The sequence below is a fragment of the Streptomyces sp. NPDC003027 genome, assembly GCF_053591435.1.
Genome location: NZ_JBSFTU010000014.1, coordinates 1 through 55,108, shown reverse-complemented (window position 1 = coordinate 55,108; position 55,108 = coordinate 1). Strand labels below are relative to the sequence as shown.

The 55,108-nt window shown below is 72.6% G+C and carries 53 protein-coding genes (1 of these 53 cut by a window edge); 27 read left to right on the top strand and 26 right to left on the bottom strand.

What is annotated here, in order from left to right; all coding sequences use genetic code 11:
• Nucleotides 1-575, bottom strand: the 5' portion of a protein-coding gene (locus ACWDX6_RS13040; RefSeq protein ID WP_451484997.1) for a response regulator. Its footprint begins 94 nt before the window's first position; the window shows 575 of its 669 coding nt (coding positions 1-575); the start codon lies at nucleotides 573-575; its stop codon lies beyond the left edge, outside the window.
• Nucleotides 576-698: 123 nt separating this feature from the next.
• Between ACWDX6_RS13040 and ACWDX6_RS13035 the strand changes: the two genes are divergently transcribed.
• Genes ACWDX6_RS13035 through ACWDX6_RS13020 form a run of 4 tightly spaced genes read left to right on the top strand, consistent with a single transcriptional unit; the run spans nucleotide 699 to nucleotide 4,167 of the window.
• Complete coding sequence (locus ACWDX6_RS13035; RefSeq protein WP_451484996.1) at nucleotides 699-1,682, top strand: Bug family tripartite tricarboxylate transporter substrate binding protein; 984 nt, start codon at nucleotides 699-701, stop codon at nucleotides 1,680-1,682.
• Entirely contained in the window at nucleotides 1,679-2,194 is a 516-nt protein-coding gene (locus ACWDX6_RS13030; RefSeq protein WP_451484995.1) for a tripartite tricarboxylate transporter TctB family protein, read from the top strand. The genes ACWDX6_RS13035 and ACWDX6_RS13030 overlap by 4 nt, the downstream gene beginning before the upstream one ends.
• Before the next feature lie 3 nt (nucleotides 2,195-2,197).
• Nucleotides 2,198-3,694: a tripartite tricarboxylate transporter permease gene (locus ACWDX6_RS13025; RefSeq protein ID WP_451484994.1), complete on the top strand. Its 1,497-nt coding sequence runs from the start codon at nucleotides 2,198-2,200 to the stop codon at nucleotides 3,692-3,694.
• Complete coding sequence (locus tag ACWDX6_RS13020; protein ID WP_451484993.1) at nucleotides 3,691-4,167, top strand: GNAT family N-acetyltransferase; 477 nt, start codon at nucleotides 3,691-3,693, stop codon at nucleotides 4,165-4,167. The genes ACWDX6_RS13025 and ACWDX6_RS13020 overlap by 4 nt, the downstream gene beginning before the upstream one ends.
• 55 nt (nucleotides 4,168-4,222) lie before the next feature.
• Here ACWDX6_RS13020 and ACWDX6_RS13015 read toward each other — a convergent pair whose 3' ends face one another.
• Nucleotides 4,223-4,705 (bottom strand): DUF402 domain-containing protein, encoded by a 483-nt coding sequence (locus tag ACWDX6_RS13015; protein ID WP_451484992.1) that lies wholly within the window; start codon nucleotides 4,703-4,705, stop codon nucleotides 4,223-4,225.
• Nucleotides 4,686-5,615 (bottom strand): N-acetyltransferase family protein, encoded by a 930-nt coding sequence (locus tag ACWDX6_RS13010; RefSeq protein WP_451484991.1) that lies wholly within the window; start codon nucleotides 5,613-5,615, stop codon nucleotides 4,686-4,688. The genes ACWDX6_RS13015 and ACWDX6_RS13010 overlap by 20 nt, the downstream gene beginning before the upstream one ends.
• 73 nt (nucleotides 5,616-5,688) lie before the next feature.
• Here ACWDX6_RS13010 and ACWDX6_RS13005 point away from each other — a divergent pair, with 73 nt between their 5' ends.
• The gene (locus ACWDX6_RS13005; protein WP_451484990.1) at nucleotides 5,689-6,063 is read left to right on the top strand and encodes a GntR family transcriptional regulator; all 375 of its coding nucleotides are present in this window, start codon (nucleotides 5,689-5,691) and stop codon (nucleotides 6,061-6,063) included.
• A 21-nt stretch (nucleotides 6,064-6,084) separates the two neighbouring features.
• Here ACWDX6_RS13005 and ACWDX6_RS13000 read toward each other — a convergent pair whose 3' ends face one another.
• Complete coding sequence (locus ACWDX6_RS13000; RefSeq protein ID WP_451484989.1) at nucleotides 6,085-7,374, bottom strand: DUF5925 domain-containing protein; 1,290 nt, start codon at nucleotides 7,372-7,374, stop codon at nucleotides 6,085-6,087.
• Between the two features lie 228 nt (nucleotides 7,375-7,602).
• Between ACWDX6_RS13000 and ACWDX6_RS12995 the strand changes: the two genes are divergently transcribed.
• Complete coding sequence (locus tag ACWDX6_RS12995) at nucleotides 7,603-8,409, top strand: SGNH/GDSL hydrolase family protein (protein WP_451484988.1); 807 nt, start codon at nucleotides 7,603-7,605, stop codon at nucleotides 8,407-8,409.
• On the opposite strand, the gene ACWDX6_RS12990 is transcribed toward ACWDX6_RS12995, so the two are convergent.
• On the bottom strand, nucleotides 8,393-10,084 hold the full coding sequence (locus ACWDX6_RS12990; protein ID WP_451484987.1) for a serine/threonine-protein kinase: 1,692 nt from the start codon (nucleotides 10,082-10,084) through the stop codon (nucleotides 8,393-8,395). The genes ACWDX6_RS12995 and ACWDX6_RS12990 overlap by 17 nt on opposite strands.
• Nucleotides 10,085-10,420: 336 nt before the next feature.
• Here ACWDX6_RS12990 and ACWDX6_RS12985 point away from each other — a divergent pair, with 336 nt between their 5' ends.
• Entirely contained in the window at nucleotides 10,421-10,684 is a 264-nt protein-coding gene (locus ACWDX6_RS12985; RefSeq protein WP_451484986.1) for a hypothetical protein, read from the top strand.
• A gap of 182 nt (nucleotides 10,685-10,866) precedes the next feature.
• On the opposite strand, the gene ACWDX6_RS12980 is transcribed toward ACWDX6_RS12985, so the two are convergent.
• The 3 genes from ACWDX6_RS12980 to ACWDX6_RS12970 all read right to left on the bottom strand — a co-directional run bounded on the left by ACWDX6_RS12980 (nucleotide 10,867) and on the right by ACWDX6_RS12970 (nucleotide 13,883).
• Nucleotides 10,867-12,063: a CaiB/BaiF CoA transferase family protein gene (locus tag ACWDX6_RS12980; protein ID WP_451484985.1), complete on the bottom strand. Its 1,197-nt coding sequence runs from the start codon at nucleotides 12,061-12,063 to the stop codon at nucleotides 10,867-10,869.
• A gap of 79 nt (nucleotides 12,064-12,142) precedes the next feature.
• Nucleotides 12,143-12,922: an ABC transporter permease gene (locus ACWDX6_RS12975; RefSeq protein WP_451484984.1), complete on the bottom strand. Its 780-nt coding sequence runs from the start codon at nucleotides 12,920-12,922 to the stop codon at nucleotides 12,143-12,145.
• Between the two features lie 4 nt (nucleotides 12,923-12,926).
• Entirely contained in the window at nucleotides 12,927-13,883 is a 957-nt protein-coding gene (locus ACWDX6_RS12970; protein ID WP_451484983.1) for an ATP-binding cassette domain-containing protein, read from the bottom strand.
• Nucleotides 13,884-13,946: 63 nt separating this feature from the next.
• Here ACWDX6_RS12970 and ACWDX6_RS12965 point away from each other — a divergent pair, with 63 nt between their 5' ends.
• A complete protein-coding gene (locus ACWDX6_RS12965; protein WP_451484982.1) occupies nucleotides 13,947-14,663 on the top strand; it encodes a TetR/AcrR family transcriptional regulator in 717 nt (238 codons plus the stop codon).
• Between the two features lie 15 nt (nucleotides 14,664-14,678).
• On the opposite strand, the gene ACWDX6_RS12960 is transcribed toward ACWDX6_RS12965, so the two are convergent.
• The 3 genes from ACWDX6_RS12960 to hmgA form a co-directional block, all read right to left on the bottom strand.
• Nucleotides 14,679-15,914: a type ISP restriction/modification enzyme gene (locus ACWDX6_RS12960; protein WP_451484981.1), complete on the bottom strand. Its 1,236-nt coding sequence runs from the start codon at nucleotides 15,912-15,914 to the stop codon at nucleotides 14,679-14,681.
• Between the two features lie 92 nt (nucleotides 15,915-16,006).
• Nucleotides 16,007-16,756: a GntR family transcriptional regulator gene (locus tag ACWDX6_RS12955; protein WP_451484980.1), complete on the bottom strand. Its 750-nt coding sequence runs from the start codon at nucleotides 16,754-16,756 to the stop codon at nucleotides 16,007-16,009.
• Between the two features lie 12 nt (nucleotides 16,757-16,768).
• On the bottom strand, nucleotides 16,769-18,091 hold the full coding sequence (hmgA, locus tag ACWDX6_RS12950; RefSeq protein WP_451484979.1) for a homogentisate 1,2-dioxygenase: 1,323 nt from the start codon (nucleotides 18,089-18,091) through the stop codon (nucleotides 16,769-16,771).
• 295 nt (nucleotides 18,092-18,386) lie between these two features.
• On the opposite strand from hmgA, the gene ACWDX6_RS12945 reads away from it, so the two are divergent.
• From ACWDX6_RS12945 to ACWDX6_RS12910, 8 genes are all read left to right on the top strand, one after another.
• Entirely contained in the window at nucleotides 18,387-18,977 is a 591-nt protein-coding gene (locus ACWDX6_RS12945; RefSeq protein WP_451485054.1) for a TetR family transcriptional regulator, read from the top strand.
• 140 nt (nucleotides 18,978-19,117) lie between these two features.
• Complete coding sequence (locus ACWDX6_RS12940) at nucleotides 19,118-21,313, top strand: molybdopterin oxidoreductase family protein (protein ID WP_451484978.1); 2,196 nt, start codon at nucleotides 19,118-19,120, stop codon at nucleotides 21,311-21,313.
• Nucleotides 21,314-21,471: 158 nt separating this feature from the next.
• On the top strand, nucleotides 21,472-22,914 hold the full coding sequence (locus tag ACWDX6_RS12935) for a CitMHS family transporter (protein ID WP_451485053.1): 1,443 nt from the start codon (nucleotides 21,472-21,474) through the stop codon (nucleotides 22,912-22,914).
• 211 nt (nucleotides 22,915-23,125) lie between these two features.
• Entirely contained in the window at nucleotides 23,126-23,767 is a 642-nt protein-coding gene (locus ACWDX6_RS12930) for a hypothetical protein (protein ID WP_451484977.1), read from the top strand.
• Between the two features lie 313 nt (nucleotides 23,768-24,080).
• Complete coding sequence (locus tag ACWDX6_RS12925; protein ID WP_451485052.1) at nucleotides 24,081-24,629, top strand: class F sortase; 549 nt, start codon at nucleotides 24,081-24,083, stop codon at nucleotides 24,627-24,629.
• Nucleotides 24,630-25,244: 615 nt separating this feature from the next.
• Entirely contained in the window at nucleotides 25,245-25,721 is a 477-nt protein-coding gene (locus tag ACWDX6_RS12920) for a DUF3574 domain-containing protein (RefSeq protein ID WP_451484976.1), read from the top strand.
• Between the two features lie 112 nt (nucleotides 25,722-25,833).
• On the top strand, nucleotides 25,834-27,225 hold the full coding sequence (locus ACWDX6_RS12915) for an aldehyde dehydrogenase family protein (RefSeq protein ID WP_451484975.1): 1,392 nt from the start codon (nucleotides 25,834-25,836) through the stop codon (nucleotides 27,223-27,225).
• A gap of 20 nt (nucleotides 27,226-27,245) precedes the next feature.
• A complete protein-coding gene (locus ACWDX6_RS12910) occupies nucleotides 27,246-28,331 on the top strand; it encodes a zinc-binding dehydrogenase (protein WP_451484974.1) in 1,086 nt (361 codons plus the stop codon).
• Between the two features lie 31 nt (nucleotides 28,332-28,362).
• Here ACWDX6_RS12910 and ACWDX6_RS12905 read toward each other — a convergent pair whose 3' ends face one another.
• The 3 genes from ACWDX6_RS12905 to ACWDX6_RS12895 form a co-directional block, all read right to left on the bottom strand.
• Nucleotides 28,363-29,277 (bottom strand): DMT family transporter, encoded by a 915-nt coding sequence (locus ACWDX6_RS12905; protein ID WP_451484973.1) that lies wholly within the window; start codon nucleotides 29,275-29,277, stop codon nucleotides 28,363-28,365.
• Nucleotides 29,278-29,309: 32 nt separating this feature from the next.
• Nucleotides 29,310-30,005 carry an ArsR/SmtB family transcription factor gene (locus tag ACWDX6_RS12900; RefSeq protein WP_451484972.1) on the bottom strand — a complete coding sequence of 232 codons (696 nt, stop codon included), beginning with the start codon at nucleotides 30,003-30,005 and terminating at the stop codon, nucleotides 29,310-29,312.
• Nucleotides 30,006-30,092: 87 nt separating this feature from the next.
• Nucleotides 30,093-30,770, bottom strand: a complete 678-nt coding sequence (locus tag ACWDX6_RS12895; RefSeq protein ID WP_451484971.1) for a TetR/AcrR family transcriptional regulator — start codon at nucleotides 30,768-30,770, stop codon at nucleotides 30,093-30,095.
• Between the two features lie 106 nt (nucleotides 30,771-30,876).
• On the opposite strand from ACWDX6_RS12895, the gene ACWDX6_RS12890 reads away from it, so the two are divergent.
• The 3 genes from ACWDX6_RS12890 (at nucleotide 30,877) to ACWDX6_RS12880 (ending at nucleotide 33,170) form a co-directional block, all read left to right on the top strand.
• The gene (locus ACWDX6_RS12890) at nucleotides 30,877-32,028 is read left to right on the top strand and encodes an acyl-CoA dehydrogenase family protein (RefSeq protein WP_451484970.1); all 1,152 of its coding nucleotides are present in this window, start codon (nucleotides 30,877-30,879) and stop codon (nucleotides 32,026-32,028) included.
• Between the two features lie 114 nt (nucleotides 32,029-32,142).
• A complete protein-coding gene (locus tag ACWDX6_RS12885; RefSeq protein ID WP_356892428.1) occupies nucleotides 32,143-32,430 on the top strand; it encodes a YiaA/YiaB family inner membrane protein in 288 nt (95 codons plus the stop codon).
• A 104-nt stretch (nucleotides 32,431-32,534) separates the two neighbouring features.
• Entirely contained in the window at nucleotides 32,535-33,170 is a 636-nt protein-coding gene (locus ACWDX6_RS12880; RefSeq protein ID WP_451484969.1) for a TetR/AcrR family transcriptional regulator, read from the top strand.
• Here the strand turns inward: ACWDX6_RS12880 and ACWDX6_RS12875 are convergent.
• Nucleotides 33,161-33,622 carry a MaoC family dehydratase gene (locus ACWDX6_RS12875; protein ID WP_451484968.1) on the bottom strand — a complete coding sequence of 154 codons (462 nt, stop codon included), beginning with the start codon at nucleotides 33,620-33,622 and terminating at the stop codon, nucleotides 33,161-33,163. The genes ACWDX6_RS12880 and ACWDX6_RS12875 overlap by 10 nt on opposite strands.
• Nucleotides 33,623-33,735: 113 nt before the next feature.
• On the opposite strand from ACWDX6_RS12875, the gene soxR reads away from it, so the two are divergent.
• A complete protein-coding gene (soxR, locus tag ACWDX6_RS12870; RefSeq protein WP_451484967.1) occupies nucleotides 33,736-34,206 on the top strand; it encodes a redox-sensitive transcriptional activator SoxR in 471 nt (156 codons plus the stop codon).
• A 123-nt stretch (nucleotides 34,207-34,329) separates the two neighbouring features.
• On the opposite strand, the gene ACWDX6_RS12865 is transcribed toward soxR, so the two are convergent.
• From ACWDX6_RS12865 to ACWDX6_RS12855, 3 genes are all read right to left on the bottom strand, one after another.
• Nucleotides 34,330-35,400, bottom strand: coding sequence for an RNA ligase (ATP) (locus tag ACWDX6_RS12865; protein ID WP_451484966.1), 1,071 nt, complete (start codon nucleotides 35,398-35,400; stop codon nucleotides 34,330-34,332).
• Between the two features lie 86 nt (nucleotides 35,401-35,486).
• Nucleotides 35,487-36,323 (bottom strand): 3-keto-5-aminohexanoate cleavage protein, encoded by an 837-nt coding sequence (locus tag ACWDX6_RS12860; RefSeq protein WP_451485051.1) that lies wholly within the window; start codon nucleotides 36,321-36,323, stop codon nucleotides 35,487-35,489.
• A 15-nt stretch (nucleotides 36,324-36,338) separates the two neighbouring features.
• On the bottom strand, nucleotides 36,339-36,950 hold the full coding sequence (locus tag ACWDX6_RS12855; protein WP_451484965.1) for a hypothetical protein: 612 nt from the start codon (nucleotides 36,948-36,950) through the stop codon (nucleotides 36,339-36,341).
• A gap of 213 nt (nucleotides 36,951-37,163) precedes the next feature.
• Here ACWDX6_RS12855 and ACWDX6_RS12850 point away from each other — a divergent pair, with 213 nt between their 5' ends.
• Nucleotides 37,164-39,941, top strand: coding sequence for a penicillin acylase family protein (locus tag ACWDX6_RS12850; protein WP_451484964.1), 2,778 nt, complete (start codon nucleotides 37,164-37,166; stop codon nucleotides 39,939-39,941).
• Nucleotides 39,942-40,001: 60 nt separating this feature from the next.
• Here the strand turns inward: ACWDX6_RS12850 and ACWDX6_RS12845 are convergent, their stop codons facing one another.
• The 3 genes from ACWDX6_RS12845 to ACWDX6_RS12835 form a co-directional block, all read right to left on the bottom strand.
• Nucleotides 40,002-41,231 (bottom strand): alpha/beta hydrolase, encoded by a 1,230-nt coding sequence (locus ACWDX6_RS12845; RefSeq protein ID WP_451484963.1) that lies wholly within the window; start codon nucleotides 41,229-41,231, stop codon nucleotides 40,002-40,004.
• Nucleotides 41,232-41,306: 75 nt separating this feature from the next.
• Nucleotides 41,307-42,623, bottom strand: coding sequence for an erythromycin esterase family protein (locus tag ACWDX6_RS12840; protein WP_451484962.1), 1,317 nt, complete (start codon nucleotides 42,621-42,623; stop codon nucleotides 41,307-41,309).
• A gap of 78 nt (nucleotides 42,624-42,701) precedes the next feature.
• Nucleotides 42,702-43,958, bottom strand: coding sequence for an exo-beta-N-acetylmuramidase NamZ family protein (locus ACWDX6_RS12835; protein ID WP_451484961.1), 1,257 nt, complete (start codon nucleotides 43,956-43,958; stop codon nucleotides 42,702-42,704).
• A 167-nt stretch (nucleotides 43,959-44,125) separates the two neighbouring features.
• Here ACWDX6_RS12835 and ACWDX6_RS12830 point away from each other — a divergent pair, with 167 nt between their 5' ends.
• The 3 genes from ACWDX6_RS12830 to ACWDX6_RS12820 are packed head-to-tail and all read left to right on the top strand — an operon-like array spanning nucleotide 44,126 to nucleotide 47,165.
• Nucleotides 44,126-44,890 (top strand): SDR family oxidoreductase, encoded by a 765-nt coding sequence (locus ACWDX6_RS12830; RefSeq protein WP_451484960.1) that lies wholly within the window; start codon nucleotides 44,126-44,128, stop codon nucleotides 44,888-44,890.
• Nucleotides 44,887-46,542: an AMP-binding protein gene (locus ACWDX6_RS12825; protein WP_451484959.1), complete on the top strand. Its 1,656-nt coding sequence runs from the start codon at nucleotides 44,887-44,889 to the stop codon at nucleotides 46,540-46,542. Before ACWDX6_RS12830 ends, ACWDX6_RS12825 begins: the two co-directional genes overlap by 4 nt.
• A gap of 29 nt (nucleotides 46,543-46,571) precedes the next feature.
• Entirely contained in the window at nucleotides 46,572-47,165 is a 594-nt protein-coding gene (locus ACWDX6_RS12820) for a TetR/AcrR family transcriptional regulator (protein WP_403291054.1), read from the top strand.
• A gap of 3 nt (nucleotides 47,166-47,168) precedes the next feature.
• Here ACWDX6_RS12820 and ACWDX6_RS12815 read toward each other — a convergent pair whose 3' ends face one another.
• Nucleotides 47,169-48,383: an acyl-CoA dehydrogenase family protein gene (locus ACWDX6_RS12815; RefSeq protein WP_451484958.1), complete on the bottom strand. Its 1,215-nt coding sequence runs from the start codon at nucleotides 48,381-48,383 to the stop codon at nucleotides 47,169-47,171.
• Nucleotides 48,384-48,389: 6 nt separating this feature from the next.
• Complete coding sequence (locus ACWDX6_RS12810; RefSeq protein WP_451484957.1) at nucleotides 48,390-49,442, bottom strand: phosphotransferase family protein; 1,053 nt, start codon at nucleotides 49,440-49,442, stop codon at nucleotides 48,390-48,392.
• A 134-nt stretch (nucleotides 49,443-49,576) separates the two neighbouring features.
• Here ACWDX6_RS12810 and ACWDX6_RS12805 point away from each other — a divergent pair, with 134 nt between their 5' ends.
• Entirely contained in the window at nucleotides 49,577-50,866 is a 1,290-nt protein-coding gene (locus tag ACWDX6_RS12805) for a glucarate dehydratase family protein (RefSeq protein WP_451484956.1), read from the top strand.
• A 112-nt stretch (nucleotides 50,867-50,978) separates the two neighbouring features.
• Nucleotides 50,979-51,926 (top strand): NADP-dependent oxidoreductase, encoded by a 948-nt coding sequence (locus ACWDX6_RS12800; protein ID WP_451484955.1) that lies wholly within the window; start codon nucleotides 50,979-50,981, stop codon nucleotides 51,924-51,926.
• Between the two features lie 30 nt (nucleotides 51,927-51,956).
• Here ACWDX6_RS12800 and ACWDX6_RS12795 read toward each other — a convergent pair whose 3' ends face one another.
• Genes ACWDX6_RS12795 through ACWDX6_RS12785 form a run of 3 tightly spaced genes read right to left on the bottom strand, consistent with a single transcriptional unit; the run spans nucleotide 51,957 to nucleotide 53,233 of the window.
• Entirely contained in the window at nucleotides 51,957-52,265 is a 309-nt protein-coding gene (locus ACWDX6_RS12795) for a DUF202 domain-containing protein (RefSeq protein ID WP_451484954.1), read from the bottom strand.
• Nucleotides 52,262-52,657, bottom strand: a complete 396-nt coding sequence (locus tag ACWDX6_RS12790; RefSeq protein WP_451484953.1) for a YidH family protein — start codon at nucleotides 52,655-52,657, stop codon at nucleotides 52,262-52,264. The genes ACWDX6_RS12795 and ACWDX6_RS12790 overlap by 4 nt, the downstream gene beginning before the upstream one ends.
• Nucleotides 52,658-52,666: 9 nt before the next feature.
• Entirely contained in the window at nucleotides 52,667-53,233 is a 567-nt protein-coding gene (locus tag ACWDX6_RS12785; protein ID WP_451484952.1) for an NUDIX hydrolase, read from the bottom strand.
• 131 nt (nucleotides 53,234-53,364) lie between these two features.
• Between ACWDX6_RS12785 and ACWDX6_RS12780 the strand changes: the two genes are divergently transcribed.
• On the top strand, nucleotides 53,365-55,020 hold the full coding sequence (locus tag ACWDX6_RS12780) for an FAD-binding dehydrogenase (protein WP_451484951.1): 1,656 nt from the start codon (nucleotides 53,365-53,367) through the stop codon (nucleotides 55,018-55,020).
• The last annotated feature ends 88 nt before the right edge of the window (nucleotides 55,021-55,108 follow it).

The window sequence follows — 55,108 nt, the reverse complement described above, 5'->3', positions numbered from 1 at the left end:
TAGCGCCGGGCGCTGACCCGGGACAGCGAGCCCGCCTCCGCGCACTCCGTCGCCGACAGGCCCTCCGGATGCGCCCGGAGAATGCCGTCCACCAGCTCAGCCGTGGGCGCCGCCAGCCCCTTCGGGAGCTCCCGCGAACCCGGCGGGCGGGTCCCGAAGATCTGGTCCACGTCCTCCTGGCGGGCCTCGTCCAAATCCTCCAGGCGACTGCGCAGCGACGCCACGTGCCGCAGCTGCTCCTGCAGGGCGGCCTGGTTGAACGGCTTGATCAGATAGTGCAGCGCCCCCGCCCGCAGCGCCGAACGGATCGTGCCCGCGTCCCGCGCCGCCGTGATGAACAGCGCGTCGACCCCCAGGCCCGCCCCGCGCAGCTCCCGCAGCACGCTGATCCCGTCCATATCGGGCAGAAAGATGTCGAGCAGCACCAGATCGGGACGCAATAGATCGGCCGCGCGCAGCGCTTCGGCGCCGCTGTGCGCGACACCGACGACGGAGAAACCGTCCACGGCCGACACATAACGGCTGTGCAGCTTCGCGACCATGAAGTCGTCGTCCACCACCAGCACCTTCGTCACGCCGCCACGCTAGGTCGCGACCACAAGGACCACAACGTCCGTTGATTGCGGAAGAGAGACAGCTTCTTAACGCGCGGGCAACATGTGGGCCACTTCACCCCATCTACCCGAGAGGCGGCACACGTGCGTCTACGCACTCCCCTCGCCCTGTTCGGGGCGGCGCTGCTGGTGCTCGTGGGGCCGCCGCTGCTCTCCACCGGCGGCGGCTCCGACACCGGCACGCAGATCCCCGGCCTGCGGTTCATGGTCCCCAACACGCCCGGCGGCGGATACGACATCACCGCCCGCACCGCTGCCAAGAACGCCGAGGACGCCGGTCTGACCACCGACATCGAGGTCTTCAACCTGCCCGGCGCCGGTGGCACCGTCGGCCTCACCCGGCTCGTCGGGGAGCACGGCAACGGCCGGCTCGCGATGTCCATGGGCCTCGGCGTCGTCGGAGCCGTCCACACCAACAAGACCCCGAAGACCCTCACCGACACCACCCCGATCGCCCGGCTCACCGAGGAACCGGACATCGTCGTGGTCGGCAAGGACTCCCCGTACCGGACCATCCAGGAGCTTCTCGCCGCCTGGCGGAAGGACCCCGGCAAACTGCCCGTCGGCGGCGGCTCCTCGCCCGGCGGACCCGACCACCTCGCGCCGATGCTCATGGCCCAGGCCGCCGGCATCGCGCCGAAGAGCGTCAACTACATCCCCTTCGACGGCGGCGGCGAACTCCTCGCCTCCATCCTCGGCGACAAGGTCGCCTTCGGCGTCTCCGGCGTCGGCGAGTACCTCGACCAGATCAGATCCGGCGAACTGCGCCTCCTGGCCGTCACCGGCCCCGAGCGCGTCCCCGGGCTCGACGCCCCCACCCTCCGGGAGGCCGGACTCGACACCGAGTTCACCAACTGGCGCGGGATCGTCGCCCCGCCCGGCCTCTCCGACGCCGAGCGGAACAAGCTCGTCGGCCTGGTGACCAAACTGCACGACTCCCCGCAGTGGCGGGAGTCGCTGAAGAAGAACGGCTGGAACGACGCCTTCCTGCCCGGCGAGAAGTTCGGTGACTTCCTCGCCGAACAGGACAGGCAGGTCGCGTCGGTACTGAAGGAGCTGGGCCTGTGAGCACCCCCACCGAGAAGCGGTCCGGCTGGCTCCGCGAGCACTCCGAGCTCGGCGTCAGCCTCCTCCTCCTCGTCATCGGCGTCCTCGTCCTCACCGACGCCCTGACCATGTCCCTCGACCTCACCCAGCGCGGCCCCGTCGGCCCCCGGACCGTCCCGCTCGTCGTCGGCGCCGGCCTGCTCCTGGTCGCCGTACTCCTCGCGGTCGACGTCCTGCGCGGCGGGCGCGGCGAAGCCGAGGGCGGCGAGGACGTCGACCTCTCCGAGCCCAGCGACTGGCGCACGGTGCTGCTGCTCGCCGGCGTCTTCCTCGCCTTCGCCGTTCTCATCGACCCGGTCGGCTTCCCCGTCGCCGGCGCCCTCCTCTTCTGGAGCGCCGCCTACGCGCTGGGCAGCCGCCACCTCCACCGCGACCCCCTCATCGCCGCCGGCCTCTCCCTCCTCACGTACATCGTCTTCAACAACCTGCTCGGAGTCCCGCTGCCCGGCGGCCCGCTGATGGGAGTGCTCTGACCCATGGACTCACTGAACTCGCTCATCGACGGCTTCGGTACGGCCCTCACCCCGACGAACCTGCTGTGGGCCGCCATCGGCGTGCTCCTCGGCACCGCCATCGGCGTCCTGCCCGGCATCGGCCCCGCCATGGCGGTCGCCCTGCTGCTGCCGGTGACCTACGGACTGGAACCCACCGGCGCCTTCATCATGTTCGCCGGCATCTACTACGGAGCCATGTTCGGCGGCTCCACCACCTCCATCCTGCTCAACACCCCCGGGGAGAGCGCGGCCGTCGTCGCCGCCATGGAGGGCAACCCCATGGCCAAGGCCGGCCGCGGCGCCCAGGCGCTCGCGGCGGCCGCCATCGGCCACTTCACCGGCGGGATGATCGGCACCCTGCTGCTCGTCGCCCTCGCCCCGACCGTCGCCGCGCTCGCCGTCGACATCGGCGCGCCCGACTACTTCGCCATCATGGTCCTCGCCTTCATCGCGGTGACCTCCGTCCTCGGCTCCTCCCGCATCCGCGGTCTGGCCTCGCTCCTCATCGGCCTGACGATCGGCCTGATCGGTCTCGACCAGATGACCGGCCAGCAGCGCCTCACCTTCGGCTCGCTCCAGCTCGCCGACGGCGTCGACGTCGTCATCGTCGCGGTCGGCCTCTTCGCCATCGGCGAGGCGCTGTGGGTCGCGGCCCATCTGCGCCGTACCACCGGCGAGGCCATCCCCGTCGGACGGCCGTGGCTCGGCAGGGAAGACGTCCGGCGCACCTGGAAGTCCTGGCTGCGCGGCCCCGTCATCGGCTTCCCGTTCGGCGCGATCCCGGCCGGCGGCGCGGAGATCCCGACCTTCCTGTCGTACGTCACCGAGAAGCGTCTCTCGAAGCACAAGGACCAGTTCGGCAAGGGAGCCATCGAAGGCGTCGCCGGCCCGGAGTCCGCCGCCTCCGCCTCCGCCGCCGGCACGCTCGTCTCCATGCTCACCCTGGGGCTCCCGACGACCGCCGTCGCGGCCGTCATGCTCGCCGCGTTCCAGCAGTACGGCATCCAGCCCGGCCCGCTCCTGTTCGAGCGCGAACCCGATCTCGTCTGGGGCCTGATCGCCTCGCTCTTCGTCGGCATGGTCCTGCTGCTCGCCCTCAACCTGCCGCTCGCCCCCCTCTGGGCCAAGCTGCTGCGCATCCCGCGCCCGTACCTCTACGCCGGCATCCTCTTCTTCGCGGCCGTCGGTGCCTACGCGGTCGGCGGCGAGGCGCTCGACCTGGTGATCCTGCTGGTCATCGGCCTCATCGGTCTCGGCATGCGGCGCTACGGACTGCCCGTCCTGCCGGCCGTGATCGGTGTCATCCTCGGCCCGGCCGCCGAACAGCAGCTCCGCCGCGCGCTGCAGATCAGCGACGGCTCCCTGACCGGCCTTGTCGACACCCCGTTCTCCGTCACCGTGTACGCGGTCGTCGTGGTCCTGCTGGCCTGGCCGCTGCTGAAGAAGGTGATCAAGCGCCGTCGTAACGTGACGGTATGACAGACGCCATGCCCCGCCTCGCGGTCCCCGACGACGTGCCCGCCGTGAAGTCCGTGACCGACGCGGCCTTCCGGCACTACATCGAACGGATCGGTCTCGTACCGGCGCCGATGGAGTACGACCACGCGGCGAACGTGGCCGCGGGGAGGGTGTTCGTCGTCGGGGACCCGGTGCTCGGCCTCGTGGTGGTGATCCCCGAGGCCGACCACCTCTACCTGGACGAGATCGCGGTCCATCCGGACGCCCAGGGCACGGGCCTCGGCCGCACCCTGCTCACCTGGGTCGAAACGTACGCCAGGGAACTGGGGCTGCCGGAGGTACGACTGCTGACCAACGCGATGATGTGGGAGAACCAGAAGCTCTACGAGCGGTACGGCTACGAGATCGCCGAGCGCCGCCTGGACGGGCCGTACGACCGCATCCATTACCGCAAGCGCGTGCCCGCGCTCCTCGACCCGCCCCGGACGCGGTGACTTCTGGGGGCGGCATCGTCGAGGAGCCCGCCTGCGCCGTCCCGGCGCCGCGACCTCAACCCAGCAGCTCCAGCAGGCCCTCGCGGCCCAGCACCTCCAGCTCGTCGAGGGCGACGACCGCGCAGGCGGCCGCCTCCGGGTCGGAGGTGGCCAGGCCGCTCGCCGCGAACTCGTCCTCGTCGAGTCGCAGCACCTCGCTGCCGTCCGCCGACACCCAGAGATCCAGGTCCAGGTCCTCGACCACCACCTCACCGCCCTCCCCGATCGCGGCAGGCCGGGTGATGTCGCAGTACCAGCCCTTGAGCGCGCCGTCCGCCGAGCGGATCTCCTTGACCGCGTACCAGCGGTCGCGCCAGTAGTGCTCGACGAAGACGTCGCCCGGCTCGAACCGTACGAAGCCGAAGTCCCGTACGCCCTCCGCCGCCCAGGGGGCGCGGACCGTGAGCCGGGTGCCGTCGTCGGCGAGGACGTCCGCCGGGTAACGGATCTTCGTCCGCCCCGCCTTCATGAGCACCACATCAACCAAGCGTGCGGACATGGCGTACCTCCGTCGCGCAGATCTCGTATCCGAACCATGAGTTGATGGCCAGCATCGGTCCGTTCCCGGCGTCGTTCCCGGTGAACGCCTCCGTACAGCCGGCGGCGCGGGCGCGGTGCAGGGAGTGATTCTTGGCGAGCTTGGCCAGGCCGCGGCCCCGGAACGCGGGGTCGGTGCCGGTCATTACCGAGCCGTACCGGCCGGCGCCGTCGGTCTGCGCGGCGCTGAAGGCGGCGGGTTGTCCGTCCACGACGGCGACGGTGGTCAGCTCGCGGTCGAGCAGGGGGTGGTTCCAGGTGGTCGCCAGCCAGTGCTCGTAGTCGGTGAGCTCGGCGCCGACGTCACCCGGTTCGTCGGCGGTGGTCAGCGCGTCGAGGACGAAGAGCGGACGGGGGTCGGCGGCGAACTCGGCGGCCGTCCGCAACTCGACACCGGCGGGCGGGCCCTGGAGCGGGGGCAGCTCGGCACCGGCCAGGTCGAGGCGGAGGAAGTGCGCGGACCGGCTGGACGCGTACCCGTGCCGCTCGGCGAAGGCGCGGAACCCCGGCTCGTCGAGCACCCAGCTGTAGAGCGTGGTCGCCCCGACCTCCGCGAGGTGCTCCTCGGAGGCCCGCAGCAGGAGCGTGCCGGCGCCGCGGCCCCGCTTCTCCGGGTGGACGTAGATGTTGACCGAGCCGATGCCGGGCTCTGGGGCGTCGTACGCGATGCCGAGCTGCGAGCAGCCGACGATCTCCCCGTCGATCTCGGCGACCAGGGGCCGCTCATGGGCGTCGGGATGGGCGTGCGCCCAGTCGAAGGCCACCTGGGCGGCGTTGGCGAGCATGCAGGGGAGGGCTGCCCGCCGGACCCGGGCGAAACCCGCCGCGTCCTCGGGGTCTTCGGGCCGTACATCGCGCACGATCACAGTCATGGTGCCGCACGGTACGTGCGGGGGTGGTGGGGCCGCCTCCCATTTTTCCGTGCGGCGGGGGCAGAATCGGCCCGTGACATTGCGAATCACCGTGGACACGGGCTCCCCGACCGCCCCGTACGAACAGCTGCGCGCCCAGATCGCGGAGCGCGCCCGCTCCGGCGCGCTGCCGGTCGGCTACAAACTGCCGACGGTACGGGGCCTGGCGGAGGACCTCGGCCTGGCGGCGAACACGGTCGCCAAGGCGTACAAGGCGCTGGAGGCGGACGGTGTGATCGAGACGAGGGGCCGGCACGGCACGTTCGTCGCGGCGGCGGGCGACGCGGCGGAGCGCCGCGCGGCGACGGCGGCGGCGGCCTTCGCGGAGGAGGCGCGGCGCCTCGGCCTGACCCGCGAGGCGGCCCGCGGCGCGGTGGACGAGGCCCTGCGGGCGGCGTACGGGGCGTGAGCGGCAGCGGCTCCGCCCGGCCTACAGGTACAGTCCCGCGTCCGGTCGGCGGGACTCCGGGACGCCGGTCGGAGCCGTGCCCCGGCGCAGCGCGAACAGCTCCGCGAGCGTGGCGCCCTGCGGGCCGAGTGCTTCCCGGCCCTGGACATCCTCGCCGAGCCACGACAGTGCCTCGGCGCGGGTCAGGCCGCCCACCTCGATCCGCGCCAGGCAGCGGCCGGGCCGGACCACCGCCGGGTGCAGGCGCTCCAGGTCCTCGTTGGTCGTGACGCCGACGAGGACGTTGCGCCCCTGGCCGAGGAGACCGTCCGTCAGGTTCAGCAGCCGCGACAGCGCCTGCCCCGCCGTGTGCTTCGCCTCGCCCCGGATCAGCTCGTCGCAGTCCTCCAGGAGCAGCAGGCGCCACCGTCCCTTCGCCGTGCCCTCGTCCTCACCGATCGCGATGTCCATCAGATAGCCGACATCGTTGAAGAGGCGTTCCGGGTCCAGGACGCAGTCGACCTGGCACCAGTCCCGCCATGACCGGGCCAGCGTCCGCAGCGCGGACGTCTTGCCCGTTCCCGGCGGCCCGTGGAGCAGCAGCAGCCTGCCCGCGATGTCGTCCGGCGTGACCTTCATCAGCCGGTCCATCGACTCGGCCACCGGCGCCGTGTAGTTGGGCCGGATCTCCTCCCATGTGCCGGCGCTGATCTGACGCGTCGTACGGTGCGGGCCGCGGCGGGGCGACACGTACCAGAAGCCCATCGTCACGTTCTCCGGCTGGGGCTCCGGCTCGTCCCTCGCGCCGTCCGTCGCCTCCTTGAGGACCTTCTCCGCCAGCTCCACGTCCGTCGCCGTGACGGTGACGTCCGCGCCCCGGTTCCACCGTGAGATCAGCAGGGTCCAGCCGTCGCCCTCGGCGAGCACGGCGCTGCGGTCGTCGTCCTTGGCCGCGCGCAGCACCTTCGCCCCGGCGGGCAGCAGCGTCGCGGCGGGCTTGACCCGGTCCAGGGTGGTGCTGTGGGAGTGCGGCTGCTCGCCCGTCGTGAAGCGGCCGAGGAACAGCGCGTCGACGACGTCGGCGGGGGAGTCGCTGTCGTCGACATTGAGCCGGATCGGCAGCGCGCGTGCGGGTTCTGACGGTTCGACGGAAGCCGACGATCCGCCGGAAGCCGACGGTTCGACGGAAGACGGCTGTTCGAAGGTGGGCGGCGCGTCGGCGGCGGCCGGATCGCGAGGATCCGACGGCTCGGGAGTCCGCGACTGTTCGGGAAGCTCCGACGGCTCGGGAAGATCCGACGAGGTGGCGGGCTCCGCGGGGGTGGCAGACATGGCGCCCATGATCCGGCAATCACGCATCGAGCGCACAGTGTTTTGGAGACGCCGCGGCCGGCCCGGGACCCACCCGATCTGTCGGCCCGCCAGATGGCCTGATCTGAGCGGCCCCTGACGGGTGGTCGGCAAGTTCTCGCCAAATGTTCTTGGCATGGACGCTTCCAGCGGATCGTTCGCGCTGCTACTACCTAGTAACAGCAGAGGTCCTGCTTCCAGGGAGGTTCCATGAAACTGTCCCGACTCGCGGCCGTCTCGTCCTCGCTCCTGCTCGGCGCCGTCCTCGCCCTCACCGGCGCGGGGGCCGCGCAGGCCACCGAAACCGCCGCCCACGACTACGTGGCGCTGGGCGACTCCTACTCCTCCGGCGTCGGAGCCGGGAGCTACGACAGCGCAAGCGGCAACTGCAAGCGCTCCACCCGCGCCTTCCCCGTCCTGTGGGCGAACGCCAACTCGCCCTCCTCGTTCTCCTTCACCGCTTGCTCCGGCGCCCGGACGGGAGATGTGACGAGCGGGCAGCTCGGACCCCTCTCCGCCGCCACCGACCTGGTCTCGATCACCGTCGGAGGCAATGACGCCGGCTTCGCCGACGTCATGACCACCTGCGTCCTCCAGTCGGAGGCCAGCTGCATCAACCGCGTGAATCAAGCCAAGAGCTACGTCGACACCACGCTGCCCGGAAAGCTCGACGCGGTGTACTCCGCGATCAGAACCAAGGCCCCGAACGCCCGGGTCGTCGTCCTCGGCTATCCCCGCTTCTACAAGATCGGGGGCAGCTGCATCGCCGGACTGACCGAGAACGAGCGCCGCGCCATCAACGGCGGTGCCGACCACCTCAACGCGGCCACCGCCAAGCGCGCGGCCGACCACGGCTACACCTTCGCGAGCGTCGTCCCCGCCTTCACCGGACACGAGATCTGCTCCGGCTCGTCCTGGCTGCACAGCGTCAACTGGGGCGACATCGGCGAGTCGTACCACCCCACCGCCGCCGGGCAGTCCGGCGGCTACCTGCCCAGCTTCAGGACCGTGGTGTAAGCGCCCCACCCGGGGAGGCGGCCCCGCCCGTCGGGGTCGCCTGCTCACAGGTCACCGAGAACCGCACCCAGGACGACCGGGTCTCCACCGGCTCCCGGACCTCCACCCGGACCCGGTCGCGCCGCGTGTCGCCCGCCCGGTACGTCAGCTCCGTGTGGTCGACCCTCCGCCGCTCCGGACCGCCCGCCGCGAACTCCAGCGTCCGCCAGCCGCCCGCGGAGGTCTCCCCGCTCTCCGTGACCCAGCGGTACTCCACCGACGCCGGGGTCCGCCCCACCATCAGCGTGGCGGAGAAGGCCGGGGCCCTGGCGGCCGGTGGCGGGCACGGCCCGCTGTAACCGCCGCGCACGGCCGTCACGTACACCAGCACCGACGGGGACGGCGGCGCGGTGCTCCCGGTGGCGGTGCTCGTCATCGTGGCGGTCACGGTCCTGGTCGCTGTCGCTGTGGCTGTCGTCGTAGCCGTCGCGGTCGCGGTCGTGGGGGTCGGGGTCGTGGGGGTCGTCGGCGTGGCGGAGGGCGAGCCGCTCGACGGGGCGCTCGTGGCGCTCGCCGGTAGAGAGCTCGCTCCCGGCGCGCTGCTCGCAGGACGGCCGCCCTTGCCCGTAGCTCCGACCGGATCCCCGTTCCGCAGCAGCCAGTACGCCAGCGCCATCGCAGCGAGCAGCAGCGCGATCCCCACGGCGAGCAGCGGCCCGCCGTGCCCCGACCGCCGCCCCCGGCCGGCGGATGCCCCCGCTCCCGTCGCGGGGCTCCGGGAGAGCGGCGTGGTGGACAGGGGAAAGGGCCGGGGCGGGGGCGTGTCGGAGGCGTCGGCGCGAACGACCGGACCGTACGGCTCCGCCCGCAGCGTCCCCGGCTCCGGAGCTCCGCCCGCGCCCACCAGACGCAGCTGCCGTTCCGCCTCCTCGGGGGTGAGGCGCTCAACGGGCTCCTTGCGCAGCAACCCCTCGATCACCGGTGCCAGCGGGCCGGCTCTGCGCGGCGGCGGAAGCTCCTCGTCCACCACGGCCCGCAGAGTGCTCAGCGGAGTGTCCTGGCGGAAGGGCGAGTTGCCCTCCACCGACGCGTAGAGCAGCACCCCGAGCGACCACAGGTCGGACGCCGGACCGGGCGTGTGGCCCAACGCGCGCTCCGGAGCGAGGAACTCGGGCGACCCGACCAGTTCGCCGGGCACCGTGAGCGTCGAGACGCCCTCCACCGCCGCGATGCCGAAGTCGGTCAGTACGACCCGGCCGTCGTTCCCCAGCAGGACGTTGACGGGTTTCACGTCCCGGTGCAGCACCCCCGCCCGGTGCGCGGCGCGCAGCGCGGCCAGCACCTCCGCGCCGATGCTCGCGGCGCGCCGCGGGGGCATGGGGCCCTCCGCGTCCAGGACTTCGGACAGGGTGAGCCCGCGGATCAGCTCCATGACGATCCAGGGGCGGCCGTCGTCGTTGGCCACGTCGTACACCGTCACCACGTTCCGGTGGGAGATCCGGGCCGCCGCCCACGCCTCCCGCTCCAGCCGCGCGTACAGCCGGCCCTCCTCGCCCGGGGATATCCCGACCGGCGCGCGGACCTCCTTGACGGCGACCTCGCGGCCGAGGGCCTCGTCCCTGGCGCGCCAGACGGTGCCCATTCCGCCCTCGCCCAGGATGTCCAGGAGCCGGTACCGGCCCGCGATCACGGTCATGGCGCGTCTCCTGTCCGACGTTGGCCCGGTGGAGCATTTCTGCCCCCGGGCCGGGTACTTCGAACTCCGGCGGAAGGAGGCCGGGTGATCTTGGTGGCGGAGATCACACTCCGTCAGATGACCGTGGGTGACGCCCTTGCGTGCAGGATGGTTCCTGACAGTTCGGCAGGTGTTCGAGCGCTGTCCAACTCGCCCTGGAATCAGCTGGATTCGGACAGTAACCGTCAACCCTCGTACGAGTGCGGTGAATCCCGCCGCCGGGATACACGGGTGTCGAGACGGGGCGATAGGGTTAACCTGCCCGGGCCGGGTGCCCTCGTTTGGGTGGGGAGTGACATGGAACAGATAGCAATGCGCAGCAGGCCGCGAGTGCCTGCCATCACATGCGGGAGCAGCGCGACCAGTTCGCGGCTCGACCGCCATCTCGCGGTACTCGGCGGTCCCGCCGTGCCGCAGCGGGAGGCGGCCGAGGCGACGCTGCTGATGCGCGAACTCACGACGCGTGACGTCACGCACAGCCGTCGCAGCAGGAGCGCGCGCGTCTCGCTCTTCGCGCCCCTGCGCCGACTGCGCCGCTCGTTGTTCGGCAGCCGAGGCTAGGGCTCTCGTTCGGATCATGCCGGGCTGATCCACACAAGAGACCCTGGGCAGCAGGCCCACCGGAAGGGTTGTGGGCACACGTTCCGCCGGGCCGGGGGCTTCCTCCCGGACGAAAGCCCGGGGGAGGGTGCGCACAACCCCCACCTCCGCGCTCAGGCACCCCCGTTCCCGCCGGGTCCCTTTCAGGCCACCACACCCTCCGCTCGCAGCACCCGCAGCTCGGCCGAAGCGACCCCCAACTCCCCGAGAACCCGCTCGGTGTCCTCGCCCAGCGCGGGAATCCGGCCCATCCCGGGCTCCGGACCGTCGGGAAAGACGACCGGCGGCAGCAGTGAACGCAGCGGCCCCACCGGCGAGTCCACGGACCGCCAGCGGTCGCGCGCGGCGAGCTGCGGATGCTCCGCCAGGTCCGCCACCGTGTTCAGCCGGGCGCAGGCGATCCCCGCCGCGTCCAGTCGGGCCAGCGCCTCGGCCGCCGTCAGCGGCGCCAGCGCGGCGGCGACCGCCGCGTCCGTCCTCTCCCGCCCGGCCACCCGGGCCGCGTTGGTCGCGAACGCCGGATCGTCCGCCAGCTCCGCCCGGCCCAGGACCTGTTCGGCGAGCCGCCGCCACTCCCGGTCGTTCTGCACGGACAGCAGCACCAGGCTCCCGTCGACCGTCGGATAGGCGTCGTACGGCGCGATGACCGCGTGTGCCAGGCCCGTGCGCGCCGGAGGCGTCCCTCCGTGCATGCCGTGATGCAGTGGATGGCCCATCCACTCGGCCAGCGCGTCCAGCAGGGACACCTCCACCGGCCCGCCGCGCCCCGTCGTGCCGCGCCGCACCAAGGCGGCGAGGACACCCGCGTACGCGTACATCCCCGCGGCGATGTCGGCCGCCGGAATCCCCGACTTGACCGGCCGCTCCTCGGTCCCGGTCACCGACACCAGACCGGCCTCGCACTGCACCAGCATGTCGTACGCCCGCCGGTGCGCGTAGGGCCCGCCCGGCCCGTACCCCGAGACGTCCACCGCGATCAGCCGCGGATGGGCGGCGCACAGCGTGGCCGCGTCCAGACCCAGCCGGGCCGCCGCCCCCTGCGCCAGGTTCTGTACGAAGACGTCGGCGCCGGCGACCAGCCGGCGGACGAGCGCGAGCCCCCGGGCGTCCTTGAGGTCGACGGCCACCGACTCCTTGCCCCGGTTGCACCACACGAAGTGCGACGCGAGCCCCCGGGCCGCCGTGTCGTACCCCCGAGCGAAGTCCCCGCCGTCGGGGCGCTCGATCTTGACGACCCGGGCGCCGAGATCGGCGAGCTGGCGGGTGGCGAAGGGAGCGGCGACCGCCTGCTCGACGGCGACGACCGTGATCCCCTCCAGGGGGAGTGGCTGAGTGCTCATGGAAGCCCTGCCTACCCTGCCGGAGCCGCGCTTGTCACTGCGGCCCTCGTCACGGAGGCCGGGTCGGTCGGCGGCCGGGTCAGCCGCGCCCGTACCGCCGTACCGCCGCCGGAGCGCAGAGCGCGATCAGCGCCAGCGACCAGAGCAGGGCGCCCGCCACCGGATGCGCCACCGGCCAGGCGGCGTCCGGCGGCACGTGCGCCGCGCTGCCGGAGAGCTCCCGTACCGCCGTCGTCACCGCGGAGATCGGGTTCCACTCGGCGACCGTCCGCAGCCAGCCCGCCATGTTCTCGGTCGGGACGTACGCGTTGGAGAGCAGCGGCAGTATGAAGGTGGCGCTGCCCAGCTGGCCGGCCGCCTCCTCGCTCCGGGAGGCCAGGCCCAGCAGGATGCCCACCCAGGTCGTCGCGAACCGGAAGAGCAGCAGCAGGCCGAAGGCGCCGAGGGCCTCCAGGACCGTGCCCTCGATCCGCCAGCCCATCGCGAGGCCCACCAGGATCATCGGGACCATGCCGACCGCGCTGGTCGCCAGGTCGGCGAGCGCCTGGCCCAGCGGCACGGCGGCCCGGCTGATCGGCAGGGTCCTGAACCGGTCCGTCACTCCTCGGTGCGCGTCCTGGGCGGCCTGGAACATCCCCGTCATCAGCCCGCCCGCCGCCGTCGCCACGAGCAGACCGGGCACCAGATACGCCCGGTACTCGGTGCCGGGCATGGCGAGCGCGCCGCCGAAGACGTAACCGAAGAAGAGGAGGAAGACGATCGGCATCGTCTGCGTCATCACGAGGACGGCCGGGGCGTGCCGGACCCGCCGGAGATGGCGGCCGAGGACGTAGGTGCCGTCGTGGACGAGGGCGCTCATGCGATCAGCTCCTCAAGGGGGAGGGAGCGGGGGCGTCGGGCCGTTCCGTGAGGCGCAGGAACACCTCGTCGAGCGTGGGCGGGCGCAGGGTGGCGTCGATGATGTGGACGCCCGCCGCGTCGATCTCGCGGACGATCCGGGGGAGGGTGAGCGTGCCGTCGGTGGTCACCGCACCGACCGTGCGGCGCTCGGCGTCCAGCGTCGGGGCGGAGCCGGTGAGCTGGTCAAGGACGGCCGCGGCGGCGTGGAGCAGGGAGGGATCGGCGACGACCACCTCCGCCCGGCTGCCGAGCATCGCCTTGAGCTCGGACGGGGTGCCCCGGTGGGCGGCCCGTCCGCCGTCGATGAGCACGATGTCGTCGGAGAGCTGGTCGGCCTCCTCCAGATACTGCGTGGTCAGCAGCACGGTCGTGCCCTGGGAGGCCGACTCCCGTACGGCGTCCCAGATCTCTCCCCGGCTGTGCGGGTCGAGCCCGGTCGTCGGCTCGTCGAGGAAGAGCACCCGCGGCCGTACGAGCAGACTCGCGGCCAGATCGAGGCGGCGGCGCATGCCGCCCGAGTAGGTCCGGGCCGGCCGCCCCGCGGCCTCCGTGAGCCCGAAGCGTTCCAGGAGTTCGTCGGCGCGGCCGCGCGGGGCGCGCAGCAGACCGGCGAAGAGCCGCAGGTTCTCCGCGCCGGTGAGGTCGCCGTCGACCGACGCGTACTGCCCGGTGACGGCGATCCGCTCCCGCACGCCCGCCGGGTCGCGCACCACGTCCCTCCCCGCGACGCGAGCGCTGCCCGCATCGGGCCTGAGCAGCGTGGTCAGCACCCGAACGGCCGTGGTCTTGCCCGCTCCGTTGGGGCCGAGGACACCGCAGACCGTGCCCTCGGGCACGGCCAGATCGAGACCGCGCAGGGCAGGGACCTCGCCGAACCGCTTCGACAGACCCTCACTAAGTACAGCGTACGTAGTAGTCATGGTGCGACCATAGCGCACTACGTACGGTGTACGTAACTAGGATGGGGGGCGAGGTGATGATCCATGGCGGGCCGAGCGGCCGAACCCGAAGTGATCTGGGCGCGCCCCGAGCGCACCGGCCGAGGTCCCAAGCCGGCGTACAGCAGGGACGACATCGTCGCCGCCGCGGTGCGCATCGCCGACGAGGACGGCATCGACGCGCTCTCGATGCGCCGGCTCGCGGCCGATGTCGGCTGCGGCACGATGTCGCTCTACAACTACGTGCCGCGCAAGGAGGACCTGTATGAGCTGATGGTCGACGCCGTCAGCGGCGAGTACGTCCTTCCCGATCCCCCCAGCGGCGACTGGCGCGCGGACATGTTCGAGATGGGCCGCCAGGCCCGGGCGATCCTGCGCCGCCACCCCTGGGTGATCCGCCTGATGACGACGGGGTACGCCTACGGGCCCAACGCCCTGCGGTTCCTGGAGTCCTGCCTGGCCTGCCTCGACGGGCTCGACCTGCCCGGCGGCACCAAGCTGGAGCTGGTCGCGACCGTCAACGGCACCGTGATGACCGTCGTCGCCAACGAACTCGCCCTCGCCGAGCGCGCCCGTGGACTGCCCTGGTCGCAGGAGCAGGAACAGGCCGTACGCACCGCCTACCTCACCCGCCGGCTCGCGGGCGGCGCGTACCCGCGGCTGGCCGCCGTCCTGGGCGAGGAAGGGGTCGCACCCCTCGATCCGGACGAGGTCTTCGAACGGACGCTGGGACGGGCGCTGGACTCGTTCGTACGAGGATAGGGGCGCCGGGGCGCCCTACAGCAGGACGAACTGGCCCTCCGGGCCCTCCTCCTGATGGTCCAGGACGGACGCCGGGCGCCGTGCCCGGTCCGGTACGGGCAGCACACCGGCCTCCCGCAGGGCGCCGCGCGTCAGGCGCGGCCCCGCGTCGAGGGCGGCGCGCTCCGGCTCCCGCTGGGCCAGCAGGGCGAGGACGGTGATCAGCTCCAGGAGTTCCGAGGTCCACTCCTGCGGCCAGGCCGCGGGCCCGATCGCCTCCAGGCTCCCCGGCTCGACGGGCGCCGTCCGGCGCGCGAACCACTGCTCAAGTACGCGTACGCCCCCGGCATGGAACTCCCACGCCTCGGCGGGCACCGGCGAAATCCGGCCCCCGTCGAGATCCAGGGCCTCCTCCCCTGGGTCGTACGCCGGCGTTGTCGGCCGGGCGGGGATCGCCGCCCGCACATAGGGCCGCCGACCGCCGGGCAGCCGGGGCCTGTCGCCGCCGCGGGCGCCGCGCAGCTGGATGTTGGTCAGCCGCCGGCCCAGTTCCACGCCCGAGAGCCAGACGGCCGGGTCCTGGGGGAGCGGGACACGGCAGCCGGTGGGGGAGGGGCGGGCGGCTGCCACGGCCCAGGCCAGCAGGTCGTGGGCGGTGACCTCGTGCCCGTACCGCTCGCTCAGCAGGGGCAGGAGACCGGGTGCGACGTTCGGCTCCACGCCACCGGGGCGCCGGAACAGCGGACGGATCCGGCCGGGCCGACCGGCCGGGGAGCGGCCGTCGGGCAGAGCCGCGGTCACCAGCAGGGCGGGACCGGCCACGCCAGACCCGGACGTGGAACCGGTCCCCGGCACGTACCCCTGCTCGACGGCGAACAGCTGCCGCCCGTCGGCGACCCGCCACAGCTCGGGCCGGGCGGTGTCGATCAGCCGGTGGTCGGGGATCAGCCACTGCTCGTCGAACGGCCCATGTGCGAGCCGCACGGGCGCCGGACAGGGCCCGGACTCGCGCGCGAACCGGCCGGTGCCGGTCGGCTGCCCCGGGAGCGCGGCCACCGAACTCGACGGCGTACGCGCCCGGCTGGGCCGGAACAGCCGCTCCCGTTCCTCTCCCTCGGCCCCGACCAGGCGGTCCCAACGAGCGCGCAGCGTGCGGACGTCCGGGGCCACGACCCATGACCGGCCGAGCCGCAGCGGCGCGACGGACCACGGCATGAGCTCGTCGAGCAGCGGCACCTCGTCCGGCAGCGGATCTTCGGTCACCTGCCGCATGCTAGTGAGCGGCCCACCACCGACGCATCAGGGCATCCGCCCGCCCGACGGGGCCTGCCCGGCCCGCCCGGCCGCGCGCCGGGGGCGTGGGCTCAGTGGGACTCGACCGTCACCGTGAAGGAGAACCGGTCGCCCCGGTACTGGATGCGGGCCACGTCCACCACCCGGCCGTCCTCGCCGTAGGTCACGCCCGTGTAGTGCAGGATCGGTGAGAGCAGCGGGACCTGGAGCAGGGCGGCCGTCTCCGGGTCGGCGAGCCGGGCCTCGACCGTGTCCGTGATCCGGCTGATCCGGACGCCGACCACGTCCCGCAGGACCTTCGTCATCGGCCAGCGCTCCAGATCGGCCGGGTCGAGGCCGGCCGCCACGTCCGGACGTACGCAGTTCCGGGCCCAGTTGGTGGGCTCGCCGGTCTCCCCGTCGCAGCGCAGCCGGCGGTAGGCGACCACCTCCGACTCGTCGGGGAAGTACTCGGCGACCTCACCGGGCACCGGCTCCGGGCCGTGGCCCAGGACCGTCGTCCGCTCGCCCGACTGCTGGGCCACGATCGCGTCGATCGAGCCGAGCAGCCGGCGCGGAGTGGAGCGCCGGGCCCCCGGCTCGATGAACGTGCCGCGCCGCCGGTGCCTGCTGATCAACCCCTCCTGCTCCAGCTCCTTGAGGGCCTGTCGCATGGTCAGCACGCTCACGCCGTAATGGGCGGCGAGCTGCTCCTCGGTGGGCAGCCGCAGCGAGGCGTCGGGCGTGCGGCCCAGTATCGAGGCGCGCAGGGACTGCGAGACCTGGTACCAGAGCGGCAGCTTGCGGTTCAGGATCAGCGAGTCGGGAGCGAAGGCGGTCACGGTTTCTCCGTACTACGACCGGAAGTGGCGCTCAAGACCCTGCCACACGTCGTCGTAGCCCCTCTGCAGATGGTCGGCGTCCGCCGCCTGGCCGGTGGCGGTGACGGGCCAGCGGGTCTCGAACATGAAGGCAAGACCGTCGTCGATCTTCTGCGGCTTCAGCTCCGCCGCGCTCGCCCGGTCGAACGTCTCCCGGTCGGGCCCGTGGGCGGACATCATGTTGTGCAGCGAGCCGCCGCCCGGCACGAAGCCCTCGGCCTTCGCGTCGTAGGCGCCTTCGATCAGGCCCATGTACTCGCTCATCACGTTGCGGTGGAAGTACGGCGGCCGGAAGGTGTCCTCGCCGACCAGCCAGCGCGGGGCGAACACCACGAAGTCGACGCCCGCCAGGCCGGGGGTGTCCGTCGGTGAGGTCAGCACCGTGAAGATCGACGGGTCCGGGTGGTCGTACGAGATCGTCCCCATCACGTTGAAGCGCCGCAGGTCGTAGACGTACGGGGTGTGGTTGCCGTGCCAGGCGACCACATCGAGCGGGGAGTGGCCGTAGGTCGCCGACCAGAGGTTGCCGCAGAACTTGTTGACGACCTCGACCGGCCCCTCCACGTCCTCGTAGGCGGCGACGGGCGCCCGGAAGTCGCGGGGATGGGCGAGACCGTTGGCGCCGATCGGGCCGAGGTCGGGGAGCTGGAAGGGCGCCCCGTAGTTCTCGCACACGTATCCGCGGGCGGTCTCGTCGAGGAGCTCGACCCGGAAGCGGACCCCGCGGGGGATCAGCGCGATGTCGCCGGGGCGGGCGGCGAGCAGGCCCATCTCCGTGCGGAGGAGGAGCCCGCCGCGCTCGGGGACGATCAGCAACTCGCCGTCGGCGTCGCTGAAGACCCGGTCCATGGAGGTGTTGGCGTGGTAGAGGTGCACGGCCATGCCGGCGCGCTGGGTCACATCGCCGTTGCCCCCGAGCGTCCAGAGGCCGGCGAGCCAGTCCGTTCCCGGCGCCGGGTCGGGCAGCGGGTTCCAGCGCAGCCGGTTGGGGTCCGGGACCGTCTCGGTGAAGGGCGCGGAACGGACGGCGCCGTTGTCGATCCGGGTGAACGCCGGATGCGCGGCCGAGGGGCGGATCCGGTACAGCCACGACCGGCGGTTGTGGGCGCGCGGCTCGGTGAACGCGCTCCCGCTCAGCTGCTCCGCGTACAGGCCCAGCGGTGCGCGCTGCGGGGAGTTGCGGCCGTGCGGCAGTGCGCCCGGGACCGCCTCCGAGCTGTGCTCGTTGCCGAAACCGGTGGAGTACCGGAGTCCTTCGGCCGTCTTCGCGACCTGTTCGGTGCTCTCCGTGGTCATCGCGCGCTCCTGTCCTCATGCCCCTGAACAATCCTATGCATGACCGTAGGATTCCGCGCCCGCCCGCGTCAACGGGGCACTCGCGGCGGGGGTGGGACGAAGGGCGCGCACAAGGGGTTCCAGCCTCGGTGGCATCGGCCCGCTCATCGCCTGACCCGGGCGGGAGCGGCATCATGGTCCCGTGCCCCACCCGAGCCCGCCCGACAGGCCCAGCCCGCCCGAATGGCCCAGCCCGTCCGACAGGCCCGGCCCGCGCCCCCACGCCGGCCCGGTCGCCCCGTCCACGCCGCCCGCCCTGCGTCGTATCCCTGTCCAGCAGCGCAGTGCCGACCGTCTCGCCCGGATCCTCGACGCCTGTGCCGAACTCCTCGACGAGACCGGTTACGAGCAGCTGAGCACCCGGGCCGTCGCCGTCCGCGCCGGGGTCCCCATCGGCTCCGTCTACCGCTTCTTCGGCAACAAGCGCGCCATGGCCGCCGCCCTCGCCCATCGCAACCTCGACCGCTACGCCGCGCGCGTCACCGCCCGCCTCGCCGTGCTCCCCGCGGTCGACGCCCACGCGGCCATCGACACCGTCCTCGACGAGTACCTCGCGATGAAGCGCACCGTGCCGGGCTTCGCGCTGGTCGACTTCGGCGTCCCGGCTCCCGGCGAGTCCGGCGACGACGACCCCAACCACCTGGTCGCCGACCGCCTCTGCGAGCTGCTCGCCGCGCCCCTGGGGCGTCCCGCCGACGAGACCCTGCGCCGCAAGGTCCTCGTCGGCGTCGAGGCCACCGACGCCCTGCTCCAACTCGCCTTCCGTACGGCGGCCTCGGGCGATCCGGCCCTCATCGCCGAGACGCGCGAGCTGCTGTACGCGTACCTCGCGCCCTCCCTGTCCTGACCGCGGCCGGTCGAACCCCGCCCGTCGCCACCCTCCCGCTCATCCCTACCGGTCGGTATGCTCGGCGCCACCCGCCACCCGCCACCCGCCACCCGCCACCCGCCACCCGCGGCCCGCCCCAGCGCTCCAGGGAGCCCGTCATGTCCACCGCACTGCGCATCTGCCCCCTCTGCGAAGCCACCTGCGGGCTGACCCTGACCCTCGAAGGAACCCGGGTCACCGGGGCCCGGGGCGATCGTGACGACGTCTTCAGCCAGGGCTTCATCTGCCCCAAGGGCGCCTCCTTCGGCGAGGTCGACGCGGACCCCGACCGGCTCAAGGGGCCCCTCGTCCGCGAGAACGGCGCCCTCCGGGAAGCGACCTGGGACGAGGCCTTCGACACCGTCGCCGCCCGGATCCGGCCGCTCGTGGAGGAGCACGGGCCGAACGCCGTGGGTATCGTCCTCGGCAACCCCAACGTCCACACCATGGCCGGAGCCCTCTATCCACCCCTGCTCCTCGGGGCGTTGCGGACGCGGAACCTCTTCACCGCGTCCACGCTCGACCAGATGCCCAAGCACGTCTCCAGCGGGCTGCTCTTCGGCGACCCGTTCGCCGTGCCGGTTCCGGATCTGGACCGCACCGCGCATCTGCTGATGCTGGGCGCCAACCCGCTGGAGTCCAACGGCAGTCTGTGCACCGCCCCCGACTTCCCCGGCAAGCTGAAGGCTCTGCGCAAGCGCGGCGGCACCCTGACCGTCGTCGACCCGCGCCGCACCCGCACGGCCGCGCTCGCCGACCGGCACCTCGCCATCCGCCCCGGCTCCGACGCCCTCTTCCTCGCCGCGCTCACCCACACCCTCTTCGAGGAGGGGCTCACCGACCTGGGCGCACTCGACGGCCATGTCGAGGGCGTCGACGACGTCCGTGCGGCGGTACGGGAGTTCACCCCCGAAGCGGTCGCCGCCGCCTGCGACCTGGACGCCACCACCATCCGTACCGTCGCCCGTGAACTCGCCGCGGCCCCCTCGGCGGCCGTCTACGGACGCATCGGCAGCTCCACCGTCGCCTACGGCACGCTCGCCAGCTGGCTCGTCGACGTCCTCAACATCCTCACCGGCAACCTCGACCGCCCCGGCGGCGCCCTCTTCCCGCTCTCCGCCACCGCCCCCGCGTCCCGCCCCGCAGGCCCCGGCAAGGGCTTCACGCTCGGCCGCTGGCGCAGCCGGGTCTCCGGCCATCCCGAGGTCAAGGGCGAGTTCCCGATGGCCGCCCTCGCCGAGGAGATCGAGACCGGGGGCGAGGGCCGGATCCGCGCGGTGATCACCATCGCCGCCAACCCCGTGCTGTCCGCGCCCGACGGCCGACGCCTCGACCAGGCCCTCGGCGCCCTCGACCTCATGGTCGCCGTCGACCCGTACCTCAACGAGACCAGCCGCCACGCCGATGTCGTCCTGCCCCCGCCGCCGCCGTCCCAGAGCGCCCACTTCGACTTCGCCTTCAACGGCTTCGCCGTCCGCGACCAGGTCCGCTACACCCCGGCCGCCGTCCCTCTGGAAGAGGGGCGCATGGACGAGTGCGAGATCCACGCCCGGCTGATCCTCGCCGTCTCCGGCATGCACGGCGCCCCGCCCTCGGCCGTCGACGACCTCGCCATCGACACCGCCCTCGCCAAGGCCGTCACCCAGGAGCACTCACCCTTCTTCGGGTGCGACCCGCGGGAACGGGCCGGGCTCCTCTCCGGCCGCACCGGACCCGAGCGGCGCCTCGACATGATGCTGCGCCTGGGCCCGTACGGCCTCCGCCTCGATGACGTCCGGCAGGCGCCGCACGGCATCGACCTCGGCCCGCTGAAGCCCCGCGTCCCTCAGCTCCTCAAGACCCGCAGCGGGCGGATCGAGCTGCTGCCGTCGCCCATCGCCGCCGACCTGCCCCGGCTGCGCGCCGCCCTCGACGCGGAGCCCGACGGACTCGTGCTCGTGGGCCGCCGTCATCTGCGCTCCAACAACAGCTGGCTCCACAACGTCCCCTCCCTCAGCGGCGGCTCCAACCGGTGCACCCTCCAGGTCCACCCGGCCGACGCCGACCGGCTCGGGCTCGCCGACGGCAAGCCCGCCCGGATCACGGCGGAGGGCGGTGCGCTCGACGTCGAGGTGGAGATCAGCGACACCGTACGGACCGGGGTGGTGAGCCTGCCGCACGGCTGGGGCCACGACCGCCCCGGCACCCGGCTCACGGTCGCCGCCGCCCGGCCGGGCGTCAACGTCAACCAGCTCCTCGACGGCTCCCGGCTCGACCCGCTCTCCGGCACCGCCGTCCTCAACGGATTCCCCGTCGAGATAACACCCCTGCCGTGACCCCTGTTGCGACCCCTTTCCTGACCTGGGGTTTTGCTCGTATTGCTCACACGTCAACATCTTGTTAACGGCTGAAGAGGGCACCTAACGTCATCCGAACCGCCGCACCGGTGGAGTCCTCCCGGTGGGAGTTCAAAGGTGAACGTGAGGTGTCCTCCATGCTGACCGTCCTCGGCTTCGCCATGATCGCGACCTTCCTGGTCCTGATCATGATGAAGAAGATGTCGCCGATCGCGGCGCTCGTCCTGATCCCCGCGCTGTTCTGTGTCCTCGTCGGGCAAGGTGCCCAGCTCGGCGACTACGTCCTGGAGGGCGTCGGCAAGCTCGCGCCCACCGCGGCGATGCTGATGTTCGCCATCGTCTACTTCGGCGTGATGATCGACGTCGGCCTCTTCGACCCGATCGTCCGGGGCATCCTGCGCTTCTGCAAGGCCGACCCGGTGCGCGTGGTGGTCGGTACGGCGCTGCTGGCCGCGATCGTCTCGCTGGACGGCGACGGCTCCACCACCTTCATGATCACCGTCTCCGCCATGTATCCGCTGTACAAGCGGCTCGGGATGAGCCTGGTCGTCATGACCGGAGTCGCCGCCACCGCCAACGGCGTCATGAACACGCTGCCCTGGGGCGGCCCCACCGCCCGCGCCGCCACCGCGCTCAAGCTCGACGCGGCCGACGTCTTCGTGCCGATGATCCCGGCGCTCGGCGCGGGCCTGCTGTTCGTCTTCGTCCTCGCGTACGTCCTCGGCCGCCGCGAGCGCAGGCGGATCGGCTACCTCACCCTCGACGAGGTGCTGGTGACGGAGCCCGAGGCCGAGACGGTCCTGGTGAAGGCCGGGGCGGGCGGGGACGCCGACGCGAGCGGGGGCCGGGGCGGCGGTGCGGACGCAGGCGGGGCCGTCGGCGGGACCGGCGGCGCGCCCGGCCTGCCCGGGGGCCCGGACACCGTCCCCGGGGAGGGTTTCCAGGGCCTCGACCCGGACCGCCCGACGCTGCGGCCCCGGCTGTACTGGTTCAACGCGGGTCTCACCGTCGCGCTGCTCAGCGCGATGATCCTGGAACTGCTGCCGATCCCGGTCCTCTTCCTGATCGGCGCCGCCCTCGCGCTCACCGTGAACTACCCGCGGATGGCGGACCAGAAGGCCCGGATCGCCGCCCACGCGGACAACGTCCTCAACGTCGCCGGCATGGTCTTCGCCGCCGCCGTCTTCACCGGCGTCCTCACCGGCACCGGCATGGTCAAGCACATGGCCGACTGGCTCGTCGGCGCGATCCCCGAGGGCATGGGCCCGCACATGGCCCTGTTGACCGGCGTGCTGAGCCTCCCGCTCACGTACTTCATGTCGAACGACGGCTTCTACTTCGGCGTGCTCCCGGTGCTCGCCGAGGCGGGCGCCGCCCACGGAGTCTCGCCGCTGGAGATCGCCCGCGCCTCCCTCGTCGGCCAGGCGCTCCACATGTCGAGCCCGCTGGTGCCGGCCGTGTACGTCCTCGTCGGCATGGCGAAGGTCGAGTTCGGCGATCACACCAAGTTCACGGTGAAGTGGGCGGCGCTGACATCGCTGGTCGTGCTGGCCGCGGGGATACTCTTCGGGATCATCTAGGCGCGAGGTCACGCCGGAGTGACCGCGGGCCGCGGGGGATGGCCGAGGCTCCGCGGGAGGCCCTGAGGCTCCGTCGGAGGTCCGAGGCTCCGCCGGAGGGGTGAATGTCGCGAGTGTCGCGGCCGGGTCGACACCCTCTGCGTTCATGTCATGACAGATAGTCAGATTATCGGTTGATCACCGACGTCTTCATGACTGGAGGAACCCCCGCATGTCCGCTCTGCCTGTCCGCTCCCTGCTGTCCACCGCCGTGGCCACCTGCGCCCTCGGCGCGGTGGCCCTGGCCGGTGCGCCCGCGGCCCTCGCCGCCCCCGGCGACAACGGCGACGTCAAGGTCCACCACGCCGGGCGTCCCGACGAGCCGCCCCGTACGCTCGAGTCCGACCAGCGCAGCGAGCCCAAGGTCTGCACGTTCTACTTCTCCGCGCTCAGCTTCGACGGGCTCCCTGCGCTCACCTGGACGATCGTGCCCCAGCCGCTGAAGGGCGGCGTCGTGAAGAGCGGCACGATCACCGTCGACCCGCAGGGCAACGGGTTCACTCCGGACCTGGAACTCGCCGACGGCCTGTACAAGGTCGAATGGACCTGGCCGGGCCAGATGGGCGCCAAGAAGAGCAAGGTCTTCAAGGTCGACTGCGGCAACTACACCCACCCGCCGAAGAACGAGGGGCAGGGCCACCACAAGCCGCCGCACGGCCCCGTCGGCGCGGGCGGTGGCGGCAGCGCCGAACTCGCCGCCGACAACTCCGCCCTCGGCGTCGGGACGGCACTCACCGCCGGCCTCGCCGGTACGGCCGGGCTGATCCTGCTCCGTCTCCGTCGGTCGCGCCGCCGCACCGATGGCGCCGCGTAGGTCCCGCTACACGCGCAGGCAGCGGCGCCTCTTCCGGCTCGCCCGGACGGTGGTGGTGGCCCTGTCACTGGTCGTCGGCGGCATCTGGTGGGCCCGGGACGAGGAACCGTCGGGCCCACCGATCGCGGCCGCCCCGGCCGCGCACGGGGCGGCCGAGGTGCCCGCCGCGGCCCCGGCCGTACCCGCGCCCCAGCCCGACCAGAAGCCCCGGGCTCAGCCCACGCCGAAGCCGACGCCCACGCCCCCGGCGAAGCCGACGCCCACGCCCCCGCCCCCGGTGAAGCCGACGCCCACGGCGAAGCCCACGCCGACGCTGAAGCCCAAGGCGGAGGCGAAGCCCAAGGCGAATCCGGGGGCCAAGGCGAAACCGGTGCCCAACGGGCCGTCCTCCCCTCTGGGGCGTTCGCGCCCCACCGGGCTCGCCGTCCCGGCGATCACCATCGAGGCGCCGGTCATCGGCCTGGGGTTGGACTCGTCCGGTCGGCTCGCCACCCCACCGGTCGACAACCCGCGCGTCGTCGGCTGGTACCGGCAGGGCCCCACGCCGGGCGAACGCGGTACGGCCATCGTCGTCGGCCACCGCGACACCCGCACGGGGCCCGCCATCTTCCTCAACCTCAACGCGCTCAGCCCCGGCAACACCGTCCGGGTCGCCCGCGCGGACGGCCGGGTCGCCGTCTTCACGGTCGACAAGGTCCGCACGTACACCAAGGACGATTTCCCCGACCATGAGGTGTACGGCTCCACGGGCCGGCCGGAGCTGAGGCTGCTCACCTGCGGCGGAGCGTTCCACCCGAAGAAGGGCTACGAGGCGAACGTCGTCGTCTACGCCCACCTCACGGGTCTCGACCGGGAGATCTGACCGCGCCCGCGACCCGACCGCGCCTCACGCCGACAGGGCCCGCTGCTGCGGCGCGAATGCGGCGGCGCCCGGTCGGACCGGTCCGGCGCGGTACGTCGACGGCCTGGCGTGGCCCTGGTGGGTCCGTCGGCGTCCGGGGCCCCGCCCGGTTGGGCGGTGCCCGTCCGGTGCGGCATGGTCCGACCTGGCCCGGCTTGGTCGGGCCGTCGCGGGCGGCGACGGCCCGGCCGGGTCCGTCCGGCGGGGCCTGGTGAGGCCTGCCTCGGGCCTGGCCGCGCCGTCAGCGTGCAACGAGGTGCGGTCCCGGCCGGTCGGTCGGCGTGCGGCGACGGCCTGGTCCGGGGTCGCCTGTCCGGCGCGGTGGGTCCGGCTTGGCGCGCCATCAGCGCGCCGTGCCATGCCGCCGTGTGCCGCCGTACCGCCCCCCCGTCTCCGCGTGCCCCTCGCCGGCTCGCCCTGCCCCGACACCTCGGCGGCCGCCACCCCGCCGCGCCCTCTGGCGTGCCCGGGGCTCCGCGACCGAGCCGCCAGCCGGGCCTCCCCCGTCCCCGGAGAACCGAGCCGTTTCGGCGCGCAATCGCCCAGCTCGAACCACCCCCAAACAGGGATGCCCCCATGCCCCACCCGCTCCCCACCCCCCGTCGCCACCTGGCCGCCTTCGCCGCCGGGCTGGTCATCGTCATCGGCGCGCCCGCCGCGTACGCCACCCTCGGGGGCGAGACGGCTCCGGAGTCCGTCGTCCCGGACGCTCGGGGCCGCGGAGCGGCGTACGTGGAGACCCGGCTGTTCTTCGGGACCGAGCGGCCCGACGGCGGGCCCGACGTCACCGACCGGCAGTTCATGGCCTTCGTCGACAAGGAGGTGACGCCCCGCTTTCCCGGCGGGCTCACCGTGCAGGACGGCCGTGGACAGTGGAGGGACAGGAACGGCACCATCGAGCGGGAGCGTTCGTACGAGCTGATCCTGCTGTACCCGGCGACCGAGGCGAAGGTCCATGATCCGCGGATCGAGCGGATCAGGCGGGCGTACCGGACCGCCTTCGCGCAGGAGTCGGTGGCGCGGCTCGACGAGCCGACCCGCGCCGACTTCTAAAGGTCGCCCGCCCTGAGACGAGGGCCACGACCGGCGGCCCTGGCGCCAGAAAACTAACAGCGCTAGTTTGGGTCCGACGTGCGAACCGGTCGGTGACGTGAGGAGACAGCGGATGAAGGCCCACGACGCGATGTACATCGGCGGGGAGTGGCGCCCCGCCTCCTCCACGGACACCATCCCGGTGATCGATCCGGCGGACGAGCGGGTCATCGCCCATGTCCCCGCCGGCACCGCCGAAGACGTGGACGCCGCCGTACGCGCCGCCCGCGCCGCCTTCCCCGGCTGGGCCGCCACCCCGCCCGCCGAGCGCGCCGCCCGCATCGGCGCCCTCCGGGACGCGCTCGCGGCCCGAGCCGAGGACATCGCCGCGACGGTCACCGCCGAGCTGGGGGCCCCGCCCAAGCTCGCCGCCGCCGTCCACACCGGACTGCCGATCGCCGTCGCCGGCTCCTACGCCGAACTCGCGGCCACCCACCCCTTCGAGGAGAAGGTCGGCAACTCCACCGTCTACTCCGAGCCCGTCGGCGTCGTCGGCGCGATCACTCCGTGGAACTACCCGCTCCATCAGATCGTCGCCAAGGTCGCCCCTGCCCTCGCCGCAGGCTGCACCGTCGTCCTCAAGCCCGCCGAGGACACGCCGCTGACCGCCCAGCTCTTCGCCGAGGCCGTCCACGAGGCCGGTGTCCCGGCCGGGGTGTTCAACCTCGTCACCGGGCTCGGCCCGGTCGCCGGACAGGCGCTCGCCGAGCACGAGGGCGTCGACCTGGTCTCCTTCACCGGCTCGACCGCCGTGGGCAGGAAGATCGGCGCTCTCGCCGGCGGCGCCGTCAAGCGCGTCGCCCTGGAGCTCGGCGGCAAGTCCGCCAACGTCATCCTGCCCGGCGCCGACCTCGGCAAGGCCGTCGCCGTCGGCATCGCCAACGTCATGTCCAACTCCGGTCAGACGTGCAGCGCCTGGACCCGGATGCTGGTCCACACCGACCGGTACGACGAGGCGGTGGCGCTCGCGGCCGAGGCCGTCGCCACGTACGTCCCCGGCGAGCGCGTCGGCCCGCTCGTCAACGCCAAGCAGCAGCAGCGCGTCCTCGGATACATCCGGAAGGGCGTCGAGGAAGGCGCCCGGATCGTCGCCGGCGGCCCCGAGGCACCGCGCGAGACCGGCTACTACGTCTCCCCGACCGTCTTCGCCGACGTCACCCCCGACATGACCATCGCGCAGGAGGAGATCTTCGGCCCGGTCGTCTCGATCCTCCGGTACGAGGACGAGGAGGAGGCCCTCGCCATCGCCAACGGGACCGTCTACGGCCTGGCCGGCGCGGTCTGGGGTGAACAGGAGGCGGCCGTCGCCTTCGCGCGCCGGATGGACACCGGTCAGGTCGACATCAACGGCGGCCGCTTCAACCCGCTGGCTCCCTTCGGCGGTTACAAGCAGTCGGGCGTGGGGCGCGAACTCGGCGCCCATGGTCTCGCCGAGTACCTCCAGACCAAGTCCCTCCAGTTCTGAGCGTCCGAGGAGTCACGAGCGTGAGCGTCATCCGTGCCGCCGTCCTGCCCGCCGTCGGCGCTCCTCTGGAGATCACCGGCATCGAACTCCCCGAGCCCGGCCCGGGTCAGGTCAGGGTCCGCCTGGCCGCCGCCGGGGTGTGCCACTCCGACCTCTCCCTGAGCAACGGCACCATGAGGGTGCCCGTCCCGGCGGTCCTCGGCCACGAGGGCGCCGGAACGGTCGTCTCCGTCGGCGAGGGGGTCACTGATGTCGCCCCCGGCGACGGGGTCGTCCTCAACTGGGCGCCGTCCTGCGGCTCCTGCCACCACTGCTCGATCGGCGAGGTCTGGCTCTGCGCCGACGCCCTGACGGGGGCGGGGAACGTGTACGCCGTCTCCGAGGACGGCACGGAGCTGCACCCCGGTCTCAATGTGGCCGCCTTCGCGGAGGAGACCGTCGTCGCGGCCAACTGCGTGCTGCCCGTCCCCGACGGGGTCCCGCTCGTCGACGCCGCCCTGCTGGGCTGCGCCGTGCTCACCGGCTGGGGAGCGGTCCACCACTCCGCGCGGGTACGGGAGGGGGAGTCCGTCGTCGTCTTCGGCGCCGGCGGCGTGGGCCTCGCCGCCCTCCAGGCCGCCCGGATCGCGGGCGCCTCGCCGATCATCGCCGTCGACGTGTCGCCGGAGAAGGAGGCCCTGGCGCGGGCCGCCGGCGCCACCGCGTACGTCGTGGCCTCCGCGACAACGGCCAAGGAGATCCGGAAGCTGACGGGCGGCCACGGCGCCGACGTGGCCGTGGAGTGCGTCGGCCGAGCCACCACCATCCGTACCGCCTGGGACTCCACCCGACGCGGCGGCCGCACGACGATCGTCGGCATCGGAGGCAAGGACCAGCAGGTCTCCTTCCACGCCCTGGAACTCTTCCACTGGGGCCGCACCCTGTCCGGCTGCGTCTACGGCAACTCCGACCCGGCGAAGGACCTCCCGGTCCTCGCCGCCCACATCCGCTCCGGCCGCCTCGACCTGAGCACCCTGGTCACCGACCACATCACCCTGGACGGCATCCCGGCCGCCTTCACCAACATGCTGTCGGGCAAGGGCGGCCGGGCGCTCGTGGTCTTCTAGGGGGCGGGCCCGCCCCATGTTCCGGTCGCCCTCAGACGGGCTCCACGCTCTCGGCCGGGGTCTTCTCCGGCTTCGGGCGGGAGCGGGACACCGCCACGCCCGTCAGGCAGAGCGCGCCGCCGGCGAGGGTGAGCAGGCCCGGGAGTTCGCCGAGGAAGAGCCAGGCCATGAGGACGACCAGGGCCGGTACGGCGTACGTCGTCGCGCCCATCCGCCCCGCCGTCGTGCGGGCCAGGGCGTAGGCCCAGGTGGTGAAGGCGAGGGCGGTCGGGAAGACGCCGAGGTAGACCATGTTCAGGGTCGCCGAGAGCGGTGCCCGGCTCGCCTCGTCGATCAGCCGGCCGGCGAAGGGCAGACAGGCGACCGTGCCGACCAGGCACCCGAACGTGGTGACCTGGAGGGCGCTGCCGTGCGCCAGGGCGGGCTTCTGGGCGACGACACCGCCGGCGTACGCGATCGCCGCGACCAGGCAGAGCGCGACGCCGAGGACCGAGGCGTGGCCCTCGCCGGACATCGACAGGCCGACGGCCACCGCGCCCGCGAAGGACACCACCATCCCCGCGATCAGCCGCGGCGGCAGCGATTCGCGCAGGAACCGCGCGCCGAGCAGCGCGATCAGGATCGGGCCGATGTTCACGACCATCGCGGCCGTTCCCGCGTCGACCTCCTGCTCACCCCAGTTCAGCGCCACCATGTACGCGCCGAACCACAGCAGACCGGAGACCAGGATCCCGGGCCAGGCCGCCCGGGGCGGTACTCCCTCCCGCCGTATCAGGAGTACGACGCCGAGGACGAGCGCCCCGGCGAGCAGCCGGCCGAGGGCGAGGGCGCCGGGGGAGTAGGCGGCCCCGGCGCTGCGGATGGAGACGAACGCGGAGGCCCAGAGGACGACCGTGACACCGGCGGCGGCGAGAGCGAGGCGGGTGGTTGCGGGGGAACTGGTCATGCGCAGACCGTAGGGCCCCGACCGTTCGGCGCTCACCGAATTATCGCCGGCGCGATGCCCAGCGTCCGGTGCAGGGCGTCCTCTCCCTCGGGAGTCACCTTCACGGCCCGCTCGGACCCGATCCGCACGCACCAGCGGCTCTCCAGCGCATGCCGGCACAGCGCCGCACCCGCCATCCCGGCGAGGTGCGGCTTCCGCTCGGTCAGGTCCAGGCAGCCCCGGGCGACCGGCCGCCGCCCCTTGGCCTCCAGCGGAATGCCGAGCTCCGCGAACCAGTCCACGCCCCGGTCCGTGAGCGCGAACCCGGTGTCCTGGCGGAGCAGCCCGCGTACGGTCATGGCCTCGGTGATCGCGATCCCGAGCCGCCCGGCGAGGTGGTCGTAGCAGGTACGCCCCCGGGCCATCGCCCGGCCCGCGCTCGCGGCCCGCAAGGTGTGCGGCGGCTCGTGGACGGCGGGCACGGCGCGGGCCGCGAGGTCCTCGACGAGGTGGGCGACGCCGGGGTCCGCGAGGCGCACGTACCGGTGCCTGCCCTGCCGTTCCTCGGCGAGCACCCCGCCCGAGACGAGCTTTCCGAGATGCTCACTGGCGGTGGACGGCGCCACGCGCGCGTGCCGGGCGAGCTCCCCGGCGGTCCAGGCGCGCCCGTCGAGCAGGGCGAGGAGGAACGCGGCGCGGGTCTCGTCCGCGAAGAGCGCCGCGAGCGCGGCGAGGTCTCTGGCTGCCATGGGAGACAGGGTCCCGCACGCACTGTTCGGCCGCGGCCGAACGATCCTTCCGGTGACTCCTCCGCCCCGCGTCCGGCCGTACCGCCGTTACGACCCGCTCACCGAGCCCTGCTTGGGCCACTTTCCCCGTACCCCCGCCTCGTACTGCATCGACAACCCGTCGAGCAGCGCCCGCAGCCCCGTGTCGAACGCCCCCTCGTCGACCTTCTGGCGGTGCTCCGCCAGGAGGTGCGCCTGGCCGAGGTGGGGGTAGTCGGCCGGGTCGTACGCCGTCTCGTCGTCGACGAAGCCCCGGGCGAAGGAGCCGAGCGCCGAGCCGGTGACGAAGTACCGCATCAGCGCGCCGATGTAGGTCGCCTGGGCCGGTGGCCAGCCCGCCCTGACCATCGCGCCGAAGACGGCGTCCGCCACCCGCAGGCCCGCCGGACGGCGGCCGGGGCCCTGAGCGAGGACCGGGACGATGTTCGGGTGGTCGGCGAGCGCGGCGCGGTAGGAGGCGGCCCAGTCGTGCAGGGCCGTACGCCAGTCGCGGTCGTCGTCCTCGTCGAACATCGACAGATCGACCTTCGCGCTGACCGCGTCGGCGACGGCGTCGAGGATCTCGTCCTTGGTGCGGAAGTGGTTGTAGAGCGACGGCCCGCTCACTCCCAGTTCCGCCGCGAGCCGGCGGGTGGAGAGCGCGGCGAGGCCCTCGGTGTCCACGAGCGCGCTCGCCGTCTCGACGATCCGGTCTCTGCTCAGGAGGGGCTTGCGCGGTCGGGCCATGGCGCACATAGTAGGCCTGCGCCTTGGAAACTAGCAGTGCTAATTAAATGGCCCGAAGAAGCACCCGAAGAAACGCCCGAAGAATCACCCGAAGGTCGGTGTCGCAGTGGATCTGGAGCTGAGCGAGGAGCAGGCGGCCGTACGGCAGCTCGCCGAGGACTTCGTCGCACGCGAGGTCGCTCCCCATGTCGTCGCGTGGGACCGTGCCGAGAACGTCGACAAGTCGATCGTGAAGAAGCTCGGCGCGGTCGGCTTCCTCGGCCTGACCGTCCCGGAGGAGTACGGCGGCTCGGGCGGCGACCACCTCGCCTACTGCCTCGTCACCGAGGAGCTCGGGCGCGGCGACTCCTCGGTGCGCGGCATCGTCTCCGTCTCGCTCGGCCTCGTCGCCAAGACGCTCGCCTCCTGGGGGAGCGAGGCGCAGAAGCGGGAGTGGCTGCCCCGGCTCACGGCGGGCGACGCCGTCGGCTGCTTCGGCCTGACCGAGCCGGGGACGGGCTCCGACGCCGGGAACCTGACCACCAGGGCCGTCCGCGACGGCGGCGACTATGTCGTCAACGGTTCGAAGATGTTCATCACCAACGGCACCTGGGCCGATGTCGTCCTGCTCTTCGCCCGCACGAACGACACCCCCGGCCACAAGGGCGTCTCCGCCTTCCTCGTCCCCACGGACACCCCCGGTCTCACCCGCCGCACCATCCACGGCAAGCTCGGCCTGCGCGGGCAGGCGACCGCCGAGCTGGTCCTGGAGGACGTCCGCGTCCCGGCCTCCGCCATGCTGGGACCGGAGGGCAAGGGCTTCGCCATCGCCATGTCCGCCCTGGCCAAGGGCCGTATGTCGGTCGCCGCCGGCTGTGTCGGCATCGCGCAGGCGTCTCTGGACGCCGCCGTCCGCTACGCCGGGGAGCGCGAGCAGTTCGGCAAGCCGATCGCCTCCTACCAGCTGGTGCAGGAGCTGATCAGCGACATCGCCGTCGACGTGGACGCCGCCCGGCTGCTGACCTGGCGGGTCGCCGATCTGATCGACCGGGGCGAGGAGTTCGCCACCGCCGCGTCGAAGGCGAAGCTGTACGCCTCCGAGGCCGCGGTCCGCTCGGCGAACAACGCCCTCCAGGTCTTCGGCGGTTACGGCTACATCGACGAGTACCCGGTGGGCAAGCTGCTGCGCGACGCGCGCGTGATGACGCTGTACGAGGGCACCAGCCAGATCCAGAAGCTGATCATCGGCCGCGCGCTGACGGGCGTGTCCGCCTTCTGAGCCCCTGGGAGGAGTCCCCGGACAAGTCCCGGGACGAGTCCCTGCGACGAGTGAGTACCCGCTGAGTATCCGGACGGATGTGGCGGGCGCCACATCCGTCCGATGCTGTCCGGCATGAGTGACACACCGGTCAAGCAGCAGAACACGGCCGCCTACTACATGCAGGCCGTCATCTCCTTCGGGCTCGCCCTCGCCGCCGTGAGCATCGGCATCTTCAACCTGGACGCCGACGCCTGGGTGCGGTCCTTCCTCGCCATCGCGGTCCTCTACCTCACGACCTCCGCCTTCACCCTCGCCAAGGTGGTCCGCGACCGCCAGGAGGCCGGCCAGATCGTCAGCCGGGTCGACCAGGCCCGTCTGGAGAAGCTCCTCGCGGAGCACGACCCCTTCCAGAAGCTCTGAGCGGAGCCGGTTCCGGGCGCGCGTCTCCGGGCGCCACACCTCTAAGCGCTTGCTCAGCTTCGTTGTATGGTGTTCGTCCTGACCGGCTGGAGAAGGGGCGAACGATGAGCGCGGCGGACGCGGCGGAGGAGACGCCCGGCGGCGAGGACGTGCCGTGGGGCGAGGTCACGCCCGAAGCGGCCAGGCGGCTGCTGGTGGCGGCCGTCGAGGCCTTCGCCGAGCGGGGGTACCACGCCACCACGACCCGTGACATCGCCGGCCGTGCCGGGATGAGCCCGGCCGCGCTCTACATCCACTACAAGACCAAGGAAGAGCTGCTCCACCGGATCAGCCGCATCGGCCACGACAAGGCCCTGGAGATCCTCCGGGCCGCGGCCGACGGCAACGGCACGGCCGGTGAGCGGCTCGCCGACGCGGTGCGCTCCTTCGTGCGCTGGCACGCCGAGCGCCACACCACCGCGCGGGTCGTCCAGTACGAGCTCGACGCGCTGGGCCCCGAGCACCGCGCCGAGATCGTGGAGCTGCGCCGCGAGTCCGACGCGGCCGTGCGCCGGATCATCGAAGAGGGCGTGGCGGCGGGGGAGTTCGACGTGCCGGACGTCGCGGGCACCACCGTCGCGGTGCTCTCGCTCTGCATCGACGTCTCGCGCTGGTTCAACGTCCGGGGCCGCAGGACGCCCGACGAGGTCGGCGCGCTCTACGCCGACCTCGTCCTGCGGATGGTCGGCGCTCAGAAGTAGTAGCGCGACACCGACTCGGCGACGCACACCGGCTTGTCGCCGCCCTCGCGCTCCACGGTCACCGTCGCGGTCACCTGCACACCGCCGCCCGCCTCCGTCACCTCGGTCAGCACCGCACCGGCGCGCACGCGCGAGCCGACGGGCACGGGCGCGGGGAAACGGACCTTGTTCGTACCGTAGTTGAGCCCCATCTTCATGCCCTCGACGCGCATGATCTGCGGGACGAGCACCGGCAGCAGCGACAGCGTCAGATAGCCGTGCGCGATGGTCCTCCCGAACGGGCCTGCTGCGGCCCGCTCCGGGTCCACGTGGATCCACTGGTGGTCGCCGGTCGCCTCGGCGAACAGGTCGATCCGCTTCTGCTCGATCTCCAGCCAGTCGCTGTGGCCCAGCTGCTCGCCGACGGCGGCGCGCAGCTCCTCGGCGGAGGTGAAGATCCTCGGCTCTGCCATGTCCCGCTCCCTGCGTCTCACCCGATGTCGCTTCATCTAAGCGACTGCTTAGTCTGGCCGGGGTGGAGGGCTGTGTCAATGGTCCGGTGAGGCCGCGCAGTAGGGTTCGAGGGGTGCCACAGATTCCGGAGAAGATCCACGAACTCACTGTCGGGCAGCTCTCCGCGCGTAGCGGAGCGGCCGTGTCCGCCCTGCACTTCTACGAGTCCAAGGGGCTGATCAGCAGCCGCCGTACCAGCGGGAACCAGCGCCGTTACGGACGTGACACCCTGCGCCGGGTCGCCTTCATCCGGGCCGCCCAGCGCGTCGGCATCCCGCTGGCCACCGTCCGCGACGCGCTCTCCCGGCTCCCCGAGGAGCGCACGCCCACCAACGAGGACTGGGCGCGGCTCTCGGCGGCCTGGCGTACGGAACTCGACGAGCGGATCAAGCGGCTCGGGCTGCTGCGGGACCACCTGACCGACTGCATCGGCTGCGGGTGCCTGTCCCTGGAGAACTGCGTGCTGTCCAACCCGGACGATGTGATCGGCGAGCGGATGGCGGGCTCGCGACTGCTCCCGGAGCGCCGCGCCGCGAAGGAGTGACCCGGTACGGCGCAGGGGCGGGAGTGCTGCCCGGTACGGGCAGGGCTGGGAAGCGCCTGGGTACGGAGCAGGAGCCCGCCACCCCCGTGGGCGGGCCCCTGCGGTTCCTGGTGCGCGGCGGCGCTACTCGTACTCGGTGCCGCCCTTGCGGGTCAGATACGCCGGGCTGACCGCCTTCGCGATGGCGCGGCCGCCCACGACGGGGCTGTACCGCTCGGTGACCGGACGGATCACGACGCCCTCGCGCAGATGCAGCGCCCGCCCCGACACGGTCTCCCGTCCGTTCGCCAGGTCGAGCACCACGGCGGAATCGTACGGTCCGGCGAACAGCCGCGGTACGAGGGGCAGTTCGCCCGGCTCCAGGACGGCGGCCGGGTCCAGCCACCGCACCTCGCCGTCGATCTCGGCCGAGACGTCGAAGACGGCGTAACCCACTCCGGGGGTGCGGGCGTCCGCGCCGTAGCCGAGGTCCTGCACACCGGAGCCGTAGACCTCGCCGAACAGGCCGACCCGGCGCGCCCCGAGCCGCTCGGCCAGGCGCGCGGCGACGGCCGGGGCGTCATGGCCCAGGACGGCGCGCCAGTACAGATTGCGCGGATCCTCCGTGAGCGCCAGGCCCTTCGCGCCGAACCCCTTCGAGGAGACCTGCACCCGGCCGTCCGCGGCGAAGTACGTCATCAGGCAGGCCGAACCGTGCAGCTTCTCCGTCAAAACCACCGGCTCGCCGGGGTCGAAGATGTCCGGATACCGCTGGAGGTTCTCGATGTCGACCCAGGGCAGGAGATCGGGCGCCGACTCCACGTCCCCGCTCATCGTCGGCGGGATCGGCGGGACCCATTTGGTGATCCCCAGCGACTCCGCGAAGTCGGTCCCCTCCGCGGCCGCCCGTGCCAAATCCACGTCCGCGAGCGCCTTGGGCCGGCACACCAGCCCCTGCGACAACTCACCCCGCAGCCGCACCGCCTTGACCCGGTCCGAGGCCTTTCCGGCGAGCCGCCCCGTCAGCCCCAGCTCCTCGACGAGCGCGGCGGGCAGCACGGCCTGCTCCGGGATGTAGAGCGCGGCGTCACCACTGCGGTACGCGCCCTTGGCGACGACGGCACGATAGAGGCCCACCTGGGCCAGCTCAAGCGCGTCGGCGTTCGGGTGTGCGTGGACGGTCAGCAGTTCGGCGGTGACGCGCAGCGTCGACATGTCAGTTCTCCGGCCCCTCGGGTGTCGTTCTCATCGCCGGACACTCTGCCGGTGCGAATTCCCCTGGGCGAGCCGTTTTCCCTCTGCTATAGGGAGCGTTCCGCCTCCGCCACGGCGGCCGTGACCAACTCGGCGTTGGATGCCGCCGGGCGTCCGTCGGGCAGGAACAGCGTGTCCTCCAGGCCGACGCGGGTCGCCAGGCCGAGGCGGCGGGCCAGGCGCAGGACCGGCCAGGCGCCGGCGTCCTCGCCGTGAAGGAGGACGGGAGCGGGGACGTGGCCCGGCGCGGTGAGGCGGCCGAGTGCGGAGTTCCGTTCGGTAGGTCGGCCGGAGTCCGGCGCCAGTTCGGTGAGGCGGCCGAGTGCGGAGTCCCGGTCGGCGAAACGGCCGGGATCCGGCGCCAGTCGGGCCAGGAGCGCGTGGGCGGTGGCCCGCGCCGTCGTCGGGTCGGGGTCCGTGACCTCGGCCAGGATCCGCAGGACCCGGGGAGCGAGGGGCGAACGCAGGAACCGCGCCGGGCCTTCCGTGCCCGACCAGAGGCCCGCCTCCACCCCCACACCCCGCTCCAGGAGCGCCGCCGCCAGCTCCTCCGCGCCCGGCTCGTGCCAGTTCACCGAGGCGTGGTCGGGAAGCACCGTCCAGGAGCGGACGCGTTCGACCCTCCGTACCGGATCCGGCTCCGCCCACGCACCGGTCGTCACTCCCACCGGGACGTCGACCACCGCGCGGATCGCCGTCAGGGTCTCCGCGAGCACCCGGGGCGACAGCGTGTCGCCGCCGCACGGCGTCTTCGGGTGGACATGGACGTCCCGCGCCCCGGCGGCGACGGCTCGCGCCGCCTCCTCGGCCATGGCCGCCGGCGACATCGGCACGGCCGCCGAGTCCCCGGGCCCGCGGCCCCCGTTGAGACAGACCTGGATCAGCACGTCACCCGTGCCTCAGGCCGCCGACACCAGCCGGGGCAGGGACCTCTCCCGTGCCCGGGCCAGCGCCCGCGAGGTGAGGACCGCCCGGGGCACGACCACGCCGCAGTCCCCGCAGACCGGCCCGAACCACGGCTCGTCCGCCAGGTCAGGACGCCACTCGATCCGCTGCCCCGCGCACACCGGGCAGTGCTCGCCCGGGTCCGACTCCAGGGCGGCGATCAGCCGCCGCAGCACCTCCGCCAGCGGCTCCGACGGGTGGACGGCCGGATCGTCGCACCGCGCCACCCCGTTGCCGCCCCAGGTCCGCCGGTGCCAGTCGTCGAGCGCGCCGGGCCGGCGCAGCCCGTCGTGCTTCTCCCGCCGCCGGCGCTCCGCGAAATCCCTCTCGTACGCGAGCCACACCGCCCGAGCCTCCTCCAGCTCCTCCAGCGCGGCCACCAGCCGCCCCGGATCGAGTTCGCGGTCCTCGGGCCCGAACCCGTGCCTGCGGCACAGGTGGTCCCAGGTCGCGCGGTGCCCGTAAGGGGCGAACCGCTCCAGGCACTTGCGCAGGGAGTACCTGCGCAGCGCCGTGTCGCACGCCGGGTCGCGCACCTGTCTCGCAAGACTCCGGAAACCGGCCATCGCTCCGCACCTCCGTCGCTCGTACTTCGGCGTCAAGGACGTTATGGGATGGACGAACGAGTGCCCCGTCCTGTTCCATCCAAAATTCGATGGGCCTATCAGAAGACCGGAAACGACCGTTGTGGGGATTCGGAAAAAGTGACGGTTGCTCACCTTACTTACCGGTCCTACCGCCAGTAACCTCCGGCGCACCGGCCTCCCCGAGGAGCAACCATGCGACGACGCACCGGACGACTGAGAATCACCCTCGCCGCCGTACTCGCGCTCGGCGCGGGCCTGCTGGCGCCCTCCCCCGACGCCTCGGCCACCGCCGAGAGCCCCGTGCCCGACCTCTGCGGCCACCAGTGCGCCGACATCCTGCCGCCCGGGCAGAACGGCAACGCCACCCTGGCCGACATCCTCGCCCACCGGGTGCTGGGAACCCGTCCCGCCCACTCCTCCGACCAACTCGGGCGTTACGACGCGCTCGTCGGCGGATACGGCACCCTCACCGACGCCAAGCTGACCGAATTCTTCAACGACTCCTCCTTCGGTGTCCCGGCCGACCAGGTCGAGTCGGTCACCCGGCCGCGCGAGGACGTGACCATCACCCGGGACAAGAAGACCGGCGTCCCGCACATCAAGGGCACCACCCGCTACGGAACCGAGTTCGGCGCCGGGTTCGCCGCCGCGCAGGACCGGCTCTGGATGATGGACCTCTTCCGGCACATCGGCCGCGGAGAACTGACCTCCTTCGCCGGCGGCGCCCTCGCCAACCAGGGACTCGAGCAGCAGTTCTGGCCCCAGGCCCCGTACACCGAGGCCGACTACGAAGCCCAGATCGCCCGCATCAAGGCCACCGAGGGCGAGCGCGGCGAGCTCGCCATGGCCGACGCGCAGGCGTACGTCGACGGCATCAACGCCTACCGCAAGGCGGCGAAGGACGGGCGCTACTTCCCCGGCGAGTACGTCCTCACCGGCAAGGTCGACGCGGTCACCAACATCGGCGAGATCCAGCCCTTCAAGCTCACCGATCTGATCTCCATCGCCTCCGTCGTCGGCGGCCAGTTCGGCGGCGGAGGCGGTGGCGAGGTCCAGGCCGCGCTCTCCCTGCTCGCCGCGCAGAAGAAGTACGGCGTGGTGGAGGGCACCCGGGTGTGGGAGTCGTTCCGCCAGCGCGACGACGCCGAGGCCGTCCTCACCGTGCACGACGGCACCTCCTTCCCGTATGCCGAGAAGCCGGCGCGGCCGCGCGGCACCGCCCTGCCCGACCCCGGATCGGTCCGTCCCGAACAGCTCGTCCACGACCGCACCGGCTCGGCCGGCACGGACACCAAGTCCCCGGTGAAGGCACCGGAGCGGCTCAGGCCCGCCCAGGGGATGTACGACGACGGGGTCATCGACCCGCGTTCGCTCGACCCGAAGAAGGGCATGTCCAACGCCCTGCTGGTCTCCGGCGCCCACACCGCGAGCGGCAACCCCGTCGCCGTCTTCGGCCCGCAGACCGGCTACTTCGCCCCGCAGCTGCTGATGCTCCAGGAGCTCCAGGGGCCGGGCATCTCCGCCCGCGGCGCCGCCTTCGCCGGTGTCGGCATGTACGTCCAGATGGGCCGGGGCCAGGACTACGCCTGGTCCGCCACCTCCGCCGCCCAGGACATCACCGACACCTACGCGATCGAGCTCTGCCAGGACGACGTCCACTACCTCCACCGCGGCGTCTGCACCCCCATGGAGAAACTGGAGAAGCACAACGCCTGGCAGCCCACCGTCGCCGACTCCACCGCCGCCGGCTCCTACCGGATGCGGGTCTGGCGCACCAAGTACGGCATCGTCACCCACCGCGCCACGGTCGGCGGCAAGCCCGTCGCCTACACCACCCTGCGCACCACCTACCGCCACGAGGCCGACTCCATCATCGGCTTCCAGATGCTCAACGACCCGTCGTTCGTCAAGGACGCCCGCTCCTTCCAGCAGGCCGTGTCCCACATCGACTACGCCTTCAACTGGTTCTACGCGGACTCCCGGGAGGCCGCCTACTTCAACAGCGGCATGAACCCCGTCCGGGCCGCCGGGGTCGACCCGGCCCTCCCCGTCCGGGCCGAAGCCGCCTACGAATGGCGCGACTTCGACCCCACGGCCAACACCGCCGCGTACACCCCCTTCGCCGCGCACCCCCAGTCGATCGGCCAGGACTACTACATCTCCTGGAACAACCGGCAGGCGAAGGACTACAACACCGCGGGCTTCGGCTTCGGCGCCGTGCACCGCGGCGACCTGCTCGACCAGCGGGTCCGGCGCCTCGTCGAACAGGGCGGGGTCACGCGTGCCTCCCTCACCCGGGCCATGGCCGAGGCCGCAGTCACCGACCTGCGCGGCGAGCAGCTGCTGCCCGAACTGCTGAAGGTCGTCCGCACCGCGCCCGTCACCGACGCGGCGCTCGCCACCGCCCTCCAGCAGCTCGACTCCTGGCGCACCGCCGGAGCGCCGCGCAAGGAGACCGCGCCCGGCTCACGGACCTACGGGCACGCCGACGCCGTACGGATCATGGACGCCTGGTGGCCGCTGCTGATCGAGGCCGGGTTCCGGCCCGGGCTCGGCGACGAGCTGTACACCGCGCTGACGGCCGGCCTGGCGACCGACGAGTCACCGGGCGCGAGCCACGGCCCGACCGGCGCACACGGCGGCTCCGCCTTCCAGTACGGCTGGTGGGGCTTCGCCGACAAGGACCTGCGCCAGGTCCTCGGCCTGCCGGTCCGGTCCCCGCTGGCGCGGACGTACTGCGGCGACGGCGACCCGGCCGCCTGCCGCGGCATCCTGCTCGCCACGCTGAAGCAGGCGGTCGCCAGGACACCGGCCCAGGTCTACCCCGGCGACGACAGCTGCGCCGCGGGCGACCAGTGGTGCGCGGACTCCGTCCAGCACCGGGCACTCGGCGGTATCACCCACCCGGGCGTCCACTGGCAGAACCGGCCCACCTACCAGCAGGTGGTCGAGTTCCCGGCCCACCGCTGACGTCCCACACCGGCGCCGGATCGGACGGCACCACCGTCCGATCCGGCCCTCAGGGGTGGCTCACCGATCAGGCCGGATCGGCAAGCCACCCCCCAGCGCCACCACCCGCGCCAGCTCCGGATGGCAGATGTCGCTGTGCTCGCCGACCACCTCGGCCGCGTCCACGCTGACGCAGCCCGACGCCGGCATCCCGCCGTCCAGCGCGGCGGACAGCGTCAGCGCGACCGTGCCGCGCACGGCCTGGATGCCGTCGTGGCCGATCGCCCACCAGCGCTTGTCGCTGCCGAGGAGCGACTCGGCGTCCCGGGCCAGCCGGGAGGCCAGCGGATAGATCACCCCGAGGGCGGTGTCATGACGTGAGTAGCAGGCGATCACGGGCCCGTCGACCCGTCCCTGGAGACCGCCCAACGCCCCGCCCCTGCCCGGGTCGTGGGGCAGGCTCGCCGCGAACGCGTAGTGCGAAAAGGCCCCTTGGAGCAGCGTCACCGACTTCACGTTCCGCGCGTCGGCGGGCAGCCCGCGCAGCGCGTACGCGACGAGCCGGGCGCCCATGCTGTGTCCGACGAGATGGATCCGCAGACCGGGGGAGGAGCGGGCGAGAGCGCCGAGGAGGGGGCCGAGCCCCCGCTCGCCGACGGTGCCGGCCCGCCGCTTCATCGTGTAGTACGTGGCCTGACGCAGCGCCTCACGCGCTCCCTTCCAGTAGCGTCCGAGCCGACTGCCGAACGCCTCGCGCGGAGTGGGCACGCCGCCCGGTCCCGCCGCCTCCTCCAGGCCGTCGGCGAACATCGCGCAGACCGCCACCGGGTCGCCGAGGAGGAAGTCCGGCACCTCCGGCGCTCCAGGGCCTTCCGCCGAGGCGGCCGAGACCGAGCCCGTGTCGGTCAACTCCCGCAGCAAATCACCGAATTCGGTGAACGCCTCCTCGTCGTCGGGCTGTTCCCGCAGCAGCACGGCGAGCCGCTCCACCACCGGCCCCTTTCCGGGATGCGCCGCCGCCACCGCCTCGAAGTCGGGGATCGGCTCGTCCGAGAACATGATCGAGGGCCAGACCACCCCCACGTACCCCACCCGTGCCCCGGGCCGCAGCAGCCGGGGGAACGGGGCGAAGAACGCCGCGTACAGACGGTTGGCCACGGAGGGGGTGTTGTTCCAGCCGTGGGCGAACATCACCAGATCCGTCACCCCCCGCGCGGCCAGTGCCGAGAGCGCCTCGCGCTGCCCGGCCGCGCCGTCGCCGTCCTTGTCGAAGGCGATCTCCCGGTACGGCTCCACACTCATCCCGGCCATGGCCTGCCCCGTCCCTCCGCGTCGAGGTGCGCTGCTCCACGGGCATTGTGCCCGCGCGGAGGGACGGCCAGACGTTCAACGCAGGCGCGCCGCCGAGACCTCACGGAAGTGGACGAGCACGTCGTACGAGGCGGCGAGCCGGACCGGTGCCTGAGTTCCCGGCCACGGATAGGCGGTACCGACCAGCCAGCCGGGCCGAGGTGTGTGCAGCCAGCTTCTCGCGGCCGGGCTCGCGGTCCGCAGGTCCAGGTAGAACGGGCGTGGCGACACCCGGTCCAGGGTCTCGGCGCTGCTGTCCCGGCCCGGCAGACCGACCGTGAAGCGCCGGACGGGCTCGCCCGGAGCCTCGGTGTCGTGGGCGTTGAAGGAGCCGCGCCCGAAGGAGGCGCCGACGCTGACGTAGTCCCGGCCCAGCGCGTCGCGCAGGAAGGCGCCCTGGACGCGGGGGTAGTGGTCGGGCTGGGCCGTCTCGTAGCCGATGTGGGCGTTGTGCGCGGAGAGCACGATCCGGCCGCCGGTCCGCCGCTGCCACCACACGGTGTTCTCGGCCATGATCCGGTCGCGGTAGAGCATCGCTTCGGCGGTCCCCCCACCCGTGAGATCGTGGGCGTACTCCGTGCCGACCTGGGCGATCGCCCGGGCGTGCTGGAGCGTCCACGCGTGCTCATCCGCGTCGCGGCCGGGCTTCTGCCGTTGGAGCAGCGCGAAGGCCCGGTTGACCTCGGAGGCCATCCGCCGCCGCTCCTCGTCCGGCTTGAGGAGATAGGCGTTCATCCAGGCGTCGACCTCGCCCGCCGGCCGCGAGGCCCGGTACAGCTCCTCGAACCGCGGCAGCAGCGCCGGGTACGTACGGCCGACGTAGTCGGTGACGGCGTCGAAGAGGTTCGGTCCGGCGTAGCCGATGTCATTGCCCATGAAGCGCACCTGGTGGCCGGGGTGGCGCAGGTTGTGCTGCCGCATCCAGCGGAAGAGGTCGAGGTACTCCTCGGTGTTCCAGAAGCGGTACGCGTTCTGGAACTCGTCGCGCATGATCGTGCGGATGTCGCCCTTGCCGAACCGTACGTAGTCGTCGATCAGCAGACCGGTCGACCAGTTGGCCTCGAGCGCGAAGGTGGTGAAACCCTTCTTCTCGACCAGGTGCTCGAAGATCCGGTGCTTGGTCTCGAAGAACTCGGCCGAGCTGTGGGTGGCCTCGCCGATCCCCACGACCTTCGCCGACCCGATCATGCGGTCCAGTGGCCGCAGGTCCGTCAAGCGGTGGGCGCTGCGGGCGAGTTCGCGGGCGGGGTCGGTCGTGTCCGGGACGGCCCGGGCGGTGGGGGCGAGGACGCCGAGGCAGAGCGCCGCGGCGACCCCCGCCAGCGGGACCCGACGGCGTGTGAACGTGTTCATGGATCAAGGGTGTCGGCAGCCGGGTGACCGGACCAACCTGCCGACTCCCGTGTATGGCCGGGGGTTTTCCCCACCCGTTCAGCGGTAGAGCAGGTACTCCTCGCGCACGGCGCGGAAGGCGGCCAGATCCGCGGCCCACGCGCCGGCCACCTCGTCCGTGTCCGCGCCCGCGTCGATCAGGGTGCGTACCCGGGTCGAGCCCGTCAGCTTGTCGATCCAGTGGTCGGGGCGCCAGGCGAAGCCGCTCCACGACCGCTTGGCGCTGACCAGCAGCCCGATCCCGGTGCGTACGGGGTCGAAGGCCGCCCGGTCGTGCACCTGGACCTGCACGCCGCCGACCGTCTTCCCCTGGAACTTCGAGAAGGTGGGGGTGAAGTACGCCTCACGGAACCGCACGCCCGGCAGCTCCAGGGCGTTCGCCGCCTCCGCCCACCGCCGGTCCACGCCCTGCGCGCCGAGGAGTTCGAAGGGGCGGGTCGTGCCCCGTCCCTCGGAGAGGTTGGTGCCTTCGAAGAGGCAGGTGCCGGGGTAGACGAGAGCGGTGTCGGGCGTCGGCATGTTGGGGCTCGGCGGCACCCACGGCAGCCCGGTCGCGTCGAAGAACTCCGCGCGCCGCCAGCCCGACATCCGCACGGTCTCCAGCTCCACCGGCCGCGTCAGGAACTCGCCGTTGAACAGCCGGGCCAGCTCCGCCACCGTCATCCCGTGCGCCTGCGCGATCGGCTCCCGCCCCACGAAGGTCGCGAACGCCCGGTCGAGGACGGGGCCGAGCGCCGCCCGCCCGGTCACCGGGTTCGGCCGGTCCAGTACGACGAACCGTTTCCCCGCAAGCGACGCGGCCACCATGCAGTCGTACAGCGTCCAGATGTAGGTGTAGAAGCGCGCGCCCACGTCCTGGATGTCGAAGACGACCGTGTCCACACCGGAGGCGGTGAAGACGTCCGCGAGCGGCTGACCGCTCTTCAGGTACGTGTCGTAGACGGGCAGCCCGGTCGCCGGATCGTCGTAGCGGCCCTCGGAGCCACCCGCCTGCGCGGTGCCCCGGAAGCCGTGCTCGGGGCCGAAGACGGCGACGAGGTCCACGCGGTCGTCCGCGTGCATGACGTCGACGATGTGGCGGACGTCGGAGGTGATCCCGGTCGGGTTGGTGACGACGCCGACCCGCTCCCCGGCGAGCGGGGCGTAGCCGTCGGCGGCCAGCCGCGCGAAACCGGTGCGGACCCGGTGGGGCCGGTCGTGCGCCACGGCGGCGGGCGCCCCGACGGCCGTGGCGCCCAGCCCCAGCGCGCCGCCGGCGGCCAGCAGACCGCGTCTCGACAGGTTCGACGGGCTCATACGGAAACCTCCCTGATCGCCTTCCCTGACATGGCCACGCACTCTAGGGGCCGGACCGCCCGCCGGGAACGAGGCGTGCGCGGCGAGCCCCCGGCGAAGAGGGCTTCCCAGGCAACATACCGACTGGTTAGTCTGCTGGCACTGTCGCAACGGAGAGGCGGGTCCCGATGAGTACGGTGCAGGGCGCTGGAGTGGTCGTCACGGGCGCGGGAGGCGGAATCGGAGCCACGCTGGCCCGCCGCTTCGCCGCCGAGGGCGCCCGGGTCGTCGTCAACGACCTCGACCCCGGCCGGACCAAGGCCGTCGCCGAGGAGATCGGCGGCACCGCCGTGCCCGGGGACGCCTCCGCGATCGTCGAGGAGGCCCGCGAGGCGCTCGGCGGCACCGTCGACGTCTGGTGCGCCAACGCCGGACTCGCCTCACCGGGCGACGCCTTCGCCGACGAAGCCGTCTGGGCCGCCGCCTGGGACGTCAACGTCATGGCCCACGTCCGCGCGGCCCGCGCCCTGCTGCCCGACTGGCTGGAACGCGGCAGCGGCCGCTTCGTCTCCACCGTCTCCGCCGCCGGCCTGCTCACCATGGTCGGCGCCGCCCCCTACAGCGTCTCCAAGCACGGCGCGTACGCCTTCGCCGAATGGCTCTCCCTCACCTACCGCCACCGCGGCGTCAAGGTCCACGCCATCTGCCCCCAGGGCGTGCGTACGGACATGCTCACCGCCGCCGGATCGGCCGGCCGACTGGTCCTCGCCCCCACCGCGATCGAACCCGAGGACGTCGCCGACTCGCTCTTCGACGCCATCCAGGCCGACCGCTTCCTCGTCCTCCCGCACCCCGAGGTCGCCGACTACTACCGGGCCCGCGCCACCGACCCGGAACGCTGGCTGGGCAACATGAACCACATCCAGCGGAAGTGGGAAGAGGCGACCGGATGACCACGAAGGCGTCGGTCTACGCCGCGATGCCCTGGCTGGCGCAGCTCAGCGAGGCCCAGCGGGCGCCCGTCTCCCCGCCGCCCACCGCCCTCCACGCCTTCCGGGCCGCGGCCGCCCGTACGCCCGAGCACCCGGCCCTCGCCTACTTCGACGCCCGGCTGAGCTACCGCGAGACCGACGCCCTGTCCGACTCCGTCGCCGGCCACCTCGCCGCCCGCGGCGTGGAGCGTGGCGACCGCGTGGCGATCATGCTCCAGAACAGCCCGCACTTCGTCCTCGCCCTGCTCGGCGCCTGGAAGGCGGGCGCCACCGTCGTCCCGCTGAACCCGATGTACAAGTCCGGCGAGGTCGGCCACGCCCTGCGGGACTCCGGGGCCACCGCGCTGATCTGCTCCGACCGCGCCTGGGCGAGCCATCTGCGGGAGACCGCCGCCGACTCTCCCGTACGGACCGCGCTCACCGCCTGCGAACGCGACCTGCAGACCCGCGACGACCCCCGGGTCCTCGGCTTCGACCGCGTCGCCACCGACGTCGACGACCTGCTCGCCGTCGCCCGCGCCGGACACCCGGCCCCCGCGAACCGCGAGCTCGACGGCGACGACGTGGCCCTGATCAGCTACACCTCCGGCACCAGCGGCACCCCCAAGGGCGCGCTCAACCTCCACCGAGGGGTGATCCACAACGCCGAACGCCAGCGCACCGGGCACCCCGTCCCGCCCGGCGCCGGCTACTTCGCGCTCGCCCCGCTCTTCCACATCACCGGCCTGGTCTGCGAACTCGCCGCCTGCTTCGCCAACGCCGGCACCCTCGTCCTCGCCCACCGCTTCGACGCCGGGGTGGTCCTGGACGCCTTCCTGGAGCACCGGCCCGCCTACACCGTCGGCCCCTCCACGGCCTTCATGGCGCTCGGCGCCCACCCCGCGGCCACCCGCGACCACTTCTCCTCCTTCCTGGTCCTCTCCTCGGGCGGCGCCCCGCTGCCGCCCGCCCTGGTGGAGACGTTCCGCGCCCGATTCGGCCCGTACATCCGCAACGGCTACGGCCTCACCGAGTGCACCGCGCCCTGCGCCTCCGTGCCGCCCGAGAAGGAGGCGCCCGTCGATCCCGCCTCCGGAACCCTCTCCGTCGGCGTCCCCGGACCCGACACCGTCGTCCGCGTCCTCGACGAGACCGGCGCCGAGGTCCCCTTCGGCGCACAGGGCGAGATAGCGGTCCGCGGTCCTCAGGTCGTCCCCGGCTACTGGGGGCTGCCCGAGGCCACCGCCGCCACCTTTCCCGACGGGGAGCTGCGTACGGGAGACATCGGCTTCATGGACCCGGACGGCTGGCTCTACGTCGTCGACCGGAAGAAGGACATGATCAACGCCTCCGGCTTCAAGGTCTGGCCACGGGAGGTGGAGGACGTCCTCCACACCCACCCGGCGGTCCGCGAGGCGGCCGTCGTCGGCATCCCCGACGCCTACCGCGGGGAGACGGTCAAGGCGTACGTGAGCCTGCGCCCGGGGGCGAGCGTCGAGCCCGCCGAACTCTCCGCCCACTGCGAGCAGCGGCTGGCCGCGTACAAGTATCCCCGCGAGGTCGAGATCCTGGCGGAGCTGCCCAAGACGACAAGTGGGAAGATCCTCCGAAGGGAACTTCGTTCCCCCCGATGACGACGAGCACGACGGAAAGGCGGCGGAGCATGGCCAGGACGACGGACGGGAGCGGCACCCCCGTCCCCCAGAGGCTGCTGGCCGCCGCCACCCGGCTCTTCGCGGAGCGGGGGTACGACCGCACCTCCGTCCAGGAGATCGTGGAAGCGGCGGGCGTCACCAAGGGCGCCCTCTACCACTACTTCGGCTCCAAGGAGGACCTCCTCCAAGAGGTCTACTCCCGGGTGCTGCGCCTCCAGCAGGAGCGGCTCGACGCCTTCGCGGACGCCGACGCCCCCGTGGAGCGGCGGCTGCGCGACGCCGCCGCCGACGTCGTCGTCACCACGATCGACAACCTCGACGACGCGTCGATCTTCTTCCGCTCCATGCACCACCTCAGCCCGGAGAAGAACAAGCAGGTACGGGCGGAGCGCCGCCGCTACCACGAACGCTTCCGCGCCCTGATCGAGGAGGGCCAGCAGGCCGGGGTCTTCTCCACCGCGACCCCGGCCGACCTGGTCGTCGACTACCACTTCGGCTCGGTGCACCACCTGTCGACCTGGTACCGCCCCGACGGCCCGCTCACCCCCCAGCAGGTCGCCGACCAGCTCGCCGACCTGCTGCTGAGGGCGCTGCGGCCGTAGCGCCTACAGGTACTTCTTGATCTCCCGGCGCGCCAGCGAGCGCTGGTGCACCTCGTCCGGGCCGTCCGCCAGCATCAGCGTCCGCGCCGCGGCCCAGAGCTCGGCCAGCGGGAAGTCCTGCGAGACACCGCCCGCGCCGTGGACCTGGACCGCCCGGTCGAGGATGGCGACCACGGCGCGCGGGGTCGCGATCTTGATGGCCTGGATCTCCGTGTGCGCGCCGCGGTTGCCGACGGTGTCCATCAGCCAGGCGGTCTTGAGGACGAGGAGCCGCAGCTGCTCGACCGTCACCCGGGCGTCGGCGATCCAGTTCTGCACCACCCCCTGCTGGGCGATCGGCTTGCCGAAGGCCGTACGCGACACGGCCCGGCGGCACATCAGCTCGATGGCCCGCTCCGCCATGCCGATCAGCCGCATGCAGTGGTGGATGCGGCCCGGGCCGAGGCGGGCCTGGGCGATCGCGAAGCCGCCGCCCTCCTCGCCGATCAGGTTCGAGGCCGGGACGCGGACGTCGTGGAAGAGGACCTCCGCGTGACCGCCGTGGGAGTGGTCCTCGTAGCCGTACACCTGCATCGCACGGCGCACCTCGACACCCGGGGTGTCGCGCGGCACCAGGATCATCGACTGCTGGCGGCGGACGTCCGGCCCGTCGGGGTCGGTCTTGCCCATCACGATGAAGATCCCGCAATCGGGGTTCATCGCACCGGAGATGTACCACTTCCGGCCGTTGACGACGTAGTCCCCGCCGTCCCGCTCGATCCGGGTCTCGATGTTCGTCGCGTCCGAGGAGGCCACCTCCGGCTCGGTCATCGCGAACGCCGAACGGATCTCCCCGGCCAGCAGCGGCTCCAGCCACCGCTTCTTCTGCGCCTCGTCGCCGAACTGGGCGAGCACCTCCATGTTGCCGGTGTCCGGGGCGGCGCAGTTGAGCGCCGTGGGGGCCAGCTGCGGGCTGCGGCCGGTGATCTCGGCCAGCGGCGCGTACTGGAGGTTGGTCAGCCCCGCCCCGTGCTCCGCGTCCGGCAGGAAGAGGTTCCACAGCCCCTGCCGCCTGGCCTCGGCCTTCAGGTCCTCCACGATCCGCGGGGTGTCCCACGGCGAGGCGAGCAGCGCCCGCTGCTCGTGGGCGACCTGCTCGGCGGGGTAGACGTACTCGTCCATGAAGGCGAGCAGCTTCGCCCGCAGCTCCTCGGTGCGCGCGTCGAATGCGAAGTCCATGGCGGATCAGCCTTCCTGGAGGGTGGTGAGGCCGTGCTCGATGAAGACGGGGACGAGTTCGCCGATGCGGTCGAAGCCGGCGCCGACGGTCTGGCCGAGGGTGTAGCGGTAGTGGATGCCCTCCAGGATCACGGCGAGCTTGAACCAGGCGAAGGCCGTGTACCAGGAGACGGCCGAGGTGTCGCGGCCCGAGCGCGCGGCGTACCGCTCGATCAGCTCGTCGGGCGCGGGGTGTCCGGCGGCCGCCGCGGTCGTGCTGACGGGGGAGTGGGGGATGTCCAGCTTCGCGCTGTACATCACCAGCAGCCCGAGGTCGGTCAGCGGGTCGCCGAGGGTGGACATCTCCCAGTCCAGGACGGCCTTGATGCGGTCGTCCTCGCCGATCAGAACGTTGTCGAGGCGGTAGTCGCCGTGCACGACGGTCGGGGCGGGGGAGGCGGGCAGTCCGCGGCCGAGGCCGGCGTGGAGCTCGTCGATGCCGGGCAGGTCGCGGTCGCGCGAGGCGGCGAGCTGCTTGCCCCACCGGCGCAGCTGCCGGTCGAGGAACCCCTCGGGGCGCCCGAAGTCGCCGAGGCCGACCTGCGCGGGGTCGACGGCGTGCAGATCGACGAGGGTGTCGACCAGTCCGAGGACGGCGGCCCGGGTCCGCTCGGGACCGAGCGGCGCGAGCTGGCCGGCCGAGCGGTACGGCGTTCCGTCGACGAACTCCATGACGTAGAAGGGGGCTCCGAGGACGCTGTCGTCCTCGCAGAGCAGCACCGTCTCCGGGACCGGTACGGCCGTCGGGTGCAGGGCACTGATCACCCGGTGCTCGCGCTTCATGTCGTGCGCGGTGGCCAGGACATGGCCGAGCGGCGGCCGGCGCACCACCCACCTGCCGGTGCCGTCGCTGACGACGTAGGTGAGATTGGACCGGCCGCCCTCGATCAGCCGGGCGGTGAGCGGGCCGGCCACCAGTCCGGGCCGCTCGCGGTCGAGGAACCCGCGCAGCTGCTCGGGGTCGAGGCCCGGTGGGGGCACCTCCCGCGTCGCGGGCTGCGGGGGAGGGGCTGAGCTCATCGTGCGTACCTCCGGAAGCGGACATCGGGTCGGCGCCCATGATGACCGACCAGTCGGTATGTCGTCCAGGGCGGGATCCGAAATGCCCTTCCGGGGTCTGGCCCGCGGATCTGGTCCATGAATAGGGTTCACATATGGATTCAGAGCTGATCGTCGAGGAAGTCCGGCTGACCCCGATCCTCATCTCCGACCCCCCACTGCTCAACACCCAGGGAGTCCACCAGCCCTACACGCCCCGGCTCATCGTCGAAGTGGTCACCCGCGGCGGTGTCACCGGCCTGGGCGAGACCTACGGGGACAGCCGGTACCTGGAGCCGGCCCGGCCACTCGCCGAGGCACTGCCCGGCCGCTCGGTCACGGACGTGAACGGCCTGTTCGCGCTCGCCCGGCAGGTGTGCGGGGAGCCGAGCGCCACCGACGGGCGGGTCGACGCGGGCGGGCTCCGGGGCGCGCAGACGGCGGACAAACTCCGCCTCTCCGTCGTCTCCGCCTTCGAGGTGGCCTGCCTGGACGCCCTGGGCAAGACGCTCGGCCTCCCGGTCCACGCCCTGCTCGGCGGCAAGGTCCGCGACTCCGTCGAGTACAGCGCCTATCTCTTCTACCGCTGGGCCGCCCACCCCGACGGCGGAGAGACGGACGGTTGGGGCGCGGCGCTCGACCCCGCCGGCGTCGTCGCCCAGGCCCGCCGCTTCGACCGTACGTACGGCTTTCGCTCGTTCAAGCTCAAAGGAGGCGTCTTCCCGCCGGAGCGGGAGATCGCCGCGATCCGGGCCCTGGCGGAGGCGTTCCCCGGCCGCCCGCTCCGTCTCGACCCCAACGGCGCCTGGTCCGTGGAGACGTCCCTGGCCGTGGCACGGGAGCTGAAGGACGTGCTGGAGTACCTGGAGGACCCGGCGAGCGGTACGGAGCCGATGGCCGAGGTCGCGGCCCGCACGGACGTACCGCTCGCGACCAACATGTGCGTCACCACCTTCGAGGAGGTGCCGGAGGCCTTCTCCCGTGACGCGGTACGGATCGTGCTCTGCGACCACCACTACTGGGGCGGCCTGCACCGCACCCGCGAACTCGCCGCGCTCTGCCGCACGTACGGCGTCGGCCTTTCGATGCACTCCAACACCCACCTCGGCATCAGCCTCGCCGCCATGACACAGGTCGCCGCCACCCTTCCCGACCTCCACCACGCCTGCGACACGCACTACCCGTGGCAGACCGAGGACGTCGTCACCGTCCGGCCCGTCTTCCGCGACGGCCGGCTCGCGGTCTCGGACGCCCCGGGGCTCGGCGTCGAACTGGACCGGGACCGCCTGGCGGCCCTGCACCGCCGCTGGCGCGACGACGACGGCACGATGCGCGACCGCGACGACGCGGCGGCGATGCGGGTGGCGGACCCGGAGTGGACGACGCCGGACGTCCCCCGCTGGTGACGCGGTCCACGCGATGTCACCGGGTGCCGCGCCGCCCGACCGCTCGGCGGCCGACGCCCGGCCGGGGGAGCCCCGCTTGCGAGGTGCGGGCACCCCCTCGATGGTTCGGGGTATGAAGGCGATCAGCTACAGCCGTTACGGCGGACCCGAGGTGCTCGAGTACGGCGAGCGGCCCGACCCGAAGGTCGGGCCGGACGACGTGCTCGTCAAGGTGCGGGCGGCGGCCGTGAACCCCGTCGACCGGAAGGCGCAGGCCGGATACCTCGACGGGATGATGGACGCCGTCTTCCCCGTCATCCCCGGCTGGGACGTCTCCGGAGTCGTCGTGCAGCCCGGAGTCTCCGTCCCGGAGTTCGCCGTAGGTGACGAGGTCATGGGCTACGTCCGCGAGGACTTCCTCGCCCGTGGCACCTTCGCCGAGTACGTCGCCGCCCCCATCCGCACCCTGGCCCGCAAGCCCCGCACCATGGGCTTCGAGGAGTCCGCGGCCCTGCCGCTGGCCGGACTCACCGCCTATCAGGTGCTCCACCAGGCGCTGTCCGTGCGCTCGGGCGAGACGGTCCTTGTGCACGCGGCGGCCGGCGGCGTCGGCTCCATGGCCGTCCAGATCGCCCGCCACCTCGGCTGCCGGGTCATCGGCGCGGCCCGCGAGTCGGGCCAGGACCGGATCAGGGAGCTCGGCGCCGAGCCGGTCCTCTACGACGAGCACACCTTCGCCAAACAGGTCCGCGCCCTGGCCCCGGCGGGCGTCGACGCGGTCCTGGACACCATCGGAGGCCCGTTCCTCAAGATCACCCCGGAGGTGCTGGCCCCCGAGGGCCGCCTGGCCTCGGTCGCCGACGGCGAGGTCATCGGCCTCGGCGGCCGCTACTTCTGGGTCCGCCCGGACCCCGGTGACCTGGCCGCGCTCGCCACCCTGGCCGAGGAGGGCGTCCTGACGGTACGGGTGGCGAAGACCTTCCCGCTGGAACAGGCGGCCGACGCCCAGCGCGCCAACGCGGAGGGCGGCCTGAACGGAAAGGTCGTGGTCACGGTGGAGTGGCCGACCGACGCCACCTGATCCACTGGGACCACGACGGCCGAGGTCCGCTCAGACCACGACCGCCACGGCGAACCCGGCCAGCGCGATCGTGCACACGGCCGCAAGGAGCGCGCCCCGGTGCGAGAGCGGCCGCGGCCGCGCCGCTTCCAGCGACCGGATACGGCGGTGGGCGACGGCCAGGAACGCGACCCAGACCAGCGCCGACAGCGCGGCCCCCGCCACCCCCGCCGCTGTGATGTCGTCATGGATCGCCTGTTTCGCGGCCAGCACCGCCACGACCGTGCAGGTCAGCGTCGTACGCCGCCACGCCAGACGCGTCCGCTCGGGTTGCAGCCCCGGATCCCGTACCTCCGTCACCGCCCGGCCCAGCCGAAGACGACGACCACGACCATCGTCACCGCCACCACGGCCACCGCGAGACTCAGCACCATCGGGAACCGCGACACCGGCAGATCCTCACCCCGGCGCATCGCCCGCTCGCACCGCACCCAGTGGTTCACCGCCCGCAGCGCGCACAGCGCCCCCGCGCCCAGCAGGGCCAGCGCCAGCCCGACCCGTACCCCCCAGCGCAGATCCGGCAGGAACTGGTCGACGGCGAAGCCGCCGCCGACGAGCGCGAGCGCGGTCCGGATCCAGGCGAGGAAGGTGCGCTCGTTGGCCAGGGAGAAGCGGTAGTCGGGGGTCTCGCCCTCGTCACGGATCCGCCGCGGCGCGAACCACAACCGCAGGCTCTGTACGAAGTCGCTCACCGGGGCACCCTATCCACCGGCGCGCTCTCCAGCCGTACCACCGGGTTCGCCGGTCGAGCGGCCCGCCCGGAGCGCGGACATCCGCTCGTAGGCCGCCAGACCGTCCGGCACCCACTCCCACGTGCCGAGCCGGGCGGTCAGCTCCTCCTCCGGCAGGAAGGCGTGCCAGGCGACCTCCGTCGCCTGCGGGTTCACCGGCAGCTCGCAACGCACCTCGTACACGGCCGACCACCACTTCCCGGCGACGCCCCCCGAGTCGTGGAGGAAACGGAACAGCGGCTCGGGGCGGGGCAGTCCGCTCACGCCGAGCTCCTCCTCTGCCTCGCGCAGCGCCGCCGCGTCGTACGACTCGCCCGCGCCGAGGACCCCGCCGACGAACATGTCGTACAGCGAGGGGAAAAGCAGCTTCGTGGGGGTGCGGCGATGCACGAAGATCCGGTCCTCGGCATCCCGTACCAGGACGAAGACGCAGCGGTGGATCAGGCCCCGGGCGTACACCTCGCCGCGCGGGGCTTGCCCGATCACCTCGTCGTTCTCGTCGACGACGTCCAGGATCTCTTCAGCGGGGTTGGTCATGCCGCCATGAAACCACCGGCCCGCCGTACGCCCGCCGATGAAGTCATGTTCATGCTCGACAGCCGTAACGAGAGCCTTTCTCTCCGTCCGAACGGTTGACTCGATACATTCGTGTATCCGATAGTCGGGCCATGTCCTACGACGCTGATGTGATCGTGATCGGGGCCGGCCTCGCGGGGCTCGTCGCCACCGCCGAACTCGTGGACGCCGGACGGAGCGTGATCCTCCTCGACCAGGAGCCCGAGCAGTCCATCGGCGGCCAGGCGCACTGGTCCTTCGGTGGACTCTTCCTCGTCGACTCGCCCGAACAGCGCCGCCTGCGGATCAGGGACAGCCACGCGCTCGCCCTCCAGGACTGGCTCGGCACCGCCGGATTCGACCGCGACGAGGACCGGTGGCCGAGGAAGTGGGCCGAGGCGTACGTCGACTTCGCGGCGGGCGAGAAGCGCTCCTGGCTGCGCGCGCGCGGGGTGCGCTTCTTCCCCGTGGTGGGCTGGGCCGAGCGCGGCGGGTACGACGCCAACGGCCACGGCAACTCGGTGCCCCGCTTCCACATCACCTGGGGTACGGGGCCGGGCCTCGTCGCCCCCTTCGAGCGCCGCGTCCGCGAGGGCGTCGCCACGGGCCGCGTCCGGCTCCGCTTCCGCCACCGGGTGACCGCCCTCGGCCGTACGGCGGGAGCCGTCGACACCGTCAGCGGAGAGATCCTGGAGCCGTCCGCCGCCGCACGCGGCACCGCGAGCAGCCGCGAGGTGACAGGTGCCTTCGCCTACCGGGCCCAGGCGGTGATCGTCACCTCGGGCGGCATCGGCGGCAACCACGACCTCGTACGCCGGCAGTGGCCGAAGCGGCTCGGCACCCCGCCCGCGAAGCTGCTCTCCGGCGTGCCCGCCCATGTCGACGGGCTGATGCTCGGCATCGCGGAGGACGCCGGCGCCCGCCACATCAACCGCGACCGGATGTGGCACTACACCGAGGGCATCGAGAACTGGAACCCGATCTGGGCCCGGCACGGCATCCGCATCCTGCCCGGCCCGTCCTCGCTCTGGCTGGACGCGCGCGGCCGGCGGCTGCCCGTCCCCCTCTTCCCCGGCTTCGACACCCTCGGCACGCTCGAACACATCATGCGCACCGGGTACGACCACACCTGGTTCGTGCTCGACCGGCGGATCATCGGCAAGGAGTTCGCACTCTCCGGCTCCGAGCAGAACCCCGACCTGACCGGCAAGTCGATCCGCGACGTCATCGGCCGCGCCCGCCAGGACGTGCCCGGCCCGGTGAAGGCGTTCATGGACAAGGGCGTGGACTTCGTCGTCGAGAACGACCTGTCCGCGCTCGTCCGGGGCATGAACGCGCTCACCGACGAGCCGCTCATCGACGAGGCGGAGCTCCGGCGCGAGATCACCGCCCGCGACCGGGAGATCGCCAACCCCTTCACCAAGGACCTCCAGGTGATGGCGGTCCGGGGAGCCCGCAAGTACCTGGGCGACAAGCTGATCCGTACGGCGGCCCCGCACCGGATCCTCGACCCCGAGGCCGGCCCGCTGATCGCCGTACGGCTGAACATCCTCACCCGCAAGTCGCTGGGCGGCCTGGAGACCGACCTGTCGTCACGGGTGCTGACGGAAGGCGGAGAAGCGCTGGAAGGGCTGTACGCGGCGGGCGAGGCGGCCGGCTTCGGCGGCGGGGGTGTCCACGGCTACCGCTCCCTGGAGGGCACCTTCCTCGGCGGCTGCGTCTTCTCCGGCCGCGCGGCGGGCCGCGCCGCCGCGAAGGCGGTGGGCTAGGGTCTTTCGTTTGGATCAGGCCGGATCAGGGAGCGGGGTCTGGTGCATGGGGTCTCCCCAGGCCCGCCAGGGCCGAGGGGACGGATCG

Excerpts from the sequence above, each read along its gene's own strand:
- ACWDX6_RS13025 (WP_451484994.1), top strand. The coding sequence starts at position 2,198 with ATGGACTCACTGAACTCGCTCATCGACGGCTTCGGTACGGCCCTCACC.
- ACWDX6_RS13020 (WP_451484993.1), top strand. The coding sequence starts at position 3,691 with ATGACAGACGCCATGCCCCGCCTCGCGGTCCCCGACGACGTGCCCGCC.
- ACWDX6_RS13015 (WP_451484992.1), bottom strand. The coding sequence starts at position 4,705 with ATGTCCGCACGCTTGGTTGATGTGGTGCTCATGAAGGCGGGGCGGACG.
- ACWDX6_RS13010 (WP_451484991.1), bottom strand. The coding sequence starts at position 5,615 with ATGACTGTGATCGTGCGCGATGTACGGCCCGAAGACCCCGAGGACGCG.
- ACWDX6_RS13000 (WP_451484989.1), bottom strand. The coding sequence starts at position 7,374 with ATGTCTGCCACCCCCGCGGAGCCCGCCACCTCGTCGGATCTTCCCGAG.
- ACWDX6_RS12995 (WP_451484988.1), top strand. The coding sequence starts at position 7,603 with ATGAAACTGTCCCGACTCGCGGCCGTCTCGTCCTCGCTCCTGCTCGGC.
- ACWDX6_RS12990 (WP_451484987.1), bottom strand. The coding sequence starts at position 10,084 with ATGACCGTGATCGCGGGCCGGTACCGGCTCCTGGACATCCTGGGCGAG.
- ACWDX6_RS12985 (WP_451484986.1), top strand. The coding sequence starts at position 10,421 with ATGGAACAGATAGCAATGCGCAGCAGGCCGCGAGTGCCTGCCATCACA.
- ACWDX6_RS12980 (WP_451484985.1), bottom strand. The coding sequence starts at position 12,063 with ATGAGCACTCAGCCACTCCCCCTGGAGGGGATCACGGTCGTCGCCGTC.
- ACWDX6_RS12975 (WP_451484984.1), bottom strand. The coding sequence starts at position 12,922 with ATGAGCGCCCTCGTCCACGACGGCACCTACGTCCTCGGCCGCCATCTC.
- ACWDX6_RS12970 (WP_451484983.1), bottom strand. The coding sequence starts at position 13,883 with ATGACTACTACGTACGCTGTACTTAGTGAGGGTCTGTCGAAGCGGTTC.
- ACWDX6_RS12965 (WP_451484982.1), top strand. The coding sequence starts at position 13,947 with ATGGCGGGCCGAGCGGCCGAACCCGAAGTGATCTGGGCGCGCCCCGAG.
- ACWDX6_RS12960 (WP_451484981.1), bottom strand. The coding sequence starts at position 15,914 with ATGCGGCAGGTGACCGAAGATCCGCTGCCGGACGAGGTGCCGCTGCTC.
- hmgA (WP_451484979.1), bottom strand. The coding sequence starts at position 18,091 with ATGACCACGGAGAGCACCGAACAGGTCGCGAAGACGGCCGAAGGACTC.
- ACWDX6_RS12940 (WP_451484978.1), top strand. The coding sequence starts at position 19,118 with ATGTCCACCGCACTGCGCATCTGCCCCCTCTGCGAAGCCACCTGCGGG.
- ACWDX6_RS12935 (WP_451485053.1), top strand. The coding sequence starts at position 21,472 with ATGCTGACCGTCCTCGGCTTCGCCATGATCGCGACCTTCCTGGTCCTG.
- ACWDX6_RS12930 (WP_451484977.1), top strand. The coding sequence starts at position 23,126 with ATGTCCGCTCTGCCTGTCCGCTCCCTGCTGTCCACCGCCGTGGCCACC.
- ACWDX6_RS12920 (WP_451484976.1), top strand. The coding sequence starts at position 25,245 with ATGCCCCACCCGCTCCCCACCCCCCGTCGCCACCTGGCCGCCTTCGCC.
- ACWDX6_RS12915 (WP_451484975.1), top strand. The coding sequence starts at position 25,834 with ATGAAGGCCCACGACGCGATGTACATCGGCGGGGAGTGGCGCCCCGCC.
- ACWDX6_RS12905 (WP_451484973.1), bottom strand. The coding sequence starts at position 29,277 with ATGACCAGTTCCCCCGCAACCACCCGCCTCGCTCTCGCCGCCGCCGGT.
- ACWDX6_RS12900 (WP_451484972.1), bottom strand. The coding sequence starts at position 30,005 with ATGGCAGCCAGAGACCTCGCCGCGCTCGCGGCGCTCTTCGCGGACGAG.
- ACWDX6_RS12895 (WP_451484971.1), bottom strand. The coding sequence starts at position 30,770 with ATGGCCCGACCGCGCAAGCCCCTCCTGAGCAGAGACCGGATCGTCGAG.
- ACWDX6_RS12885 (WP_356892428.1), top strand. The coding sequence starts at position 32,143 with ATGAGTGACACACCGGTCAAGCAGCAGAACACGGCCGCCTACTACATG.
- ACWDX6_RS12880 (WP_451484969.1), top strand. The coding sequence starts at position 32,535 with ATGAGCGCGGCGGACGCGGCGGAGGAGACGCCCGGCGGCGAGGACGTG.
- ACWDX6_RS12875 (WP_451484968.1), bottom strand. The coding sequence starts at position 33,622 with ATGGCAGAGCCGAGGATCTTCACCTCCGCCGAGGAGCTGCGCGCCGCC.
- ACWDX6_RS12865 (WP_451484966.1), bottom strand. The coding sequence starts at position 35,400 with ATGTCGACGCTGCGCGTCACCGCCGAACTGCTGACCGTCCACGCACAC.
- ACWDX6_RS12855 (WP_451484965.1), bottom strand. The coding sequence starts at position 36,950 with ATGGCCGGTTTCCGGAGTCTTGCGAGACAGGTGCGCGACCCGGCGTGC.
- ACWDX6_RS12850 (WP_451484964.1), top strand. The coding sequence starts at position 37,164 with ATGCGACGACGCACCGGACGACTGAGAATCACCCTCGCCGCCGTACTC.
- ACWDX6_RS12845 (WP_451484963.1), bottom strand. The coding sequence starts at position 41,231 with ATGGCCGGGATGAGTGTGGAGCCGTACCGGGAGATCGCCTTCGACAAG.
- ACWDX6_RS12840 (WP_451484962.1), bottom strand. The coding sequence starts at position 42,623 with ATGAACACGTTCACACGCCGTCGGGTCCCGCTGGCGGGGGTCGCCGCG.
- ACWDX6_RS12835 (WP_451484961.1), bottom strand. The coding sequence starts at position 43,958 with ATGAGCCCGTCGAACCTGTCGAGACGCGGTCTGCTGGCCGCCGGCGGC.
- ACWDX6_RS12830 (WP_451484960.1), top strand. The coding sequence starts at position 44,126 with ATGAGTACGGTGCAGGGCGCTGGAGTGGTCGTCACGGGCGCGGGAGGC.
- ACWDX6_RS12825 (WP_451484959.1), top strand. The coding sequence starts at position 44,887 with ATGACCACGAAGGCGTCGGTCTACGCCGCGATGCCCTGGCTGGCGCAG.
- ACWDX6_RS12820 (WP_403291054.1), top strand. The coding sequence starts at position 46,572 with ATGGCCAGGACGACGGACGGGAGCGGCACCCCCGTCCCCCAGAGGCTG.
- ACWDX6_RS12815 (WP_451484958.1), bottom strand. The coding sequence starts at position 48,383 with ATGGACTTCGCATTCGACGCGCGCACCGAGGAGCTGCGGGCGAAGCTG.
- ACWDX6_RS12810 (WP_451484957.1), bottom strand. The coding sequence starts at position 49,442 with ATGAGCTCAGCCCCTCCCCCGCAGCCCGCGACGCGGGAGGTGCCCCCA.
- ACWDX6_RS12805 (WP_451484956.1), top strand. The coding sequence starts at position 49,577 with ATGGATTCAGAGCTGATCGTCGAGGAAGTCCGGCTGACCCCGATCCTC.
- ACWDX6_RS12800 (WP_451484955.1), top strand. The coding sequence starts at position 50,979 with ATGAAGGCGATCAGCTACAGCCGTTACGGCGGACCCGAGGTGCTCGAG.
- ACWDX6_RS12785 (WP_451484952.1), bottom strand. The coding sequence starts at position 53,233 with ATGACCAACCCCGCTGAAGAGATCCTGGACGTCGTCGACGAGAACGAC.
- ACWDX6_RS12780 (WP_451484951.1), top strand. The coding sequence starts at position 53,365 with ATGTCCTACGACGCTGATGTGATCGTGATCGGGGCCGGCCTCGCGGGG.